This is a genomic window from Georgenia halophila, from assembly GCF_039541595.1.
Genome location: NZ_BAABGN010000012.1, coordinates 114674 through 170136, shown reverse-complemented (window position 1 = coordinate 170136; position 55463 = coordinate 114674). Strand labels below are relative to the sequence as shown.

The window sequence follows — 55463 nt, the reverse complement described above, 5'->3', positions numbered from 1 at the left end:
GGTGGCAGCAGTGCTGCGCATGTCGTTGCTCATCGTCGAACCTCCAGCACGCCGGTCATTGCTGCCTCCTCAGTGCGGGTGCGAGGACGAAGCCGTAGAGGTCGTCGATGCTCTTGGTGTCGAGCTGGGGAAGCACGTGGTGCGCGCCGATGAGCACGACGTAGAGCAGGCGGCCCATCAGCACGGCCTCCTCCGCGTCGCCGCTGACGTCCCGCCACAGCGAGCGGAGGTACTCGATCCGGGTGGCGTCGACTCGTTCCAGCACGCGCCGGACCTCGCTGTCCTGTGCGGCCCAGGATCTGATGTTCACCTCGAGCCGGGGCTGCTCGCTCTCGTCGTCGATCACCATCCGGCGTAGCAGCTGCAGCTTCTCCGTCGGTGTCTGGTCCGCCGACTCCACGACGTCGATGAAGCGGTAGGTGTGCTGCCGCTCGTAGTGCGCGAGCAGCTCCTGCTGGTAGCCCCGCATCCCGCCACCGAAGTGGTGGTAGAAGGATCCCTTGCTGACTCCGAGCGCCTCGGCGAGCCGGTCGATCCGCAGAGCGCCGACGCTCTCCTCGGCGACCACCCGAAGACCCTCGTCGAGCCACGCCCGCTTCGTCGTCATGGCCGTAGCATACCGTACCGTACGGTATGGCGCAAGAGGGCACGGGCGGTCTGGATACGCTCGAGCACATGCCCCGAGCCCACGGCGTGCCGACTGCCTTCACCTCGCCCCCGTCGTTCACGAGCCGACCCGACCTGCAGGGCACCTTCGGGATGTCGGCGACGACGCACTGGATCGCTACGGCGACGGCCCAGTCGGTCCTCGAGCGGGGCGGCAACGCCTTCGACGCCGCCGCGGCCGCCGGGTTCGTGCTGCACGTCGTCGAGCCACATCTCAACGGCCCCGGTGGCGACATGACGGCCGTCCTCGCGACGGCGGAGCGGCCCGGCGAGCCGACGGTCCTCATGGGCCAGGGTCCCGCACCCGCCGGGGCGACCCGCGAGCACTACCTCGCCGAAGGACTCGAGCTCGTCCCCGGCTCCGGCGGGCTCGCGGCGGCCGTGCCGGGCGCCGTCGGGGCGTGGTTCATCCTGCTGCGCGACCACGGCACCTGGGAGCTGGCCGACGTCCTCGCGCCCGCGATCGGCTACGCCCGGGACGGTCACCCCGTGCTCGCCCGCGTCTGCTCGACGATCGAGCAGGTGCGCGACCTCTTCACCGAGCACTGGCACTCCTCGGCGGAGCTCTGGATGCCCGGGGGCCGGGTGCCCGAGGCCGGCGAGCTGGTCCGCAACGAGGCGTACGCCCGCACCCTCGACCGCCTCGTCGCGGCCGGGCACGCGCCCGGTGTGGCGGACGACCGCGTGGCACGGATCGAGGCGGCCCGCGCCACCTGGCGGGAAGGGTTCGTCGCCGAGGAGGCGTCGGCGTTCCTCGCGGCCCCGCACCGGCACTCCGACGGCGCCGACCACGCCGGCGTGATCACCGCCGAGGACTTCGCCGCCTTCGGAGCCGGTTACGAGCCGGCCGTCACCGCCGACTTCCGCGGGCACACGGTCGCCAAGACCGGCGCCTGGGGCCAGGGCCCCGCCCTGCTGCAGGTGCTCGGCATCCTCGACGGGTTCGACGACGCCGAGCTCGACCCGTCCACCGCCGTCGGCGCCCACACGATCCTCGAGGCGGAGAAGCTCGCGCTCGCCGACCGGGACGCCTACTACGGCGACGCCGACACCCCGCTCGACGTGCTGCTCTCGCCCGAGTACGCGGCCGAGCGCCGCGCCCTCATCTCGGACACCGCGTCCGCGGAGCTGCGCCCGGGCATCCTGCCCGGTCACACCGTGTTCGTCCCGCCGCTGCGCGAGACCTACACCCCGCCGTCGGGACGGGCCGGTGCCGGGCAGGCGGGGGCCGGCGTCGGCGAGCCGACCGTCTCGCCGACGGGGCAGACGCGCGGGGACACCTGCCACATCGACATCGTCGACCGGTGGGGCAACATCATCTCCGCGACGCCGTCCGGGGGCTGGCTGCAGTCGTCCCCGGCGATCCCCGAGCTCGGCTTCTGCCTCGGCACGCGCCTGCAGATGACCTGGCTCGAGGAGGGCTCGGCCGCAATGCTCAGCCCTGGCAGGCGACCCCGCACCACGCTGACCCCCACGCTGGTGCTGCGCGACGGCAGGCCGGTGACCGCCGTCGGGTCTCCCGGCGGCGACCAGCAGGACCAGTGGCAGCTGCTTTACCTGCTACGCACGATCGTCGGCGGGTACACCCCCCAGCAGGCGATCGATGCCCCGGCACTGCACACCACCTCGATGGCCGGGTCCTTCTGGCCGCGCACCTGGACGCCGGGCGGCGCCGTCGTCGAGGACCGGCTCGGCGAGGAGGTCATCACGGAGCTCGAGCGGCGTGGCCACCGCGTCACCCGGGCGGGGGACTGGGCGCTGGGCCGCCTGTCTGCCGTCACCGTCGACCCGGTCACCGGCCTGCTCGGCGCGGCCGCGAACCCACGCGGTGTCCAGGGCTACGCCGCGGGCCGCTGAGGGCTCGCCTACGCTCGCCCGCCGAGCGGGAACTTTCGACAGGCTTATCCTGACGGAACCTCCCGTGGAGGTCCGGGCTGAGCGAACGCCCTGGACGGGCGGTGGCGCGAGAGGCGATTGCCGACGACGCCGAGACGCATGGCCGTCGCGCTGGTCGAGGCACGGGGCCGGCCACCGCGCGGCACGCGCCCCGGTAGCGGTACCCGGCGACGGCAGGTCATCCTGGACCCGGCGCACAGCCCCCGCGACCGCAGGAGGATCGACGATGGCCGACGAGACGCACGCCGCGCTGGTGGCGCTGAGTGACACGGACCTGACGGTCCAGCCCGAGGACGACGTCCGCGGCCGGCCGGTCTTCGACCGCCACGACGAGCGGATCGGTGACGTGGACGATCTGGTCATCGACGAGGAGGAGCGGCGGGTGCGCTTCCTCCAGGTCGGGTCGGGCGGCTTCCTCGGCATCGGTGAGGAGAAACGGCTCGTCCCGGTGGACGCCGTGAGTCGGGTGGAGGACAACGTCCATATCGACAAGACGCGCGAGGACGTCGCCGGCAGCCCGGCCTACGACCCCGAGGTAGTCCGCGCCTCTGCCGAGGACTACTACGCCGGCCTCTACAGCTACTACGGATTCGCACCGTTCTGGGGATGGGGGTACGCCTACCCCGGCTTCCCGCGCGGAGGTCCGGGCGCCATCTAGCGGTCGGCTCCGTGCGACGGCGACGCCCCCGGCCGGTTGCGACGCCTGCCGAGGGCATAGCCGCCGGCGCCGGCGAGCAGCATCAGCCCGATGACGGCGACACTCGTCGCCGCCACGTCCGTGCGATCCATCAGCACGATCCCGGGTGACGACTCCTGGTCGGTCAGCGGTGTGTAGGCCGTCCAGCCGAAGCTGGCGGGCGTCGTCACGATCGCGACGACGCCGCCGATCGCCAGCAATGCGCCGATCGCGCCGACCACGACCGTGCGTCGCACCGACTCAGCCCTCGGTCGCACCGACTCAGCCCTCGAGGGCTGAGCCGACGACCTGCTTTGCCTCCTCCTGCACCTGGGCGAGGTGCTCCTCGCCGAGGAAGGACTCGGCATAGATCTTGTACACGTCCTCGGTGCCCGAGGGGCGGGCCGCGAACCAGGCGTTCTCGGTGGTGACTTTCAGGCCACCGATGGGCTCGCCGTTGCCGGGTGCCTCGACCAACCGGCCGGTGATCGCCTCGCCGGCCAGCTCGGTCGCGTTGACGTCGGAGGGTTGCAACTTCTTCAGCCGCGCCTTCTGCTGTGCCGTGGCGGGCGCGTCGATGCGCGCGTAGGCGCTTGACCCGTGCTCCTCGACCAGCTCGGCGTGCAGGGCGCTGGGTGACTTGCCGGTGACGGCGATGATCTCCGCGGCGAGCAGCGCCAGCAGGATGCCGTCCTTGTCGGTGGTCCAGACCGTCCCGTCCTTGCGCAGGAACGACGCCCCGGCGGATTCCTCGCCGCCGAAGCCCACCGACCCGTCGATGAGGCCGGGCACGAAGTACTTGAACCCGACCGGCACCTCGACGAGCGTGCGGCCCAGCCCCGCGGCGACCCGGTCGATCAGCGCGGAGGAGACGAGGGTCTTGCCGACGGCGGACGTGGTCGGCCAGTCCGGCCGGTGCCGGAAGAGGTAGTGACAAGCTACGGCGAGGAAGTGGTTGGGGTTCATCAGCCCGCCGTCGGGCGTGACGATGCCGTGCCGGTCGGAGTCGGCGTCGTTGCCGGTGGCGACGTCGTAGGGCGACGCTCCGCCGTCGGCCGCCATGGCCTCGCGCAGCGACGCCATGGCGTACGGGGAGGAGCAGTCCATGCGGATCTTGCCGTCCCAGTCCAGCGTCATGAACGACCACCGCGGGTCGACGTCCGGATTCACCACGGTCAGGTCGAGGCCGTACCGCTCGGCGATGGCGGTCCAGTACTCGACGGACGCACCGCCGAGGGGGTCGGCGCCGATACGGACGCCGGCCGAGCGGATCGCCTCCAGGTCGAGCACGTTCACCAGATCATCGACGTAGGAGGTGAGGAAATCGTTCTTGCGGGTGCTCTCCGCGGCCAGCGCGTCCTCGAACGCCATGCGCCGGACCTTGTGCCAACCTTCCCGCAGGATCTCGTTCGCCCGCGCGGCGATGTTCGACGTGGCGTCGGAGCCGGCCGGGCCGCCGTGCGGCGGGTTGTACTTGAAGCCACCGTCCCGCGGCGGGTTGTGCGAGGGCGTGACGACGATCCCGTCGGCCAGGCCCGGCCCTTCGGTGCGCACCCCGCCGGTGGTCCCCGCGCCGTTGTCGCGCAGGATGGCGTGGGAGATCGCCGGCGTGGGCGTCCACGAGTCCCGGGCGTCGAGCCTGACGGCGACGCCGGCCGCGGCGAGCACCTCGATGGCGGTGCGCCAGGCGGGCTCGGACAGGGCGTGCGTGTCCCGGCCGATGTACAGCGGACCGTCGTACCCCTGGGCGCGGCGGTGCTCCACGATCGCGGCGGTGGTGGCGACGATGTGCGCCTCGTTGAAGGCGCCGTCGAGACTGGAGCCGCGGTGGCCCGAGGTGCCGAACACCACCTGCTGGGCGGCGTCGTCGGGATCGGGCTCCCCGTCGTAGTACGCCGAGACCACCTGGTCGGCGTCGATGAGGTCTTCGGGCAGGGCGGGCTTGCCGGCGCGCTCGTGCATGCCTCCGATCCTGCCACCGACCTGGCGGTTCCGGTACGTCGGGCGAGCGATGTGGCGCGTGCGGGTCAGGTCGCCGCTCCTTCGGCGTACTGCGCCGCGAACTCCTCGGAGGGCGGGATCGGGGTGATGACGTCGACGAGGACGCCCGCAGGGTCGGCGACGATAAAGTGCCGCTGGCCGAACTCCTCGCTGCGCAGGGCGAGCTCGGGCTTCAGCCCGCCGCGCACCACCAGCCGCTCCCATTCCGCGTCCACGTCGTCAACCTCGAAGTTGAGCAGCAGGCCACGCACCGTCGCGCGGTACGCGGCGGGCACAGTCGGGTGCGTGGGGTCGAGCAGCGCCAGCTCGTAAGCCGGCGAGCCGTCCCGCCGGAGGCTGACGTACCAGTCGGCCTCGAACGTCGTCGAGAAATGGAAGCGTTCGCGGTAGAAGGCGACGGACTCCGTCATGTTGGGCGTACAGATCACGGGGTAGAAGCTGGTCCGTGTCATGGCGTTTCGTCCCTTTCACATACTGTCGGTATGTGAAAAAGGATGCTCGCGTACCGTCGGTATGTCAAGGTGGTGGCATGACGAGTGGGACTCGCGCGCAGCAGCGCGACACGACGCGGCAGACTCTGGTGGACGAGGCCCGCAGGCTGTTCGCCGGCCGCGGCTACGGTGAAGTGGGCCTTTCTGCGGTGGTCGAGGCCGCGGGCGTGACGAAGGGCGCGCTCTACCACCATTTCGACGGGAAGGCCCAGCTCTTCCGTGCGGTCCTGGCACAGGTGCAGGCAGAGGTGGGGGACGCGGTGGAAGTTGCCGCCGCGTCGCGGACGGACGCCTGGGGCCAGCTCGTCGAGGGCTGCGGGGCGTTTCTCGTTGCAGCCACCGATGCGGAGGTTCGTCAGATCATGCTGGTGGACGGTCCGGCGGTACTCGGCTGGGAAGGATGGCGGGCCCTGGACGAAGCGAACTCCGCACGGCACCTGCACGACGTGCTGACCGCCCTGGTCGAGGACGGCACGATCGCGCAGCAGCCCGTGGAGCCCTTGACCCATCTGCTGTCCGGAGCCATGAACGAGGCGGCCCTGTGGGTCGCGGGGACCGGCCGTGGCGCGGACCTCGACGCCAGCCGCGCTGCGCTCCTTCGGCTGCTCGAGGGCCTGCGGGCGCGGTGATCCAGTCGTCACGCGCATGCTTGGCGTCGCCGACCTACGCTGGAGCCATGGCTTTGCCCGAGACTCCAGGTACCCCGGTCGCCGTGAGCGACCTCGACGCCGACAACCCCGTGCCGTCCGGCTACGTGCTGCTCGACGTGCGTGAACAGGACGAGTGGGACGCCGGCCACGCGCCGGACGCGGTCCACATCCCCATGGGCGAGCTGCCTGCCCGCGTGGAGGAGCTCCCGGAGGAGGAGCTCCTCGTCGTCTGCCGGTCCGGCGGTCGCTCGAGCCGGTCCGCCGACTGGCTGAACCAGGCCGGCTTCGACGCCTACAACATCAACGGCGGGATGAAGGACTGGGCGCGGGCCGGCCTGCCCGTCACCCGGGACGACGGCGGCGAGCCAGAGATCATGTGATCTCCTCCACCACGACCGGCGTCGTCATGACCCGCGCGCCGACGATCTCCCGGACGGACCCGGTGACGGCGAGGTCCGCCGTCGTGCGCAGGTCGCCGACCGACCGGCCCGCGGACAGCGTGAAGCTCCCCGGTTCCACGATGCGCGTGTGGTCGACGCCCGTGAACGAGGTCCGCTCGGCGTGGACGGAGAAGGTCACGCGACGGCACTGCCCGGGCTCGAGCGTCACCCGCCGGTACCCGATGAGCTCGTGCACGGGGCGGGTGACCTGGGCGACGTGGTCGCTCAGGTAGAGCTGGACCACCTCGTCCGTGGTGCGCTCGCCGGTGTTCGCGACCGTGAGGCTCGCCTCGACCGTCCCGTCCGTCGCGATCTCGGTGGTGCTCAGCGCGAGGTCGCCGTACTCCACCGCCGAGTAGCTGAGGCCGTGGCCGAACGGGTAGAGGGGCGTCGGGTCCAGGTTCGAGATGCCGTCGGAGCGCTGACCCAGCGGCGGCGCCAGGTACGTGCTCGGCTGGCCACCGGCGTTACGAGGCACACCGACGGGGAGCCGGCCGGACGGGTTCACGCGCCCGGAGAGCACACCGGCGATCGCCGCACCACCCTCCTCGCCGGGAAAGAACGTCTGCACGACGGCGCGGCACCGGTCGGCGTAGTCGCCGAGCGCGTACGGCCGCCCGGAGACGACCACGAGCACCACGGGGGTCCCGGTCGCCAGCACGGCGTCCACCAGCTCGGCCTGCGAGCCCGGCAGGGTGAGGTCCTCGGCGTCGCAGCCCTCGCCGGAGGTGCCGCGCCCGAACAGGCTGGCCAGGTCACCGACCGTGACGACGGCGACGTCGCTGCGCCGAGCCAGTTCCACGGCGGCCGGGATCCCGCTCGTGTCCTCCTCGAGGATGGGGCAGCCGAGCTCGTGCTCGACGTTCGCGTCCGGCCACTCGTCCCGGAGGCTCTCGAGCAGCGACGGGATCTCGATGCCGTTCTCGGCCGCGCCCATCCGGGCCATGATGTGGTTCGGAAAGGCGTAGCAACCCAGGAAGGTCCGCTCTTCGACGGCGGAGGGGCCGACGACCGCGACGTGCTGACCGCCGGTGTCCAGCGGCAGGATGCCGTCGTTGTCGAGGAGCACCACGGATTTCTCCGCGATCTCCGCAGCGAGCGCCCGGTTGTCCGGCGAGTCGAGATCGTCGTGGCTCTCGTCGCCGTCGGTCTCCCAGGCGCCGTCAAGGAGGCCGAGGGCGACCTTCTGCGTCAGCACCCGGCGCACCGCGGTGTCGAGGACCTCCTCGTCCAGCTTGCCCGCACGCACGAGGGCGGGCAGGTGCCGGAAGCCCCCGGTGAGCGGCAGCTCGACGTCGAGGCCGGCGGAGATGGCGAGCCGTGCGGCGTCGGGCAGGTCGGCCGCCACCCGGTGGACGAGCTCGAGGAAGTTCACCGACCAGTAGTCGGAGACCACGGTGCCACCGAAGCCCCACGTGTCGCGCAGGAGGTCGGTGAGCAGGCGCCGGGAGGCGGCGGGTGCCTCGCCGTCGATGTCGGCGTAGCTGTTCATGACCGATCCGGCACGGCCTTCGCGGACGGCCATCTCGAACGGCGGGAGGATGACGTCGTCGAGCTCGCGCCGTCCCATCGGGACGGGCGCGTGGTTGCGCCCCGCACGCGAGGCCGAGTAGCCGGCGAAGTGCTTCAGTGTCGCGATGACGCCGGAGGACTGCATGCCCTGCACGTAGGCCGTGGCCACCGTGCCCACCAGGTACGGGTCCTCGCCGATGGTCTCCTCGACGCGGCCCCACCGATAGTCACGGACGACGTCGAGCACGGGTGCCAGGCCCTGGTGCACGCCCACGGCGCGCATGTCGGCGCCGATGGCGGCGCCCATCTTCGCGACGAGCTCGGGCTCGAACGTCGCGCCCCACGACAGCGGCACCGGGAAGCAGGTGGCCCCCAGTGCGGTCAGTCCCGCCAGGCACTCCTCGTGCACGACCGCGGCGATCCCGAAGCGCGACGCCTCGGCGATCCGGCGCTGCATGTCCCGCAGGGCGGGGACGCCGTCGGGAACCCGCAGCGGCCCGGAGCCGTACACGCGCGTGAGCTGGCCGAGGCCGTCGCGGATCGCGTCCGGGAAGCTCACCGCGGCGGCGGCCATCGCGCTCTGCATGGGCGCGACCTCGCCACCGCTCAACGGATCCTGCGCCCAGAAGCTGCCGAGCTGGCCGGCCTTCTCCTCGAGGGTCATCTCGGCGACCACCGCCTCGACACGCTCGTGCACGGGCAGGTGCCGGTCCTTCCAGGCCCCGGAGGCCGGTGCGGCGGACGTGGCAACGCTGTTCTCGGTCATCAGTACCTTCGTGTCTCGTAGGGCCGGCTGGTGGGGCTGGTCGCGGCTACTTGCCGAAGCCGGCGGTCAGGCCGCTGACCAGCTGACGGCGGCCGATGACGTAGGCCGCCAGGATCGGCAGCACGGACAGCGTGACCGCGGCGAGGACGGCCGGGACGTTGGTGGAGAACTGGCCCTGGTACGACCAGAGCGACAGCGGTAGCACGCGCACGTCCGAGCTCTGGGTCAGCACCAGCGGGAAGAGGAACCCGTTCCAGACCTGGAGCGCCTGGTAGATCCCGACGGTCATCAATGCCGGCCGCGACAGCGGCAGCACGAGGGTGAGGAGGATCCGCCACTCACCGGTGCCGTCGACGCGCATCGACTCGAAGAGCTCGTTCGGGATGTCTCGGACGAAGTTCACGGTGATGAGGACGCTGATCGGGATGCCGAACGCGATGCTCGGCAGGATCAAGGCCCACAAGGTGTCGTAGAGCCCGATCTCCACGATCAGGTAGTAGATCGGGATGATCGTCGCCTGCAGCGGGATCGCGATACCCAGCAGGATCAGCTGCAGCGTCCGCTGCGCCAGCCGGGTCCCGGAACGCACCAGGTAGTACGACGCCATGAGCGAGACCGCGAGGATCACGACGACGGCGGCCACGGTGACCAGCACGCTGTTCGTCAGATACTTGACGAACTCGTTCTCGAGCACGAGCCGGTAGGGGTCCAGGCTCGGGTTCGACGGGATCGACAGCGGGTTCTCTTCGTAGTAGTCGTCCTGCGGGCGCAGGCTCGTCACGATGATGTAGTAGATCGGGACGATGATCACGGCCAGCCACAGCCAGCCGGCCAGGCCGCCGAGGACGTTCGGTCGGTTCTCTCGCATCACAGTCCTGCCTGCTGACTTTCCATCTTGGCGGACCCCGACAGCCGGTTGAGCGCCACGCCGAGGCCCAGGCCGACGATGACGAGGATGACCGCGATCGCGCTCGCCTGACCCATGTCGTAGCTGCGGAAGCCGGTGAGGTACATGTCGAGCGGGAGGATCCGGGTCGCATTGCCGGGCCCGCCGCCCGTGAGGACGAAGATCAGGTCGAAGTAGGTGAGCGACCCGACCAGCATCAGCGTCGACGACGTGATGATCGTGTACCGCAGCTGCGGCAGCGTGATGTGGAAGAACTGCTGGACGCGTCCGGCGCCGTCGATCGTCGCGGCCTCGTACATCGACGCCGGGATCTGGCGCACACCCGCCTGGTACAGCAGCGAGTGCAGCGGGATGAAGCACCACCCGACGACGAACACGACGACGAAGAGCGCGAGGTCCGGGTCGCCCAGCCAGTTCTGGCTCAGCAGGTCGATGCCGAACGCCCTCGAGAGACCGAAGTTCGGGTCGAGCAGCGACTGGTAGGTGATGCCGACCGCCGCCGCCGAGAAGAGCAGCGGCAGGAAGTACAGCACCGACAGGAACGCGCGGTACCGCTGGCGCCCGGCCATGAAGACACCGATGAGCAGCGCCACCGGGGCCTGGAACACATACGAGACGACGACGAACACGAAGGTCAGCCACATCGCGTTCCGGGTCACCGGGTCGGCGAGCGTCTCCTGCCACTTCGAGAGTCCTGCCCACTGCGGCTCGGCGAGGCCGTCCCACTCCATGAAGGACAGCGCCACCACTCCGCCGAGCGGGATCAGAGCGAAGAAGCCGAAGAACACCAGCGCCGGCAGGGCCATGAGGAAGGGCGGGCCGCCGCGCGCGGGACCCTTCGGCGCGGGCCTTGCGCTGCCGGCGGTCCCCTCCTTCACCTGCGTGTCAGTCGCTGAGCTCATCTCAGAGCGTGGCGTTCATGTTGTCGACGAACTCCTGAGGCGTGATCTCCATGAGGAAGATCTGGCTCAGGCTGGTCAGCAACTCCTGAGCCGGACCCGGTCGCAGCGCCTGATCCCACGACAGCGTGAAGTTCGGGGCCTCCCTGGCCAGCTCGTAGGCGAAGGTCAGGAAGTCGCCGTTCTCGCTCTCGGCAAGCCGGTCCTCGATGTCCTGCACCGGCGGCACGGCGCCGGCGGCGATCATCTCCTCGATCTGGGTGTCGTCGTACAGCTGCTCACTGATCCAGCCGAGCGCAGCCTCCTGCGCCGCCTCGGAGTCGGCGGCGGAGACGGAGAAGACGTTGGCCGGGTTGCCGACGATGTTGGCCGGATCGCCCTCGCCGCCCTCGATCTCGGGGAACGGTGCCCACGCGAGCGAGCTCTCGGTGAATTCCGGGGCGTCGTTGCGGAACGTGGCGAAGGCGGAGCTGAGCCAGAGCACCATCGCCGCACGCCCGGTGTGGACGAGAGCGATGTCGGCGTTCTGGTCGGCCGCCACGGAGGCGAAGTTCTCACCGAAGACGCCGGCCTCGACAAGCTCCTGGATGCGGGTGGTGGCCTCGAGGAACGCCGGGTGCGACCACGCGTCCGGCTCGCCGTCGAGAACACCCTGAAAAGCCTCCGGGCCGCCGATGCGGTCCGTGAGGTACTGGATCCACATGAGCTCGGGCCAGACGCTGGCGCCCGCGAGCGCGAATGGGACGACGCCGGCGTCCTGGAACGCGGAGCTGACCTGGAGCATCTCGGCGTAGGTGGTGGGCACGTCGAGGCCGTGCTCCTCGAAGAGGGCGCGGTTGTAGAAGATCAGCTCCGGCTGCACGTCGTTGACCGGGACCGCGTACGTGGTGCCGTCGATCTCGGCGTTCTGCGCGACCGAGGGGAGCAGACGGTCCTGAAGGTCCGCGGTGGCGTCGGAGATGTCGATGATCTGGTCGTTCTCCGCGTACGCCGCCAGGGTGCCGCCGCCCCAGCTCAGGATCAGCGTCGGAGCCTGCCCGGCACCGACCGCGGTGCGGATGCGCTCCTTGTAGGCGTCGTTCTCGAACGCCTCGACCGAGATGGTCTGGTCCGGGTTGGCCTCGTTCCAGCGACCGATCGAGTCGTTGATCACGGGCCACATTCCGCCGGTGAGGATCCAGGCGTTCGCGTCTCCGTCGCCGCCGCCTCCGCCGCCGTCGGGGTTCTCGCCAGGCTGGGTGCCGCCCTCGCAGGCGGCGAGCACGGCGGTCATGGCTGTTGCTGCAGAGATTCCGAGGAATCCGCGTCTCGAGGGCTTCATCGCACTTCGTCCTTCGGTATGCCGGGAGGGAGCTGGGCTCCACGTTTCGAACTGTATCGGTGCCGGTATCGGGATGTTTCGAGCCGCGGCGAGCGTAGCAACGAGGGGACGGGCGGTCAACGGCAACACGAGGCGCACGGGCTGCGAGCCGTGCCAGGTTGACATTGCGGGCGAGACGCGAAATGTTTCGACCTGCAGACGAACGGAGATGACGATGCAGGTCAGGCGGGATCGCGTCACGCTGGATGCCGTGGCCCAGGAGGCCGGCGTGTCCAAGGCGACGGTTTCCAAGGTGCTCAACGGGCGTCCCGATGTCGCCCCGAGCACGCGTGCGCACGTCCAGGCCGTGCTCGAGACGCTCGGGTACCGGCCGACGCGCCGCCCCCGGACCGAGCCCCGGCCGACGATCACGGTGCTGTTCAACGAGTTCGCGACGCTGTACTCCTCCCAGGTCCTCACCGGCGTCGTCGGAGCTGCGCAGGAGCGTGGTGTCGCCGTCGTCGTCACCAACCTGGTGGACGGTCCGTCGAACGCCCTCACGTCCGAGTGGTTCCGAGAGATCGCGAGCCTGGGCCACCTCGGTCTCATCACGGTGACGACCGAGCTGGACGACGGTCAGGTGGATGCGTGCGCCGACGCCGGCCTGGGGCTCGTCGTCATCGACCCGGTCGAGGTCGATCTCCAGACCAACGAGTCGGTCCTCTCGGTCAGCGCCACGAACTGGAGCGGTGGGCTGCAGGCCACGGAGCACCTGCTCCGGCTCGGGCACCGTCGGATCGGATTCGTGGGCGGCAAGCCGGCCTCTCGGCCGGCCGAGCAGCGGCTTCACGGCCACCTCGCCGCACTACAACGCGCAGGTCTCGAGAGCGATCCCGAGCTGATCGACATGGTGGGCTTCGACTACGAGGACGGCCGCGACGGCGCCGGCCGCATGCTCGACCTGGCCGAGCCGCCGACGGCGATCGTCGCGGGCTGCGACGTGTCGGCGCTCGGGGTCATGGAGGCGTCACGGCTGCGCGGAGTCAGGCTGCCCGAGGAGCTCAGCATCGTCGGTTTCGACGACACGTACGCGGCAGGGTGGGCGTCACCGCAGCTCACGACGGTTCGTCAGCCGATCCGTGAGATGGGGCGTGCCGCGCTGCGTGAGCTCCTGTCCGCCGTGCGTGGCGTCAAGCTCGAGACGCACCACCTGGAGCTCTCCACGGCGCTCGTCGTGCGGGACTCGACGGCTCCGCCGAGGTGAAGTTGGCTTCGGCGGGTCGAGAGCGGGCGCGAACAGCGGTCTTGTCGCGAACAGGCGGTCTTGTCACGTCTGCTGCGCGGGCGCCGTCGTGGGATGCGGTCGTGCGCTGAGGCCGGCGGTGACGAGGTGGCGGATCGCCACGACCAGCGCGGTGGTGGCGAGCACGCCCCAGCCGGGGTCTGCCGTCAGCCGCAGCAGGCCGGCGGCGAGCAAGAGGTCCAGGAGCACTGACAGGCCAGCACGTACTCCGATGCTCACAGCTGTCGCGCCGCCGACGAGCACCGCGCCGGCGGCGATCGCCGCGGAGACGATCTCGAGGGTCGCGGTCATGGTTGTCCGGAGGGTTTCGGGGGTTTCGTCTCGTCCTCGGCCAGCTGGGCGCGTTCTTCCTTGATCTCTTTCGCGAGGAAGTGGTTGAGCGCGGTGCGGATGGCGGCGATGGCGGCCAGCTTGCCGATCTCTTCGAAGCTCGGTGCGACGGCTGTCTTGAGAATGTCGCTGGCGAGCTGGAACTCCAGGCCGAGGGCGAGGAACCGGCCCAGCAGCAGCCGCACCTGCGTGAAGCGCCGCATGTCGCGGCGCGCCAACGCGCCGACCAGACCGACGAAGGCGACGAGCGCACCGGCGGCGATGACGATTGCGCCGGCAGCCTCGACGAAGAGCACGACGGTGTCGACGGCGTTGTGCAACCACTCTTCGGACACGGACGCCCCTTTCCCTCATGCCGCTCTGCTGCTGGCCACCTTGATGGGCGCGGCCGGAGCGGGCAACTGGGGAAACGGCGGCGGCTAGAGGTACGGCTCGACGTCCATCCTGGTCGGGCCGTGTCGGGGTCAACCCCGTGTGCGGTTCGGCGTTGCCCGGTCCGCCCACGGCGGCCGTGTCGCTCAACCGTGAGAGTCAGGTGATCAGCGTCTTCGGCGGGGCTTCCCGGATGGCACCCGGCCGGCACCTGCATCCTTCGACCGGCCCTCGACACGGCACGTTTCTTGGGTTCTGCTCAGATCGAGGGAGGGCCTACTTGGGAACGGCCGGCGACCACTCATCCCATGCGGACCACCATCGGCGATCTGCATCCAGCAGGTCGACCACTTCCGCCGCTGCGGCGAGTACCTGCTCCACGACTCGTGTGGTGATCCGGCCTTCGATCCGCTGGTGATGGAGATCTTCGACATCCTTCCACGCCCGGCGTCCGTCGGGATGAACGATCAGGTCCAGTCCGTAGTCACCGGTCTCGATGGCCTGACCGCGGCGCAGCTGAGGGGGCTCGAAGTTGATGTACCAGTGACGGAACTCCCCATCGACCTCGAAGATCTTCCAGACCCCGTACATCGTTCCCGGCCGGTTCACCTGAAGCACGATGGTCTCTTCCCATGCCGAATGGGACGACCAGGGATGGGGGCCAAAGGGATGCTCGGGGAAATCGAACCGCGAACCGGGGTCCAGCCGTACCGCGAGCGTCTCAGAGTCGTCGGCCACCACGGTGACGGGGTGTTCTAGCCACGTCTGCCCGTGCAGGACCTCCCGGCGCGTGAGGATCGCGCCACGTGCGAATGATTCCGGTGGATCCGTCCCCACGGGCTACACCTCCGACCTCTCATGCAGAACTTGGCGACGTCCAGCGATTCGAGGATGCATCCGATGGCATTCAAAGGACGTTTGTGTCGGTCAGCGGCGTGTCGGCTTCGGGGTTTCGTCCGACACCGTTTTGTAGGTGAGACCCGACCCTGGGCACGGTCCGTGCCAGAAATTTGGTCTGCGCGACACCACTTTTCGCGCCCGATCCGCTTCGCGGGTTGCCGCTGCTTCCGCGGGGCGTCGAGCGCGGCAGCGACCGTGCGGTAGCCCGCTCGGTGCTTCCGCTGGAGCGCTCGGTTCGACAGTCCAGCACGGGCGTGGCGCCGGATCACCGAATAGAGCTCGACCCGGGAGCCCGCGGGTGACAACCCCGGTTCACCGACACCGCTGGGTGCTCGAGATACGCCCCGCGAATCAGACAGGGCCGCGAGTCACCCTCCCGGAGGGCGGTACCAGTTCTCACCTACGAGCCGTGCCGAACGGTACCTCCGTAGCCAGGCGTGTCGGCGATACCGTCACGCGCGCCGATCACGCGCAGCAGGTGCTGTCGGTCCCTGCGAGACGCCGTACCACTGCATTCCGGCGACAACCGGCAAGCAATCAGTCACCGAGCGCGAACGACTCCGCGGCCTCCCACCCACCCGTGGGCCGTTCGACCATGAGTGTGACCGCGCGAGTGATCGTGCTGATCGGCAGATGCGGCTGAACGGTTCGATCGGCAGCCTGCATCGCATCTAGTGGGCCGTGAGCAGCAATCGTCAGGTGCGGCACGACGTCATCGAACTGCCCTTCGTAAGGCGGGTACTCCGGGAAAGCGTCGGCGACCAGTTTGGTGAGGGACCTGAAGACCGCGTCAGCGTCGGAAGCGAGCCAGAGCACCTCGTCGCCGAACCAAGCAGAACGCACGAACTCGTGCTCAAACGCGGGCACGCTTCGAAACAAGCCGGTGAGCCGGAGCATGACGTCGTCGTCGAGCTGCTCGGATGGCATGAACGGAAAGAGGATCGTGACATGCGCAGGCACGCCCAACCGTGCGACTGGGTCGAGCTCACGCCGCAGCTTCCCTACCGCTGGCTCGGCTTCTCCAACCGCGACCACCAAAGCACTCCGACTGGCCACCACGACCGTAGACACTACGGGACGCCCTACAACGGGCTTCAATGGCGCTGACTGCGGGCGCCACCCCGCCTGATCACTCCAGTTCCACCTATGACGCCGCTGAAACCATGAATAAGAAGCACCTGTTGTGGCTAGCGGATCTCGATGACGACCTCGCAGGGCGAAATGTTCACGGTTGCTCGATCGATGTCAGCGGCCTTGCGCGAGTCGTCACTGACGTGCGAGGGCATCAACTTCTTCGATGCCGATGGGGACGCTGCCTTCCAAGAGGTGTTCCAGCCTCACCTGCACGTCTTTCCGTGCTATGCCGGTGACGGCTTCGCGATCAGTGCCAGGTGGGCCTCGGATCCCGACGATCCGAGCTGACGCCCTCGCCTGAATTGCCCGGCCAGCCGCGGAATTATGGAGCCTCTCGTGTGATTTCGTCGGGTGGAGATGTCCTTGAAGTGCGGAGGCATCGCTCTCCCTTATAGCTGCTGCCTCCACACTCCGGGGGGAAGGTCAGGCAGGCCTCGGTGCGCAGCACGGCTGCCCACCAGTTCGAAGTTGAAGGGCAAGCCGATCGTCTTGCGGCCCGCGCATGGGCCGCGTCGCGGCAGACTCGCCCTCGGGTTACTGAGCCAGGTTTTCGGACCGGCCGGCCACGATCCTCGACCACTGTGCGGTGGGGCGGCCGTCGGTCCGGAAGCCGTCGTCGTGCGATTGCGGCCAGCCCGGTGGCGAATCCTCCCAAGGCTCGTGCCGCCCGTAGAGGGTGAGGTCCATCAGACGGTAGTTGATGTCGACCGCCTCGACGCCACGGTTGGCGGTCCAGTAGGTCTCGAACACCCGGTCACCACGGCGCAGGTAGCAGACCACGTGCATCATGCCGACCTGCCGTCCGACCAGGAGTGTGTCGAGCGACCGCTGCGCGGAGTACCAGGGCATCGTCCAGCCCATGAAGTCGCGGTAACGCAGGCTCTCGTCGAACGGGCCCTGGCAGAACACGGCATAGGTGATGTCGCGGGAGTGGACGTAGGATAGCTCGCCGACCTGGGAGTTGTTCCAGGTGCAGCCCTCGCACTGCTCGCTGGCGGGCCGACCGGGGAACCACATGAGGTAATAGGCGATCAGCTGGTGTCGACCCTCGAAGGTGTCGATCAGAGGGACCGTACCGTGGGGCCCGAGCAGCGGGGTGCTGGCGTCGACCTCGACGACGGGCAGTTGGCGTCGGGCTGCGGCGATCGCGTCCCCGGCGCGGGTGTGCGCCTTTTCCCGGGTGCGCAGCTCGGCCAGATTGGCCTCGAAGGTGGCGCGGTCGGTGGGAGTCGGTTCGGGCGCGTACTCGATATTCATGACTTCAGCTCCTTGATCGGGGGCGGACGGCTACAGGTCTTCGGCGATGTCCTTGATGGCGGCGAGGCGGCTCTCCCAGGCGGTGCCGATCGCCTCGAGCTGGCGGGCCGCGGCGCTGAGCTGCGAGCCGACGACCTGGTATCGAATCTCGCGCCCGACCCGTGCCGGTCGCACGAGGCCGACTTCCTGAAGCACGTGTATGTGCTTGGCGATGGCCTGTCGGCTGACCGGGAGGCGAGCGGCGAGTGCGGAGGCCGACGCGTCGCCCTCCCCGAGCGCCTGCAGGATGCTCCATCGGGTCTCGTCACCGAGTGCGGAGAACACGTGCACCAGCGTCTTGGTCACTGCGGGCCACCCTCGAGCAGGATGACGAGCTTGTCGAGCTCGCCGTCCCAGCCCTGGCGGTGGCTCTCCAGGTTCCCTGCGGGATCGGAGGTCAGCTCGAACCCGGTCTCCTCCACCGTGAGCCTGGTTCCCGAGGCCATGGGCTCGAGAGTGAACGTGAAGATGGTGGAGGGCGCGCCGTCGACCGTGTCCGGTGCCGGGCGGGCGTCGTCGTTGCACCAGCGGTAGGTGACATTTCGCGGAGGGTCGAACGCCTCGACACGGAGAGGGACTGCGCCCTCGCCCGGCCAGGTGATGGTGCCGTGCGCGCCGGCGCCCTGCCCTACCAGGACGGTGCGGCCGAACCAGCGGGAGATGTGCTCGGGGTCGGTGACCGCTGTCCAGACCTTCTCGAGCGGAGCGGCGATCATGATCGTGCGTCGTACGGTGAAGGTCTCGGGATCGGTGACGGCGTGTGGATTGCTGATCATGGTGCGTTCCTTTCCTTGGTTGGGGCTTCAGGCGGCGACCGGCTCGGCCGCCTCGGGCGCAGCGTGCCCGTCGGTAGGGGCCGGAGGTGGCCGCAGACGCCGGGTCGCCACGGCGGCCGCGACGGCCGCGAGGGCGATCACGGCACCGGTGAGGATGGCGGCGGGGAGGCTCGCGTGATCGATGGCGGCACCGCCGGCGAGCGATCCACCGGCGATGCCGGCATTCACTGCGGACGCCGGCAGCGACGCCGCGAGCGGCGCCCCGGGCCCGGCGAGCGTGACGACCCGGTGCTGCATCGCAGGTGCCATGCCCATGCCGCACAGCCCGAGCACCAGCACGGCCGCCGCCACGACCACGGCACTGTCACCCAGAAGGTGCATCGTGAACAGGGACGCCGCGACCCCGACCGAGCCCAGCATCAGGGTGCGCGCAGCATCGGTGTCGGCGAACCGGCCACCGGCAGCGGAACCGACCGTGGTGGCGACGCCGTAGAGCATCAGGAAGCCGCCGATGGCGGCGGCGGCCGAGACGCCGGTGACCTCACCGAGGAACGGTACGAGGTACGTGAGAGCTGACTGGATGCCTGCGAAGATCAGGCAGCACACCGCCAGGACCGCGAGCACACGGGGAGCGAAGGCGTGTCGCGACTGTCCCGTGGCCTGAGCCTCGGGCGAGGTGGGCACCGACGGGAGGACGACCGCGGCGGCCAGCAGCACCCCGGCGCCGACTACGACTACCGCGACGAAGGAGGCGCGCCACCCGAGCGCGTACCCGAGGACAGTGCCCATGGGCATGCCGAGTGCGCTGGCGGAGGCACAACCCGAGATCACCACCGCGATGGCGCGGCCGGCCTGCTCGGGCGGCACGATCGACGTCGCTGTGGTGAACGCGGCGGCTATGAAGAGCCCCTGCAACGCGCCGATCGCGACCCGGGCGACGAGGAAGAGTGAGTAGCCGTCGACGAGCACGGGCACCAGGTGGAGCAGTACGAACACCGCCGCCGACCACAGCAGCACCCGGCGCCGGTCCAGCCGCGTGGTCAGCAGGGCGAGCACCGGGCCGCCGATGGCGCAGCCCGCGGCGCTGGCTGTCACCAGGGCACCCGCCGCCGGCACTGAAACGGCGAGCCCCGCGGAGATCAGGTCCAGCATCCCCAGCACGAGCATCTCCGCGCAGTCCATCGTGAACGCGGCGACGAACAGCAACCCCAGCACCGCTGTGGGGCGGGTCGGAACGGCAGTCACAGTCATGGTGGCCCTCCATCGTGTGCAAGCTTACGGTTGCACATCCAGAGGCGCAGTGCAACCCCCGTGTTGCACTTGGCGGAACCGGTCGAGGCTCCACCGCAGTATCCGGGCGCCATCACGGACGAGCCGAGACTCAACCGACGCCTCCTCGCGCAGTACCGGTAGGGTAGGCCGTCCCTCTGCCGACCATTCGTGCGGTGACAGTTGAGCGCTCTCCGAGCGCATCGAGCGGCATGATCGCGAACCGTGTCGACGGCATGAGGCGGCTCCCGCGCCGACATCAGTGCGAAGCGCCCGGCGCCTGCCGCTGGTCACTGGCACCCTTCTGGGCATGGCTACCGGCCGCGATCCGCTGTTCGATGACGTTGACCGCACGGACGTCACCCCCAGCAGTCACCAAGAGTCGACCTTCGAGTTCCTGAACCGGATCGCGGGCGACTACTGGGAGCATCCTCGGTCGCTCATGCAGGAGTGGTCGAACCACATCGAGGACGACACCGACTACACCGACCTGCGACAGCGCTTCCGGTCTCGAGATGACGAACAGTTCCGCAGCGCCTTCCTGGAGCTCTACCTCCACGAATCCCTGATCAGAGCTGGATACACGGTCACGATTCACCTCACCGTCGAGGGCACTACAGCCCGCCCCGACTTCCTTGCTGAGCGCGCTGGCGAGCAAATGTACATCGAGGCAATTGCGCCGGGATCGACTTCAGCAGCCAAGGCTGCGACCCAAAGACGAGCAGTCCTATTCGACACGGTGAACCGGCTCGACGATCCGAACTTTCTGCTCTCGCTCGAGGACCTCGTCGAGGGCCCCAGACCACCTACGGCAGCTCGGCTTCGCGCGGATATGCGCCGGTGGTTGGCGGGACTAGACCCCGACCAACCGTGGGACTTTGAAAGCGCCCCATCGCGCCAGTGGCAGGACGACGGCTGGTCAGTGACGTTCAAGGCGATCCCGATCAGGCCTAAGGCGCGAGGGCATCGAGCTAACAGTCGTGCCATCGGTGTTTACGGGCACACGGGAGTGGACTGGATCGACGATGCACCGGCAATCCGCAAAGCCCTCATCACCAAGCACCACGAATACGGCGACCTCAACGCACCGTTCGTCATCGCCGTTGGTACGTACATCCACGACACCGACCGCTGGCACACCACCAACGCGATGTATGGGGCTGCCGCGATTGCGTGGAGCGAGGGCCCGGACGGCGAGATGGCGACTCGCCAAGTTCGACAGCCCGACGGCTACTTCGGGGTGCCGCCCAACTGGCAGCACCGAAACGTCTCAGGCGTTCTGTTGGTCAACCAGCTCATGCCGCATCACCTCCAGCGCGCCGAGGTCACGCTGTGGCGGCATCCCAACCCCACACACGTGCTGCCGGAAGAGCTCGGCCTCCCCGCCCACGCCGTGGCTTTCGATGCCGGCAAGCTCCGGGAAATCGCGCCCGCTTCCATCGCGGAGGACTTCTTCGGCCTCCCGAACCCGTGGCCGCCTGGCGAGCCGTGGCCGGACGAAAACTAGGCCACTCGTCGATGTGGCACGTGATGCTGACCGAATGGACCCTCTCTGGCTAGCGAGGATTGGTGGCCTGCCGGTCCGGGCAAGAAGGGTACTGTGCTGCACAGTCTTGCTGGGTCTCAGGACGGCCTGGCGTTGATGGAGGTAGCAATGATTGGGACGGCTCGTGGGTTCCGTACCGGTCCTCCCTCGAAGGCACCTCACTCCTGATCTTCGCCGCCGGTTAGTGCGGTCCCGCTGAGCGGTCGCCCCGCTCGGGTGTTCTTGGGCTGACCTCGGGTCCGATCGGTACGTCGCGGCTCTTGCCGTTGCCGTGCGCGTTTGACGCGCCTTCGTGTCGACCGATTCGGAGGCCAGCAATGCCCGTTCGCCTTTCAGCGTCGTCTTCTCCACTTACGCCCCGCTTCCGCCCCATCTTCATCGCCAGTTCGCTCACGAACCTCGGGGACGGTGTTCTGCTCGCGGCCGGTCCCCTGCTCGTAGCGGCGACCAATCCTGCGCCAGCCGCTGTCGGCGGCGCTGTTTTCGTCCAACAGCTCCCGTGGCTGCTCTTCTCAGTACTTGGCGGTGCTCTGGTCGATCGCGTCGACCGCAGGCGCGCACTCCTGACTGCAAACGCCTGTCGCGGAGTCGTCATGGCGGCACTTTCCTTGTCGGTACTCTTCGACGCATCGACCCTCGTGATCATTTACGGGGGGCTGTTCCTCCTCGGCGTTGGCGAAACGTTCGCGGACAACGCCACCACGGCGCTGACGGTCCTGGTCGTGCCTCGAGACCGTCTCGGTGTCGCGAATGCGCGACTCGATGCCACATTTACGGTGGGGAACCAGTTGGTCGGTCCACCGCTCGGCGGTTTCTTGTTCGCGTTGGGTTCCTTCGCTCCCTTCATGACCCATGCAGTTGCCTTGGGCGCGGCGGCGGTCGTGGCCACGAGGGTCGTCATACAGACGCGAAGCGACTCGATCGAGGCGCGCTCGGAACCAGCGAGTTTTCTCGGCGAGACGCGCGAAGGGCTCGCGTGGGTCCGTCGTAACGCTCCGATACGGACTCTGGTCATGGCAATCCTCACCATGAACATCGCATTCAGCGCGGCATTCGCTACGTGGGTGCTTTACGCGACCGACGAGATCGGTCTCACGACCGCTCAGTTCGGACTCCTGATGACGTGCTCGGCGATCGGTGGTCTGACGGCCCCGTGGCTCTACCCACGAACCGAAGCAGTCCTCGGCATCGTCCGGATCGTCCAAGTTGGCTTCCTCATCGAGGCAGGTGTCCACCTGACACTCGCACTCACCCCGTCCGCGCCCGTGGTCGCCATCACCATGGTGCTCTTCGGAGCACACACCATGATCTGGGGTGCCGCTGCGCTGAGCCTGCGGCAGAACGCAACGCCGGAGTCGCTGCTCGGACGGGTCAACGGCGTCTACTCCACAGCGTCGATTGGTGGCTCCGCGCTCGGTTCAGCGCTCGGCGCAGTCATAGCTCAGTTGTGTGGCGTGACTGCCGGCTTCTGGGGAGCCGGGGTAGTGATGCTCCTCATCGCTGCGTTGTCGCGCCGCAGAGTTCGCGACCTTGCAACAGACGTACAGGCCGGCAGCTAGCGGCGCACTTGCCACGCCTTAGCACTCGTGCCGCCCGACAATGACCCGACAGGGGGTCAGCACTCGCTCTGCCACCTGTCGGGGCTGAATTTTGCGACCACCCTCGTGGTCAGCGCCGTGGAGCATTCCAAGCATCCCCGCGGGCGCTCAGGTAGTAGTCGAGGTCACCCTTTGCGTCGGGCTGTCTCCGGACGAGGTGGTAGCCGATCCGTTCGACGATTCGCTTTGAGGCGACATTCCTCGGTCGGATGGTCGCCCAGAGCCGAGCGTGGCCGACCGAATGTGCCGCCTGAGTGACAGCGGCCGCTGCCTCGAGGGCGAAGCCCTTCCCACGGTGCGCGACGGCGACCTCGTATCCGATCTCGGGATCATCGCCGCACCGTTCACCGAGGAACACACCGCAGGTGCCGGCGAGGGCGGAACGTACGGTCCAAGCCCGTACCAGGGCAGCCCTTCTTCCTGGTAACGCATCGCTCGTCTCTCAAGCCAGCGCTCAGTCTGTGCCCGATCCCGGACCGGTCCATCACCGATGGTGTGGCCGGGGTCTGAGAAAAGCCAGTGCACGGCATCGAGACCGGCGGGCCCCAAGAGTCGCAACGATAGACGCTCGGTCTGCAACGTCTCGGGCAGCACCATTGTTCGAACGCTAGGGCCACTCATCCGGGAGTCTCTTTGCTCCGTTGTACCGGCTGGCCCGCGGGGCGCAGTGCCCGCAAGCCGGTCCCTCTCCGGGACAGCATTGACGACCAGGCGCGGCGAGCCACGCCGTTGAAGTTCTGCGCATCCAAGGTCGCGTAAGACCCGCCCGCGAAAGTGCCCGGTGAAGGTGCCCTAAACGCTACAGTCGAGCCGGTGATGATCGGATACGTCCGCGTCTCGACGAACGAGCAGGACCTGACCGCCCAACGCGAAGCACTCGTAGCTCTTGGCGTCGACAAGGACGTGCTTTACGTCGACCACGGATTGACGGGCGCGAACCGCGCCCGGCCGGGACTGCGGGAGGCACTTGCCGCCTGCCGCGCCGGGGACACGCTCGTGGTCACCAAGCTCGACCGTCTCGCCCGGTCACTTCCGGATGCTCGAGACATCGCCGACGAGCTCACCCGCAAGGGCGTGACCCTCAACCTCGGCGGGAGCCTGTACGACCCGACCGACCCGGTCGGCCGGCTGCTGTTCAACGTCCTCGGGATGGTCGCCGAGTTCGAGGCCGACCTCATCCGGATGCGAACCCGCGAGGGCATGGCGGTCGCCAAAGCGAAGGGCCGGCTGCGCGGCAAGCAGCCCAAGCTCTCGAAGTCGCAGGAGGCGCACCTGGTTGCACTGCACCGCGCGGGGAGTCACACCACCGCCGAGGTCGCCGAACTCTTCGGCGTCGCGCGCTCGACCGTCTACCGCGCTGTTCAACGGGCGGGCTCGCAGGGCTGAGGGTTCGCGAGGCCGTGCCGGGTGGCACGCTCGAACTCGCCACCGAGGAGAAGTACCACCTACGGACCCGCTGTAGCGAGCCGCCAGAGGCCTCTACCGCTCGGCACCCACCGTGGTGTCGAGGAGGTTCAGCTGCTCGGCCGCCCACGGGAAGACCCATTCGAAGAGGACCGCGATCATGGCGAGCACCAGCACCAGGGCCTCGATCGCCTTGAACCAGCGCGGCCCCGGCAGCATGCGCCACAAACCTGCGTACATCAGCCTCCCTCCCTGAGCGGCTCCGGCAGCCCGTCCCCGGGGTCGCTGGGCGGGTACCACTCGACGAGCTCGCCGTGCACGATCCACCGCTCTGCCGTGCTCCACAGGGGGTGGCACGTGATCAGGGTGATCATCCGGTCGGTCGCCTCCGCGCCGGGTTCGCCCGGGACCGGTGCCACGACCTCGGTCTGGTCGGACGCCACGATGTAGCTGTCCGTCACGCGGTAGACGAGCCACGCCTCCTTCGTCCAGACGATGATCCGATCGCTCGTCTCCAGCTGGTCGATGTGGTGGAACGCGGCGCCGTACGTCTGCCGGTGCCCCGCCAGCGCGAAGTTGCCGACCTCGCCCGGCATGGCCGTGCCCGGTCGGTGGCCGGCCGCTCCCTCGTTCAGCACCGGCAGGTCGTCACCCTCGGCGATCGGTAGCTGGTAGTCCTCACCCCAGCGCGGGACGTACAGCAGGCCGAAGTCGCCCCCGTGCGCGGGAGCGTTCATGACGGGCGGCGCGCCTGTTCGTGGGCCGGGGTCCGGCTCTGCTGGTGGCGGAGTGAACGACTCCTGGATCTGCTCCACGGCTTCCTGCTGGTCGCGGGACGCCTCGACGTCCGTCCAGAAGAGCTGCCACACGACGAACAGGCCCAGCAGAACTCCCGCCGTCAGGAGGAGCTCGCCGACAAAGCCGATCACGCTCACGCGCAGCGGACGACGCCGGGGCGGGGGCCCGTGCGCCGCCCGCCGGGTGGACGTCACCACCGGGCCGCTCATACCGCGTCACCAAAAGGACATCGCACTCCGCGCTGGCCGAGGTCTCGGGTACGTGCCATCACGTTCGTATATGGCATTGGTTTCCGGCTACAGCATGCGATCTACGTACTCAGGCCTGAGCGCAATGCCGACATGTTCTGCCATGACCTCACGTAGTACGTGGTCGCCATCTCGCTGCAGTAATTGGCGCCCGGCAAAAACAATCAGTAGTTGCTTGTGTGCCTCGGCCAACCTGGACAGTTGCACGGCGACCACACCAAATGTCACGACGTCGTAGGCGTCGCGGAGACCGGCTGCTTCAGTCGTCGGGTCGTGATCCGTGGGATGTAAGAACGAGGCGTCCACGGGATGGATGTCTGGTGCAACAGTGGCCGACATTGTTTCCTGTCCGGGTGCGCCCGTCAGGCGAGTCAGCGATAGGACCCGGCCTGTGCCGACGATGTATTGACTCATGTAGCGCCTGTTTTGCGCGGCGGCCTCGTGAGCAAGGATCGCTGTGTAAGGCCCTCAGTAGACGCGGCGCTTTTCGGTGGGCTTAGCATGCCGCGGCGTGTGGCGAGCAGGTCCCCTGCGCAGTAGCGGTTTTGGGTGGTGACATCATCGTCCCCTCGGTAACGATTTGGTGTGTTCGGTTCGATCTTACTCCCGTAAGAGCCCATTAAGCCTGACTGAGCACGTGCCGGGATGTGACTAGCGGGGAGTGTGGCTGATCCCGTGAGTCTGGACAAGCGTCCTGTAGGGCGACAGTCGCTGTGAAGGGCGATCGAAGGATGGCCTATGGCGCTCAACGTCTCATATTTGAGTTTCACCCAAACAAGTGCTGGGTAAGGCAAAGCGGGCTGGCTGGCTCCTACCATGGCCGGTTCGTGCCCCGGGGGATCAGGGGCGATGTAGTAACGGCCCGCCAACCTAGGTTGACATAACGTCAGTTATCGGAGGTGGGATACAGGGTGTGATATGTAGTTGCCTGGGGCCTGTCACGATGCGACACTGGGGACATGAGCACCACTGTTGCCCGTGGCGACCTCCGGGCCTACGAGGAGTCTCTGCGGCTGCCCGCGCCGGAGCTTGTCGGCCGGCTCCGGAGCCTGCTCGGGGCGAAGCTCGTGGCCTACCTCGGGTCGGTTCAAGAGACCCGTGCGGTAAGGCAGTGGGCGGACGAGACCGACCCGCGCAACCCATCAACCGACGTCCTGAACCGCCTCCGGATGGCGTACCGGATCGCGGCGCTCCTGGCCGAGAAGGACTCGCCTGGCGTGGTGCAGGCGTGGTTTCAAGGTATGAATCCCCGCCTCGACGACGTCGCGCCCGCCAGGCTGCTGCGCGAGGGCGACCTTGATGACATCGGCCCGAACATCCTCGCCGCCGCTCGGGCTTTCGCTGCCGCCGGGTGACGGAATCGGTGGCACCCCCGCAGCTCACGGTCGTCACAGCGCACGAGCGAGTCTGGCACGTCGGCCCCCGCCCCGAGCCCTGGGCATGGTCCGGGTGGGAGTGGGCCGGCGCGGACGGCCGCTTCGACGGCCGTTGGGACGACTCGCGCGGCAACTTTCGCACCGTCTACGCCGGTTCCACGCTGCTGGCCTGCCTGCTCGAGGTCCTGGCTGGGTTTCGTCCAGACGCCGCAGTCAGTGAGGACGTCGCCCAGATCGTCGAATCCGACGATGACGCCGAACTGTTCCCCACGGCGCGCGCCGGCGAGGTTCCGTACACATGGTTGGAACCGCGATCGGCTGCTAGCGCGACGCTGACTGGCCGCTTCTGCGCCGTGACAACCTCGGAGTCTCTTGCCGCGCTCAGGCCCCAGTTTGTCGCTCTGGCCCACCGCCTAGGCCTACACGACTTCGACGCAGCAGCGCTCAAGGACGGCCGGCCACGCGCGCTCACTCAGGCCGTGGCTACGCACCTGCATGCGACGACAGACCTCAACGGCGTCACGTTCGCCTCCCGTCATGGCGACGACCACACGCTCTGGGCGATCTTCGAGCGGGCTGGCGACGCTGCTGTCAGTCCCGTGCTCAGCGAGACCCATCACCAGCCGCTTACGCCCGAGGATCCGGACCTCATCGAGGCGTTCCGGATCCTCGGTCTCAGGTGGTCCATAGAAACGCCAGCGGACGGATGACCGCCTCGAACTAGCGAAAGATCGCCGCTGGCAACCTCGACACGCGCATCCTCATGCCGCAGGAGATCTCGCAGCAGCAGGGCAAGGCTAGCGTGCCGTAGCTGTTGTGCAGCGTTCGCTATACGTCCCCGGAATGGACTTTCCTCGAGTGTTCGAGTTCCACCGTTGACCAGCGGCGCGTCGGGTCTCGCAAGTATTCGCTACCAGATCGCACTGTGCGTATACGAAATGATTCAAACGCGTAGTGGACTGCGACACCCATCAGCCATAACTGATCAAAGCGAGAAACTGCCGACCATTGCTCCCCGGACCTGAAGACGGACCAAGTCGAAGGCCCGAAAGCGTCACCATCGACTGGCTTGTCTCGTCGCCACAATTCCGGTGCAGCAGCTTTCGAGTTTATTTCAGCAACAACCTCTGCGGTTGACGGACGTCTCTCCCCATCCGGCCTTCGAATCTCAGAACCGCCCCACAACAATTGCAGCGCCCGTTGTCGAGCAGCCACATCGGTGGGATACCGCTCGCTCCTCGCGGTGCTTACAAGAATCTTTGGCCCTATATCACTCATAGGGCTGGCCGACCAGCCCAATACCACCTCCTCGGCAGGCTCATTTGCGAGCCCTTGGAAGTCGCTGAGCCACCGCACCTCTCCTTGTCCAGGCTGTGGGCTCACCACTTCAACTGGCATAAATTGGGGTGGCACGTAATCGAGGGTCATCTATGCCCAGTATGTTTGACTGCAGAGCGTCCGAGTATTTGAGCTGTTGGTGAGTGAGATGGTGATTGGGCGAACCTCTTCCCAGCTGTTCTCAATTTCGAAGGTGAAGTTGGCGCCGCCATAGGGGGAGGCATTATATGCGCCGAAACGGTCGCCACTAGCGCTCACATAGACCAGCATGTAGTCGGACGAAAAGACGTAGAGCTCCGTACCAACGACCCGATAGTTTGCGCCTCCATTATTGATGACGTCGAAGTGGTTGCCGCACTTAGATGGCGGCGGCATCGTCAACTCACCCGCTTGCGCGGTAGCCGGCGCTACAAGGGCCAGAAACAGCACGCTGAGCGCCAATACTCGCGCTGCCAACCGACGCAAAGGCATCTTGTCCCCCCTCGTTCCCAAACTCACATACCCATTTCGTAAACCAAAGTACATGGGTGCCGTAGATCACACAAGAGTCTCGTGTGCGCGGCCTTGGGAAGCTTGTGGCTTTCAGGCGCCGGCTGGCCGGCGTCGTGGGGATCTGAAGAGTTACTTACTGAGAACGTGTGGCGGTGGCGCGAGGTCCTGCAATGCTGCCGTCGTGTCCACGGTGGGCGAGTCGGACGGACCAGGCCGGTACGGCGTGCTGGATGAGACAGCGGACGGTTTGTTGTGCCACGGGGTGTGGCGACCGGTTTGCCGATCTCGGACTGCACGCCTGGCGCTGCCGCCACGGTATGACCACCAACGAGCAGTGGCAGACCCACGGCCTCGCCCTCAGCCTCGTCGCGGGAGCGGGCGCCTCGTGAGGCTCTACGCTCGGCCGCCGCGACACCTCGACTGGAGGCCATCAAGGCCTGTTTGGACAGGCGTACACGATCGCCGCTCATGACAGGTTGTCTCGCTCGTCCTCGAACAGTCCCGCGGGTGGCTCGGCATACGGGAGCGGTTCGTCGCGGTTGTTGGTGTCTTTGACGCCGTGGAAGGTGCCGTCGGGGTCCATCAGGGCGGGCATGTGGTGGTCGGCGTGATCTCGCCACCAGATGCTGGCGCCGGTGGCCGGGTCGAGGCGGTGGTGTTCCCAGGCGCGCCAGAGGGCGTCGAGGCGGCTGATGGCTTCGCCGTATTTCCACCACTGCGCGGCCCAGACTCGGCGTTGCCCGTCGATGCGGCGCCGGTACTGGTAGCGGAGGTATTCGCGCACGAACTCATCGACCGAGCCGTAGTACAGCTGCGGCATCTCCTCCGCCGGAGCGTCGGTCGCGTCGTCGTCGGCCAGATCGCTCCCCCAGTCGTCTGCCCAGTCCTCGGTGGGCGAGTCGTCGGTGGCGGTCATGGCGCCGGTTCCTGCGCGAGGGACGAGGAGACGGTCAGTGCTTCGGTTTCGGCGTCGTGGATGGTGCGTTCGCCTTGGGGGTCGTGGGCGGTGATGGAGGCGCGTACGGCGTCGGCGTGCGGGCCGTTCATCCAGGGCTGGGTGCGGATCAGCGCCGGCCGCGAGCCCGACGCGAGGACGAGGGCGCGGCCTTTGGGCATGGCGGCGAGGTCGGCGACGTCGAGGATCCGTTCGCGCTGGAGCTGACGCGAGACTGTCCGGTGCCCACGGCCCACGGACAGCGAGGAGGATTCGCGGTCGTACTCACCGACCATGCGGGAGAGGTCTTCGAGGAAGGCGGCCTCGCTGACTCCGCCGCCGTAGCACTTGATGTTGGCGGCGGACCACAGCTTCTTCATGCCGGACTCGCCCCAGACGTCTACGCCCTGGGACCAGGACTGCAGAATCGTCATCAGGACGATGCCGCGTGAGCCGTAGTGGCTGTACAGGTTCGGGAGCTCGCGCCAGCGGCAGACGTTGGCCGCTTCGTCGAGCACACCGAGCAGGGGTGTCGCGAGCCGGCCGCCCGGCGAGGTCACGGCGAGCTCCTCAGCCGCTCCGACCACCGCCACCGTCAGGGCGGTCACCAGCGGGCCGGCGGTGCCCCGGCCCTCCTTGGACAGGCTGTACAGGGTGCCGCCGTCACGGACCAGCTCGACCGGGTCGAGCTGCGGCCGGGCCTCTGCCGGCCCCTCGTGGGTGACCCAGCGGGCGATCTGTCGGTTGGTCAGGCAGGACGCCATCTGCTGCGCGGTGCCGAACACGCCCCCGCGCTGCTTGTCCGGTGCGAGCACGACCCCGGCGACTTGGTCGGCGGTGAGGTCGTAGCCGTGCTCACGCAGGATGTCGACCGCTTCCTCGTCGGTCGGACGGGTGAGCCAGGTGTAGACCTGGGTGATCGGGCGCCGATCCAGCGCGGCGGCCAGGAGCATCCCCGCGAGGAGGTCCTGGCCTGCCGGGTCGAAGTAGGCATCGGTGCGTGCGCCGGGATCGCGGGAGCCGGCGGCGAAATGCTCCGCGAGCTTTTGTGCCTTGACCTCATCGGTGACGTAGCTCAGCGGGTTCCACCACCACGTGGCCGGCTCGGCGCAGATGCCCTGAGGGTCGAAGACCCACACCCGCCCGGCCGCGGCCTGGCGTGGGCCGCGGGTGGCGTCGACGACGTCACGCTTGTTCGAAGTGATCAGTACCGCCCCGGGTGCCTCGAGGATCGCCGGGATCGCCCGCGAGGTCGTCTTTCCCGTCCTGGGTCCCCACACGTCGAGGTGCATGTCTTCCCACGAGCCGTACAGCTGCCGGCCGCCGTTGACCGTGGGACCGATCGGCACGCCCGGGGAGCCGCCCTGCACGCCGAGCCGCTGGGCGGTCGCGGTCGCCTGCTTGCGTGACTGTGACGCGATGTCACGGCCGCGGCCCATGTGCGTGGCGGCGCCATCGACACGCATCCGGGGGCCGCGGCGGCGGCGCACCAGGAGCGCGACGGCCACCACCAGGGCGAGGATGAGGACGGCTGCGCTGATCAGGATCCAGGTGCCGGCGGCGGGCCAGGTGATGTCGCCGCTGAGGAGGCCGAAGAAGACCTCGAACGGGTTGGTGGGCAGCCCGTCGGCAGTTCCGGCGAGCCGGTGGCCCAGATGCGCGCCGGCGTAGGCGCCGCCCACCACGAGCACCACCAGACCCAGCGCGAGCCAGATCAGGATCGCCTCGCCACCGGTGCCGCCGGGCCCGGTGCGGCGGTTGTTCGCCGCACTCACTGCATCTCCCAACGCTTGTTGGTGTTGTGCACATCGGCGGCCAGCTCGGTCTGCGTCAGCTGGACCGAGACCGGGATCCCGGGGACGGCCACCGACCTTGGTGAGGAACTTCCCCCGGCCCGGTAGCTCGGAGTGGCGCCCGCGTTGGGTGTCCCACGAGGTCGGGTCCTGCCACTGCTGCAACGGCCGTGCTCGGCGCGTTAGAGCTGCGTGGCGGTCGCTGTCCGCGACGATCAGCCTCGGACCCGCCACACCGTGCTGGCGACGTCCGGTCGGCGTCAGAGGTACGGCTGCACGAGCCGGGTGTAGCGCTCCGCCATGGTTGCGATCGTCTCGTCGCCCGGAGCGTCCCAGATCTGCTGGTTGAAGATCTCCACCTCGACGTCGCCGGCGTACCCGGTCTCGGCCACCCATCGGGTGATGGTGGGGAAGTCGATGAACCCGTCGCCCATGAATCCGCGCGAGAGCAGGGGATCGTCGGCGAGCGGCAGGTTCCAGTCGCAGACCTGGTAAGAGGCCAGCCGGCCGGTCTCGCCGGCACGGGCGATCTGCCTGCGCAGGTCCGGGTCCCACCACACGTGGTACGTGTCGACGACGACGCCCACCGTCTGTGCCGGGAACGGCTCGGCCATGTCGAGGCACTGCCCGAGCGTGGACAGCACGGCCCGGTCGGCCGCGAAGATCGGGTGCAGCGCCTCGAGCACGATCCGGACGCCGTGCTCCTCGGCGAAGGGCGCGAGCTCCGAGATGCGGTCCTCCACGCGCTGCCGCGCGGCGACCAGGTCGCGGTCGGCGTCGGCCGAGGCGGGGGAGTTGGGTCCGGTGGCGGCCGGCAGGCCGCCGACGACCATGACGAGCTCGCGGGTGCCGATCGTGGCCGCCTCGACGATGGCGGCGCGGTTGTCCTCCAGCGCGGCCGCGATACCTGCGTCGTCGGCCGCGGTGAGGAATCCGCCGCGGCACAGGGACGAGACCCGCAGGCCGGCGTCGCGGACCAACGTCGCGGCCTGCTCCAGACCGGCCTCTGCCACCCGGTCACGCCACAGCCCGAGGGCGGGCAGCCCGGCGCGGACCGCGCCCTCGACGGCCTGCTCGAGCGTCCACGCCTTGGTGGTGGCGGTGTTCAGAGACAGCCGGGACAGGTCCGCAATCGGCCGCTCCGCCGTCGCCCGTCCGGTAGCCGCGGCACTCATGCCGTAACCCCTGAGACGGTGAGGTAGCCGGCCATCCGCCGGGCGGCGAGGTCGGGGTCGAGCAGGAGGCCGGCCCGGTCGGCCAGCCTGAAGAGCTCGACCAGGTGCGGCAGCGACCGGCCGGACTGCAGCCCACCGACCATCTGGAAGCCGGGCTGGTACCCGTTGAGCCAGGACAGGAACGCGATGCCGGTCTTGTAGTAGTAGGTCGGCGCCGCGAAGATGTGCTTGCTCAGCGCCTGGGTCGAGGTCAGGATCTCGTGGGCCCGTGCCGCGCCGTCCGTGCCGCCGTCGAGCGACTGCAGGGCGGTGGACGCGGCCGGTGCGATGGCGGCGAAGATGCCCAGGAGCGCGTCGGAGTGGCCGCGGGAGTCGCCGACGACCAGGTCGGGGTAGTTGTAGTCGTCGCCCGTGTACATCTTGACGCCCTCGGGCAGCTTGGCGCGCAGCCAGATCTCCAGCTCGGCGTCGAGCAACGAGATCTTGATGCCGTCGACCTTGTCGGCGTGCGCGGCGATGAGCCGGGCGACCGTCTCGCCGGCGGTGCGGGGGTCGGCGGACCCCCAGTAGCCGCGCAGAGCGGGGTCGAAGGCCTCGCCGAGCCAGTGCAGGATGACCGGCTCGGAGCATTCCTCGAGCAGGGTCCCGTAGACGGTGAGGTAGTCCTCGGCGTCACCGGCGACGGCGGCCAGCGCCCGGGAGGCCATCAGGATCGGCCGGGACCCCGCCCCGACGACGGTGGCCAGCTGCTCCCGGTAGGCCTCGGTCACGGTGGCCAGCGCCGCCCGCCGGTCCTGGTGGGGAAGTGCGGAGACGGTCTCGGCGCTCAGCTGGTCGGTGCCGGCGCCGCAGGCGATGAGCGCGCCGACGGAGCGGGCCTCGGCGGAGGAGCGCCGGATCAGCTCGGAGGCGGCCGCCCAGTCCAGACCCATCCCGCGCTGGGAGGTGTCCATGGCCTCGGCGACGCCGAGACCGTAGGACCACAGGTAGTGGCGGAAGGCGAGGGTCGCCTCCCAGTCGAGGTCGGCGGGGGCGCCCGGGGTGTTCTCCGCGCCGACGCGGGGCACGACGTGAGCCGCCGCGTAGGCGGTGCGGGCGGTGAGTCGGCCCGTCGGCTTCGTCCACGCGCCCGGCTCGCCCAGGACGTGCCGGCCGTCCGGAAGGTCGACGGCACTCATCGTCCGGCTACCCCCTCGTGGGTGAGCGGGGGGACCGGCACGGTCCGCCCTTCTGTCGAGGACTGCAGGCCCAGCTCGGCGAGCTGGACGCCGCGGGCGGCCGACATCAGGCCGTACCGGTGCTGACGTCCGGCGACGACGTCACGGATGAATTCCTCCCACTGCAGCTTGAACCCGTTGTCCAGGTCACCGTTCGCGGGCACGTCGAGCCACTGGTCGCGGAACGGCTCCGTGGCCGGCAGGTCCGGGTTCCACACCGGCTTCGGCGTGTGCGCCCGCTGCTGCGCGACGCACCGGCGCAGGCCGGCGACCGCGGAGCCGTGCGTGCCGTCGACCTGGAACTCGACGAGCTCGTCGCGGAACACCCGCACGGCCCACGACGAGTTGATCTGTGCGATCACCGAGTCACCGCCGGGCGTGGTGACCTCGAAGATGCCGTAGGCGGCGTCGTCGGCGGTCGCCTCGTAAGCGTTGCCCTGCTCGTCCCAGCGGGTGGGGATGTGGGTGGTCGCCTTGGCCGTGACCGAGTCGACCGTGCCGAGGATGCCCTCGAGCACGTAGTTCCAGTGGCAGAACATGTCGACGGTGATGCCGCCGCCGTCCTCCTTGCGGTAGTTCCAGCTCGGCCGCTGCGCCTCCTGGATCTCGCCCTCGAACACCCAGTAGCCGAACTCGCCGCGCAGGGAGAGGATCCGGCCGAAGAAGCCCTCGTCGACCAGCCGGCGCAGCTTGACCAGGCCGGGCAGGTACAGCTTGTCGTGCACGACGCCGACGGTCACCCCGGTCTGCTCGGACAGCCCGGCCAGGGCGACGGCCTCGTCGAGGGTCTCCGCCGTCGGCTTCTCCGTGAAGATGTGCTTGCCGGCCTTCATCGCCGCGGTCAGCGCGGCGGGACGCCGCGAGGTGACCTGGGCGTCGAAGTAGATGTCGACCTCCGGGTCGGCGATGACCTTGTCCGCGTCGGTGGTCCAGTGCTCGATGCCGTGCAGCTCGGCGAGCTCCTCGAGCTTCTCGGCGCGGCGGCCCACGAGGATCGGCTCGACCTGCACGCGGCTGCCGTCCTCGAGCCGGACGCCGCCGGCGTCACGGATGGGTAGGAGCGAGCGGACCAGGTGCTGGCGGTAGCCCATGCGTCCGGTGACGCCGTTCAGGGCGATGCGAAGGGTGCGGATTCTCATGTCGGGAGTCAGTCTCTTCGTCGAGGGCGGTGGTGGCGGCCGGTTCGGCGACCGGGAATGCGCTTTCCGAGCGTAGGCTGGACGCGGGTCGATGTCAACTTGGCGGGCCGCTCCTGCGGCGGCGATTCGGCAGGCAATCCCTGCCGAACATGGACCGAAAGTGGTGCAGGCAGGGGATCGATCGGCGTCGTGCTGCCTTCAGCCGAGGCTGGCGCGACGGCGACCCAGGAAGGCCGCCTCCGCCTCGTTCTCGCACAGCGCGATCGCGGCATCGAAGGACTGCCGGGCGGCGTCCGTGTCGCCGGCCCGCGCCAGCAGCTCGGCCCGGGCGGCCGGGAGCCGGTGCCCCCGCAGCGCGACCTCCTCCATCGCCGCCAGGCCTGCCCGGGGCCCGCGCGCCTCGGCGACAGCCACGGCACGGTTCAGTCTGACGACCGGAGAGTCGGCGACGGCGACCAGCTCGTCGTAGCGCGCGACGATCCGGTCCCAGGCCGTACCCGCGGCGGCCGGGGCGATGGCGTGCTCGGCGGCGATGAGTGCCTGCAGGAGGTACGGCGTCGCCGGGGCGGTCGCCAGCGGGCGCAGCAGCTCCAGCGCCTCGGTGATCTCGTCGTGGTGCCACCGGTCCCGGTCCTGGTCCGGCAGCAGGACCAGCTCGCCGTCGTGCACGCGCGCGTCGCGGCGGGAGTGCTGGAGCAGCATGAGGGCGAGCAGGGCGTCGAGGTCGGAGGCGTCGTAGGACGGCGGCAGGATCGAGCGGAGCACCCGGGCCAGCCGGATCGCCTCGCCGGCGAGTTCGGCGCGCACCACGTCCGGTCCCGAGCCCGGTGCGTACCCGGCGGTGAAGGCGAGGTACGCGACGTCGGCCACCACCCCGACCCGTTCCGCCAGCTCATCGCCGTCCGGCACCTCGAAGCGGGAGCCGGCCAGCTTCTTGCGCGCCCGGGTGAGCCGGGCCGCCATCGTCGGGACGGACTGCAGGAACAGCCGGGCGACGTCCGCCGTCGTGACGCCCAGCACGAGCCGCAACGTCAGCGCGGCGGCCACCTCGCGGGACAGGGTCGGGTGCGCGCACAGCAGCACCAGCCGCAGCCGCTCGTCCGCGACGGGTTCCCCGGCGTAGGCCATGACCCGCTGCGCCCGTTCGGTGAGGTCTGCGTCGACGGCGAGCAGCGGCATCCGTCGCACGAGCACCTCCTCGGAGCGGAGGCGGTCGAGGATGCGGCGGCGGGCCGCCGTCAGCAGCCAGGCCGCACCGTTGTCGGGGGCGCCTTGCGTGGGCCAGGTCCGGGCGGCCGCCTCGAAGGCGTCGGCCAGCCCCTCCTCGGCGAGGTCGAGGCGGCGGTACCGCGCGACGAGCAGGGCCAGCAGGCGGCCCCACTCGTCGCGCAGCAGCTCCTCGAGCTCGCTCAACGGCGGCGGTCAGCCCTCGGCCTGGGAAATCGGGCGGATCTCGACGGAGTACTCCGCCGGGAGGAGCGCCGCGGCAGCGACGGCCTCGTCCATCCCGGGCATGTCGATGATCCAGAGCCCGCCCAGCTGCTCGGCGGTCTCGGCGTATGGTCCCTCGGTGACGGGGCGGTCCGGGCCGGGGCGGACGGTGCGAGCCTGATCCGGACGGGCGAGCGCCTCGCCCGCGACCAGGGCGCCGCGTGCCTCCACCGCCTCCGTGAACGCTTCGAAGTCGGTGGCCACCCGTGCCTGCAGTGCCTCGTCGGCCTGCTCCCAGCGGTCGAAGTGGTCCTGCTCCGTCATCAGCAGCAAGAACTTCGTCACGGGGCCCCCTCACCGTGGTCGACGACGGCTCGCACCTCGACGGCGCCGTCGCCGTCTGCGAGGAGTGCGCAGACCTCGAGCAGGTCGTCGAGGTCGTCCGACTCCACGAGGTAGAAGCCCGAGAGCTGCTCGACCGACTCGGCGTACGGCCCGTCGGTGATGACGGGGGATCCCGCTCCGTCGCGCCGGACGTGCTTGGCGGTCCGGGAGTGGGTGAGCTCGGCCCCGCCGGTGATCTTGTGGCCGCGCTCGGCCAGGGCCCGGGCGAATTCCTCGTGCCGGCCGTAGACCGCGGTTCGCTGCTCCGGGGTGGCGGTCTCCCAGACCGACTCGTCCCCGGGAAGCAGGACGGCGTACTGCGTCATGACAGGTTCCCTTCCGTGAGATGGAGTGTGGCACCTCGATGACGGACGGGGAACCGCTGGATCGACAGACGGCCGCGATCAGATCCGCGGGAGCGCCGCAGAGAACCGATTCGCGGGGAGCGCCGCCGAGAGCAGCCGATCGCACCGAAAGCGGATGTTCGAACAGCCGCTTTTGGTGCAAATGGCTGCTCTCGGCGGTCCGTCGGCTCTCGGCGGTCCGTCGGCTCTCGGCGGTCCGTCGGGTCTCGGCGGTCGGTCGGCCGTCCGGCCGCGATCACATCCGCGGCGTCGAGTCGCGCAGCACCACCTCGCCGGTGACGCTCAGCTGACGCACACCGCCGTCGACGTCGAGCGCGAGCGGTGTGGCCAGCCGGCCCATCTCCGCGAGCGGCAGGTGCACCGTCGTCAGTGGCGGTGCGACGTCCCGCAAGGTGGCGATGTCGTCGAAACCGGCGAAGGCGAGGTCGCCGGGGACCGAGAGGCCGGCGTCGCGGGCGGACGTCATGGCCCCCAGCGCCATCACGTCGTTGACCGCCCAGACCACCTCGACGTCGGGCGCTCGCCGCCGCAGCTCGGCGAGGGCCGCGTAGCCGCCGTCGCGGGTGAACGCGCTGTTGACCACCGCCTCGGGCGTCACGCCGGCCGACTCGAGCACACCAGCGAACCCGTCGAGGCGCTCGCGGGCGGTGAGGTGCGCTTTCGGTCCCGCCAGAATCCCGTACCTTCGGTAACCCAGCCGGAGAAGCTCGCTCGCCAGCGCGGCGGCGCCGCCGGTGTTGTCGGCCTGGACGGTCGAGACACCGAGGACGGGCTGCCCGATCAGTGCCACGGTCCCGCCGTGGCTGCGGTAGGTCTCCAGCGCCGCGCGCAGCGCCGCGTTGGCGCGCTCGTCGTCCTGGCGGCCGCCCGCCAGGATGATCGCCCGCGCCCGCTGCTCCTGCAGCGTGCGGACGAACGCGAGCTCACGCTGCGGGTCGTGCTGGGTGTTGGCGAGCGTGACGGCGAGATGCTCGTCGTCGGCCGCCGCTGCGACGCCCGTCGCGATGGCCGAGAAGTACGGGTCGGCGATGTCGTGGACGATGAGCCCGACCGTGGCGGTGCGTCCCCGCGCCATCGCCTGCGCATTCGCGTCGGGGGAGTAGTCCAGCCGCGCGGCGGCCTCCAGCACCCGGCGCCGCAGCTCCTCACCCACCACGCGGTCGGGGCTGCCGTTGATCGCCCGCGAGGCCGTAGCCATGGACACGCCGGCCGCCTGTGCCACGTCGCTGAGCGTCGCGCCCTGGCTGCCGACGGACGGTGCCCGAGGTCCTCTCGGGCTCATCGTCGCCACCCGCTCATCGTTGTTGTCCTCTCGCCGTGCGGTGCTCGGCACCGTAGCAGCCGGGCGCATGCCGGACTCGCCATCTCCGAGGCGGCCCGAGCATCGACGACGGCAACGCCGCTCACCGGGCGCGGCACTCCTGTCAGGTCAGGCCGGCGGCTCCGTGCGTGCGTGCCGACCAGCCCAACGAGCGCGACAGCGTCGTGGCTGCGCGAGCGGTGGAGCGTCCCAGATCGTCGAGATCGGCCACCCGGTCCTTGCGCGCGCTGACGTTGAGGGCGGCGATCACCTGACCGGTCTCGTTCCGCACCGCCGCCGAGGCGCCGACCAGTCTCGGCTCCAGCTCCTCGTCCACGGTGGCGTAACCCACCGCCCGAACCCGGCGGATCTCCTCGGCCAGGTCCTCCACGCTCTGCACCCGGGCCGTCGGCGTCCCTCCGGCGAGCTCCACGCCGGCGAAACGCTGGGCAAGCTGCTTGTCGGTGTGGTCGCTGAGCAGCACACGTCCGGCGGAGGTCCGGTGAGCGGGGACCACGGGGGCCGTGAGCCCCGGCGCGCGGCGTCCGTGCGGGAACTGGGTGACGAGCGTCATGACGTCGGTGCCGTACAGCACGCACAGGTGGACCGACTCGTCGAGCTCGGTCAGCAGCGCGTCCATCGGTACGCGCGCCTCCTCGAGCATGTGCATCTCCTCGCTGCCTGCGGTCAGGGCGAAGAGCTGCCACCCGATCTGGTAGCGCCGGCTTTCCGGGTCCCGCGCCACCAGCCCCACCGTCGCGAGCGCCCGCAGCGCCCGGGAGACCTGGCTCTTCTCCCTCCCCGTGATCTCCGCGAGGCGGGTCACGCCGAGCCCGCCCACACGGCGCGCCTCGGGAGAGGCGAGGGCGCGCAGCAGGTCGACGTCGCGGCGCAGCCCGCCGCTGGCGCCGGGCAGGGTGACGGCCCCGGACTCATCGAGGGAAGTGTTGCTCACACTGCAACTGTACATGCAGTACTTGCACGCAAGGGTTGCGTAGAACGCAACTGGTTTGCTTCTCTAGGAGGCACACAGACATGGACCGAGAGCCGGTCCACACGTCGGCCGAGCTACACCGTCGAGCGCTCCCCGGACATCGCGGGACGCCGAGACGTGCGTGCGGCCGGCATCCCGCAGGGAACGCTCGCCGCCGGCCAGGAGCGATCCGCGGGCATCGAGGCCCCCAGGGGCATGGAGGAGGACAGCGGCAGAGTGAAGATCTCCGACATCCGGGTCAAGCACATCGACCGCGAGCTCGACCCGCCGTTCGACGCGGCGTGGGACCCGGTTCCGCGGACCTCCTTCGAGGCCACGCTCGTCTTCGTCGAGACGGACACCGGACTGACCGGCGTCGGCTCGGGAGACACGATGGCCGGCTTCGCCGCCCACGCCCATCACTTCATCGGTGAGGACCCGCTGCGCATGGTGCGCCACGTGGAGACCATCGAGTCCATCAACTTCCACGCCGGGCGCTTCTGGCCGCTCGAGGTCGCGCTGTGGGACATCGTCGGCCAGGCGTGCGGCCAGTCGGTCGCCACGCTGTTCGGCGGCACCGCCGAGCGGCTGCCGGTCTACGCCTCCTGCGGCGACCTCAAGTCCCCGGACGCGCGCGCGGAGTCGGCGATCGCCCTGCGCGCGGAGGGCTTCCGGGCGATGAAGATCCGGATCGATCCGCGCCGGGCCGACGAGGGCGTCGCCGCCGTGCGCGCCGTCCGCGACGCGGTGGGCAGCGACCTGGACATCATGGTCGACCTCAACCAGGCATGGCGCCCCGCGGGGGACATCACCCGCTCGATCGACGTCCCCGCCGCGCGGCTCATCGCCGAGCGCCTGCTCGAGCTCGACGTCCTGTGGCTGGAGGAGCCGCTGAAGGGTGACGACCGCCAGGGACTGGTCGACCTTCGGCGCAGTACGGGGATGCGCGTCGCGGGCGGCGAGATGGCTCAGACCTTCGCCGACTCGCTGGCGTTGCTCCAGGCCGACGCCTACGACGTCTACCAGAGCGACGTCGTGCTGGCCGCCGGCATGCACCGCTCGCGTCAGCTCGCCGAGCTCGCCCGGATGCGCAACCGGTCCTTCACCCCGCACACCTGGAGCAACGGCATCGGCCTGCTGGCCAACCTCCACGTCGCCGCCGGGGTGGGCGCCGGGCCGTACCTGGAGTACCCCTACGACCCGCCGGGATGGACGCCGGAGCGGCGCGACTTCATGCTCGCCGAACCGCTGCGCATCGACGGCGACGGCTGCTTGCCGGTGCCCCAGGCGCCCGGCCTGGGCATCGTCCTGGACCCGGAACTCAGATGAGTTTTCTCGACTTCGTCATCGCTCGCCGCGAGGACCTGTTCGAGGCGGCACTCGGGCACCTCACGATCGTGGGCGTCGGCCTGCTGGGCGCCACGGTCGTCGGCGTGCTCCTCGCGGTCCTGACCTACCGCAGCCGCCTGGGGGCGTCGTTGGCGGTCAGCACGACCTCGATCATCCTCATGATCCCGTCCTTCGCGTTGCTGGGCCTGCTCATCCCGCCGTTCGGGCTGGGCTTCACGCCCGTGGCCATCGCCCTCACCCTCTACGCCCTGCTGCCGATCGTGCGGAACACGACGGTGGCCCTGCGCAACAACGACGCCGTGGTGCTCGAGGCTGCCGCCGGCGTCGGGATGGGGCGGCGGTCCAGCCTGCTGCGCGTGGAGCTGCCCCTCGCCTGGCCGGTCATCCTGGCCGGGATCCGGACCTCGACCCAGCTCATCCTCGGCATCGCCACCGTGGCGGCCTACGTCAACGGGCCCGGCTTCGGGCAGCTCGTCTTCCGCGGGCTCTCGACGTTCGGAGGGCCCAACTCCCTGAACCTCGCGCTGTCCGGCACGTTAGGAGTTCTCGTGCTCGCCATCCTGGCCGATCTCGGCTTCTCCGTGCTGCGGCGCCTGACCATCCCGAAGGTGCGCCGTGGCTGAACCGATGATCCGACTGTCCGACCTGTCCAAGAGCTATCCCGGCCAGCAGCAGCCCGCCGTCGACCGCATCTCGATGGAGATCCAGGAGGGGGAGATCGTCGTCCTCGTCGGGCCCTCCGGCTGCGGCAAGACGACGACGCTGAAGATGATCAACAGGATCATCGAGCCCACGTCCGGCCGCATCTTCGTCGGCGGCGACGACGTCACCCGGGTCGAGGCAACCAGCCTGCGCCGCCGCATCGGCTACGTCATCCAGGCCGGCGGTCTGTTCCCGCACATGACCGTCGCCGACAACGTCGGCGTCGTGCCGTCCCTGCTCGGCTGGGACAAGCCCCGGATCGCCGCCCGCACGCACGAGCTGCTCGAGATGATCGGGCTCGACCCGGGGACCTACCGCAAGCAGTACCCGCAGCAGCTCTCCGGCGGCCAGCAGCAGCGCGTGGGCGTCGCCCGCGCCCTCGCCGCCGACCCGCCGGTCCTGCTGATGGACGAGCCGTTCGGTGCGGTGGACCCGATCGCCCGCGCCGGTCTGCAGGACGAGCTCCTGCAGCTCCAGTCCGACATCCGCAAGACGATCGTGTTCGTCACCCACGACATCGACGAGGCGATCAAGATCGGCGACCGCATCGCCGTGCTGCAGGACGGCGCCCACATCGCGCAGCTCGACTCGCCGGGCCGGCTGCTCGCCTCGCCGGCGAACGACTTCGTCGAGGACTTCGTCGGTGCCGGCGCCCAGATCCGCGGGCTGAGCCTGAACCGGGTCGACGAGCTCGAGCTCGACCCGGCGCCCGCGGGTACGTCGGCGCGAACCATCGGCCCGGACGCCACGCTGTACGCAGCGCTGGACCGGCTGCTCGGCGCACCCGGGCACGTCCTCGCCGTCGTCGACGACGACGGGCGCGCCCGCGGCACCCTGACCCTGGCCAACCTGCTCGCCGAGGTCGAGGAGCGCAACGCGCAGTGGGCGGCGGGCACGCGCGGCGCCGGGGCGGACGCACGATGAGGGTGGACACCGACCCGCGTCCGCCGTCGGGCTCTGCCAGGCCGCCCGGCACGGCGCGGCCGCAGGAGCCGAGGATCCTGGCTCGTGGCTGGCGTGCCTATGCGGTCCGGCCGGTGCTGCTGGCCCTGCTGTGCGCGGCAACCGCCGCCTTCGTGGCGACCCGCGAGCTGGACTCCATCGAGCAGCGGGTGCTCACCGTCGACAACCTCTCCACCGCACTGGTCGAGCACGTGCAGCTGAGCCTGGTGTCCTTCGGCATCGTGATCGTCCTGGCCGTGCCGGTCGGCGTCCTCGTCACCCGCCGGTACGGCCGATGGCTCATCCCGGTGGTCACCGCCCTGGGCAACCTCGGTCAGGCGGTGCCCAAGATCGGCCTGCTCATCGTGCTCGCGATCATGTTCGGCCTCGGCTTCAAGATCGCCGTGGCGGGGCTCGTGACCGGGGCGGTGCTCGTGGTCCTGACCAACACGGTGACCGGCCTGCTCGGCATCGACCCGGCCAGGCTCGAGGCGGCTCGAGGGATGGGCATGGGCCCGTTGACCGTGCTGCTGCGCGTCGAGCTGCCCCTGGCCGTGCCGGTCATCGCGGCCGGCGCACGCACCGCCCTGACCCTGATCGTCTCCTACGGCGTGATCGCCGTGTTCGTCGACGCCGGCGGACTCGGCGGAGTCCTGCTGACCGGGATCGACGTCTCCCGCATCTCGATCGTCTTCGTCGGCGCAGCCATGAGCGTGACCCTCGCGCTCATGGCCGACTGGCTCGGCTGGATCGCCGAGGAGCTGCTGACACCCCGCGGCCTGTCCGCCGCATAAGACCCTCCAAGAAGAAAAGGAAGTGTATGCGCCTGCGTACCAAGCTGTTTGTCCCGGTGCTGCTCTCGACGAGCCTCCTGCTCGCCGCCTGCGGCGGCTCCTCCGGCGGTGAAGGAGAGGGACCCCTGGCCGGGGCCGAGCTCACCATCGGCTCCAAGAGCTTCGCCGAGAGCATCATCCTCGGCCACATGACCATGCTGGCCCTCGAGGACGCCGGTGCCGCTGTGGAGGACCAGACCGGCATCGAGAGCAGTGCCAACGTCCGCACCGCGCTCACGTCGGGCGACATCGACCTGTACTGGGAGTACACCGGCACGGCGTGGATCTCCTACCTCAACAAGACCAACCCCATCCCGGACGCTCAGAAGCAGTTCGACGCCGTCGCCGAGGCCGACCTGGCGCAGAACGACATCGCCTGGCTCGCCCGCTCCCCGATCAACAACGCCTACGCCATCGCGGCGAGCAGCGAGACCGCCGAGCAGCTCGGGGTCTCCACGATGTCGGACCTGACCACCCTGCTGGCGGAGGACCCCGACGCGCTCACCCTGTGCGTCGAGTCCGAGTTCGCCGCCCGCGACGACGGCCTTCCCGGCGTGCTCGAGGCCTACGACCTCCAGGCCCTGCCGGAGCAGAACATCAGCACCGTCGGCGAGGCGATCATCTACACCGAGCTCCGGGACGGTGGGACCTGCAACTTCGGTGAGGTCTTCGCCACCGACGCACGGATCTCCGCCTTCGACCTCACCGTCCTCGAGGACGACCGCGCGTTCTTCCCCATCTACAACGCGTCCCCGACCGTGCGCGCGGAGACGGACGAGAATTACCCCGAGATCGCCGAGATCCTCACGCCGATCGCGGAGGCGCTGGACAACGAGACCATGGCCGAGCTGAACGCCCAGGTCGACATCGAGGGCCGCACGGCCGAGGACGTGGCCGAGGAGTGGCTCACCCAGGAAGGCTTCATCGACTGACCCAGAGCTGAGCGCCCCGGGTCCTGGTACGGCTGGAGCCGTCCAGGGCCCGGGCACCGATGTGGTGGGACGGCGGCTCGTGCCATGCTTGGCGTAAGCGCTTTCACGACAGAGGAGCACCTCGATGACGACAGAGACGTCCGTCCGCCGCTACGCCGTCGCGGGCACGGGCCACCGCGCCAGCATGTACGTGCAGGCCGCGATCGGCACGCACGCCGACGTGTCCGAGCTGGTCGCCTGGTGCGACACGAACCCCGGACGGATCGACTTCTACGACGGCGTGATCGCCGAGGCGGGACGCGGTCCGTTGCCGCGGTACACGCCGGACGGGCTCGAGGAGATGGTCCGCGAGCACGGCGTCGACGTCGTCGTCGTCACCTCCCCGGACCACACGCACGCGGACCTGGTGACCCGGGCCCTGCGGGCGGGGGCCGACGTCGTCGTCGAGAAGCCGCTCACCACGGACGCCGAGGGGTGCCGCCGGATCAACGACGCCGTGCGAGACACCGGGCGCAACCTGGTGATGACCTTCAACTATCGCTACTCGCCACGGAACTCCGCCCTCAAGGAGGTCATCGCGTCCGGTCGGATCGGGCAGGTCACGTCCGTGCACTTCGAATGGGCGCTCGACACCGTCCACGGCGCCGACTACTTCCGCCGCTGGCACCGCCAGAAGGCGGGCTCCGGCGGGCTGCTCGTGCACAAGTCCTCCCACCACTTCGACCTCGTCAACTGGTGGCTCGCCGACACCCCGACCCGCGTCTACGCGCGCGGGCGCCTCGCCTTCTACGGCGACGAGGGCGCGGGCGTCGCGCAGGCCGGGCCGCGACCGGCACGCGGCCTGGACGCGGAGGCCGGCGACCGCTGGGCCCTGGACATGCGCAAGGACGAGCATCTCACCAAGCTGTATCTCGACGCCGAGCAGCACGACGGCTACCTGCGCGACCAGGACGTCTTCGCACCCGGCATCACCATCGAGGACAACATGGCCGTCCTCGTCGACTACCGCGGCGGCGCCATGCTGAGCTACTCGCTCAACGCGCACTCCCCGTGGGAGGGGTACCGCGTCACGGTCAATGGCACCGAGGGGCGCGCCGAGCTGGAGGTGGTCGAGCGCGGCTCCGTCGAGGTCGACGCCCAGGGCGCGTCGGTGCTCGACCCGAGCGCCCGTGAGGCCCAGGACGCCGACACGGTCCGGCCGAAGGGCGAGCGGCTCGTCGTGCAGCGGCACTGGGAGCGAGCCCGCGAGGTCGAGATCCCGCAGGGTGTCGGCGCCCACGGCGGCGGCGACGCCATCCTCCTCAGCGACATCTTCAACGGACCGGGCGAGGACCCGCTCGGCCGCCCCGCCGGCTACGTCGACGGCGTGCGGGCGGTGGCCGTGGGCATCGCCGGGAACGAGTCGATCCGGACCGGTCAGCCGGTCGACATCGACGACCTCGGACTCGGCGTCGAACTCTGATCGCGCGCGTCGCCGAGAGCGGACAGATGATCCGAAAGCGGATGTACAGACGCCCGCTCTCGGGTTAGGCGTCCGCTCTCGGCGTTGGCCAGGCCCGGCGTCAGCGAGCCGCGGGGTCGTGGGCCGGTGCCCACGGTGCACCCAGCGTGCTGAAGGTCTGCATCTCCTCGGCGACCCGGTGACACCAGTCCTCGACGTCGTGGACGACGGCGTGCCTACCGAGGTCGTCCTCTCGCCAGGTCACGTGCTCCGGCCCGATCGGCGCCGGCTCGGGCGCCGTTCGGACGGCCTCCATGACCCGCATGAAGCCGCCGGCGTCGTCCAGCGCGCTGAGCAGCGGCACCTCCCGGTCGCGCACGTGACCGACGAGGTTGGGAAGCAACCCGGTCGAGGTGCAGGTCAGGCGCCGTGTGCCTGCGGGGGAGACGACGTCGACGACGTCGCTCTTGTACCGGAGCACGACGTGCCCGTCGGTTCCGTGCACGATCACTCGTGGTTCGGAGTTGTCGGTCGCGCACAGGGTCAGCCCGACCGCCACCGGGAGGCCGGAGCTGGTCACGATCCGCACCGAGGAGGTGTCGTCCGCCTCGATGTCATTGGCGTGGAACAGGTCGGTCTCGACGACGGCGACGTCCTCGGCGCGGCGTGCACCGGCCAGTCGCAGCGCGGCGGCGACGGCGTGGGCGAACGGGTTGGTCACGACGCCGTCCACGACCTCGACGCCGTCGACCCGGCGACGTCCCGCCCAGGCCGCGCGTGTGTAGTAGGAGGTGTCACGGACCCAGGTTCCGACGCCTCCGACGCCCCGGACGTCACCGATCTCGCCGGAGGCGACCACCGCGTCGATCTCGGCGTAGGCGGACGACCCGTCGGCCTGGAACCCCACCTGGCAGGCACTGCCGGTCTCTCGGGCGAGGCGGCGCAGGTGCCCGTAGTCGGCGAACGTGGCGGTGGGCGGCTTCTCCAGCAGCACGTGGCAGCCGGCCCGCATGGCCTCCTCGGCAAGCGGCGCGTGGGTCGGGATCGGGCTGGCGATGACCACCACGTCCGGACGGTCCTGGGCGAGAAGGTCCGTCAGCGAGGCGTAGCGGGGTGCGCCGGCGGCCAGCTCCTCGACCTCGCCCTTGAGTGGTCTGGGGTCCACGACGGCGCAGAGCGCTGCCGTGGCGGTGATGTCGCGGAGGGCGTGCAGGTGCACGCGGCCGAAGCCCATGGCGCCGACGACGGCCACCCGGACCTCGCTGTCGGAGTGGACGTCCCGGCGGGCCATGCCGAAAGCGTTTACGCACGGGACCGCGATGTCAAGCGGGGTGCCGCGGGGCCGGACGTGGACCCGACCATGCCGGCACGCACCCCATCGGGCCCGTCAGCCGCGCGATCCCGGGCCAAGTATGACAACGCCGCGCCGATGCTTGACGATCAGCGGAGCCGCGGTCATAGTGGAAGCGCTTACGCCAACGGGTTTGGGACATCCGGCCCCTGCCGCAACGCCGGTACATCGATGAAGATCCGCCGAGGAGGACGCATGAGGCGCTCCCCGTCACTTCCGCACGAGCGCCCCCCGCGTTCGACCGCCCGCTGCGGCGCCTGCACCACAGAAGGGGTGACCTGATGTCTGCTGTGGCTGAGCTGTCGCGCCTGAAGCGGCGTGGTGGCCGTTCGGTGGCGCCGTCCGAGCGTGGTGACGGCAAGGCGGCGGTGTTCTTCCTGGGACCGTGGTTCGTGGGGCTGTTCCTGATCACCGCGGGGCCGTTGGTGGCGTCGCTGTACCTGTCCTTCACCGACTACGACCTGTTGACCGATCCGGGATGGATCGGGTTGTCGAACTACGTGGAGATGGCGTCGGACCCGCGCCTGCTCAAAGCGCTGAGCGTGACGTTCACATACGTGGGTGTGTCCGTGCCGCTGCAGCTGGCGTTCGCGTTGCTGCTGGCGGTGGTCCTCGACCGGGGTTTGCGAGGCCTGCCGGTGTATCGGTCGGTGTTCTACCTGCCCTCGTTGCTGGGCGGATCCGTCGCGATCGCGGTGCTGTGGCGACAGATCTTCGGCACGAACGGCCTGATCAACCAGGTGCTCGCGTACTTCGGGATCGATGGTCCGGGCTGGGTCTCGCACCCCGACTACGCGCTGGGCACGCTGATCATCCTGAACGTGTGGACGTTCGGTGCGCCGATGGTGATCTTCCTTGCGGGCCTGCGTCAGATCCCGGCGATGTACTACGAGGCGGCGTCGATCGACGGGGCGGGCAGGATGCGCCAGTTCTGGTCGGTGACGATGCCGCTGCTGACCCCGATCATCTTCTTCAACCTGGTGCTCCAGGTGATCGGGGCGTTCCAGGCATTCACGCAGGCGTTCGTGGTTTCCGGTGGCACAGGTGGCCCCGCGGACTCGACGTTGTTCTACACGTTGTATCTGTATCAGGAGGGATTCGCCTCGCTGAACATGGGATATGCGTCGGCGATGGCGTGGCTGTTGCTGGTGCTCGTGGCCGTGCTGACGGCGTTGAACTTCTTCCTCTCGAGGTACTGGGTTTTCTACAATGACTGAGCGCGCCACCGCCACGCCCCGTCGGCGTGAGTCCCTGTCCGAGGTCGCCGCGTCGTCACCGCATCCTGAACGGCGTGCGCCGCGGGGGGTGTGGGCCCGTTCAGCCCTGAAGCACGCGGTGCTGATCGTCGCGGGCGTCGGCATGCTGTACCCGCTGCTGTGGATGCTGTCGTCGTCGTTCAAACCCAACGATGTGATCTTCCGTGAGCCGGGCCTGATCCCCTCGGCGATCGATCTGTCGAACTATCCCGACGGATGGACCGCGCTGCTGCACCCGTTCTCGCACTACCTGCTCAACTCCACGATCATCGTCGCCGGCGCGGTGGTGGGGAACCTGATCTCGGCGTCGCTGGCCGCGTACGCGTTCGCGCGGCTCAACTTCCGGGGCCGCGGCTTGTGGTTCGCGATCATGCTGATCTCGATCATGCTGCCGATCCACGTCATCATCGTGCCGCAGTACGTGCTCTTCTCCGAGCTGGGCTGGATCAACACGTTCCTGCCGCTCGTGGTGCCGAAGTTCCTCGCCACGGACGCGTTCTTCGTGTTCTTGATGGTCCAGTTCTTCCGCGGGATCCCCAAGGAGCTGGACGAGGCCGCCCGCCTGGACGGCGCGGGCCACGGACGCATCTTCTTCCAGATCATGCTGCCGCTGTCCCTGCCCGCGCTGGCGACGACCGCGATCTTCACCTTCATCTGGTCCTGGAACGACTTCTTCTCCCAGCTGATCTTCCTGACGAGTCCGGAGATGTACACCGTCCCGATCGCGTTGAGCACCTTCGTCGACTCCACCGGACAGTCCTCCTGGGCGGCGCTGTTCGCCATGTCGATCGTCTCCCTCATCCCGGTGTTCTTCGTGTTCCTCTTCGGCCAGAAATACCTCGTCAAGGGCATCGCGACCACCGGCATCAAATAACCCAGAAACGGCTACCTCGGAAACGTTCGGGGGAAGTCGCAGCAGCACGAACACCCGCAGGCGGGAAGCGCCTACCGGACAGAGAGGTCTTGCGGATCATGAAAACAACAGCACGGCGCATGTTTCTGGCCACCACGGCCGCGGCAGCCCTGGCGGTCACGGCCGCGTGCGGCCAATCCGAGAACATGAATGAGCAGGGCGGCGGCGACGACGGCGGAGAGGCCGGCGGCGGGGGAGGCCCGGTAGAGCTCCGCTACGCCTGGTGGGGGTCCGACTTCCGCCACGAGTACAACCAGCAGCTGATCGAGATGTTCGAGGCCGAGCACCCGGACATCGACATCGTCCCCGACTTCACCGACTGGGAGTCCTACTGGGACAAGCTCTCGACCTCGGTGGCGGGCGGTGACACGCCCGACATCATGCACCAGGAGGAGCGGTACCTGCGTGAGTACGGCAGCCGCGGCGTCCTCGCCGACCTCTCCCAGTACGACATCCGCACCGATGCGATCGACCCCAACATCCTCGCCAGCGGCGAGGCCGACGGCGCTCTCTACGGCCTCGTCAACGGGGTGAACGTGTACTCGATCCTCGCCAACCCTCGAGTGTTCGAGGACGCCGGCGTGGAGATGCCGGACGACACCACGTGGACCTGGGAGGAGTACCAGGAGGCCATGACCGCCGTCGGCGCCAGCGGCGAGGACGTCTACGGGGTCGTGGACCACGGGGCCAACGAGGCCGGGTTCCACGTCTTCGCCCGCCAGCACGGCCAGTCGCTGTACACCGAGGACGGGCAGCTCGGCTACGAGGACGAGCTGCTCGTCGAGTGGTGGAACATCGCGCTGAACCTGCAGGAGAGCGGCGGACAGACCCCGGCGTCGCTCAGCACCGAGCAGGTCGGCGCCTCGCCGGAGGAGACCCTCTTCGGCCAGGGGCGCGCCGCCGTCGGCGTCTGGTGGTCGAACCAGCTCGCCACGCTCGAAGACGCGTCCGGCGAGCAGCTGGAGCTCCTGCGCTGGCCCGGCGAGACTCAGTTCGAGCAGCCGGGGATGTATTTCAAGCCAGGAATGTACATCTCGATGTCCGCCGACACGGAGCACCCCGAGGAGGCGGCGATGTTCATCGACTGGATGAACAACTCCGTCGAGGCCGGCGAGGTCATCCTGGCCGACCGGGGTTTGCCCGCCAACCTCGAGGTGCGGGAGGCGATCGCGCCGATGCTGCCCGAGCCGGACCAGCGCGGCGCCGCGTTCCTCAAGGACCTCGAGGACGAGATCGTCGACAGTCCACCCGTGCCGCCGGTCGGATCGGGCGAGACGCAGGACATCATGACCCGCTACAACTCCGAGGTCCTCTTCGGTCGCCTGACTCCAGAGGAGGCCGCCGCTCAGTTCCGCGAGGAGGTCGAGGCGGCGATCGGGGCGTCGTAGACCATCCGTCAGGCGCGGTGCGCCCCGCCCCCTCCCGGGGCGCACCGGCCTCACATTCGTGAAGCGGCCGGCCGCGGCCGTCACCGTTACGAAGGAGGATGCATGACCCGGTCCGTACGCGTACGACTCGCCGTGACCGCCGGACTTGCCGCGTCGCTGACCCTGGCCGCCTGCGGCCAGTCCGAGAACATGGGCGGCCAGGGCGGCGGAGACGGCGGTGGTGGCGGTGGTGGCGGTGACGGGCAGGTCCAGCTGCGCTACGCCTGGTGGGGCTCCGGGGAACGTCAACAGATCAACGAGCAACTGATCGAGATGTTCGAGGCGGACCATCCGAACGTGGACATCGTGCCGAGCGTTGCTGACTGGGGCGGCTACTGGGACAAGCTGTCCACCACGGTCGCGGGCGGTGACACGCCCGACATCATGATGCAGGAGGAGCGTTACCTGCGTGAGTACGGCAGCCGGGGCGTGATCGCGGACCTGTCGCAGCACGACATCGCGACGGACGCCATCGATCCGACCATCCTTGCCGGCGGCCAGTTCGACGGTGGGTTGTACGGTGTCCCCACTGGCGTCAACGTCTACAGCTTCCTGGCCAACCCACGGGTGTTCGAGAAGGCCGGCGTCGAGATGCCTGACGACAAGACGTGGAGCTGGGAGGAGTACCAGCAGCTCGCCGCCGAGATCGCCGAGAACAGCCCCGAGGGCGTGTACGCCATGCAGGACCACGGCAACAACGAGGCGGGGTTCAACGTCTTCGCACGCCAGCACGGTCAGTCCCTCTACACCGAGGACGGCGAGCTCGGGTACGAGGACGAGCTGCTCGTCGAGTGGTGGAACGTCGCGCTGAACCTGCAGCAGGAGGGCGCCCAGCCGCCGGCTTCGCGGAGCTCCGAGCTGGTGAACGTCGGTCCCGAGCAGTCGCTCATGGGGCAGGGTGACGCCGCGATGTCCGTGTGGTGGTCGAACTCCATCAGCCCGCTCGAGAGCGCGTCCGGCGACGAGCTGCAGCTGCTGCGGTGGCCCGGCGAGAGCACCGAGGAGCGTCCCGGGATGTACTACAAACCGGCGATGTTCGTCTCCATGTCGGCCACGACGGACCATCCGGAGGAGGCCGCGGAGTTCATCGACTTCATGGTCGACAGCGTGGAGGCCGGCGAGGTCATCCTCTCGGACCGCGGACTGGCCGCGAACCTGGACGTCCGGGAGGCCACTGCCGACATGCTCCCGGAGCCCGAGCAGCGGGCCGCCGCGTTCCTCAAGGACCTCGAGGACGAGATCGTCGACGGTCCGCCCGTGCCGCCGGTCGGCTCGGGCGAGGTGCAGGACATTCTCACCCGCTACAACGACGAGGTCCTCTTCGGGCGCATGACCCCCGAGGAGGCGGCCGCAAAGTTCCGTGAGGAGGTGGAGGCAGCCATCGAGGTGCCTTAGAGCACTCGACGCAGCGGTGCGCCCTGCTCCCTCCCGGGGCGTGCCGAATTTCATCACGTACCAGCGAACGAAGGAGTTCGTCGATGTCCTTGGTATCCAGGAGGGTTCTACTCACCGCCGCGGCGGTCCCACTCGTCCTCGGGGCGAGCGCCGGCTCCGCCGTCGCCGCGCCCGACGACGAGGTCGACCCCGGCCGCGAGGTCCTCGCCGCGAACGACGGGTGGGCCGCGCACGACGGCGGCACCACGGGAGGTGCGGCTGCCGGCGCCGACCACGTGTTTCACGTCGACAACTGGCCGGAGCTGCGCGCGGCGCTCGGCGGCGACGACGCCCGTGGCGACACCACCCCACGCATCGTCTACGTCCACGGCTCCGTCGACGCCTACGTCCGGGCGGACGGCACCCGAACCACCTGCGCCACCTTCGAGCAGGAGGCCGGCTTCAGCCAGGCCGAGTACATTGAGACCTTCGATCCCGCCGGCCCGTGGGGCTGGGAGGAACCGTCCGGTCCGCTCGTCGAGGCCCAGGACGCGGCCGCCGACGCGCAGGCCGCCCAGACCCAGCAGCACATCGGCTCCAACGTCACCATCGTCGGCGTCGGCGACGACGCCTCGATCACCGGCGCGAGCCTGAGCATCCGGGACTCGGACAACGTCATCGTCCGCAACCTCACCGTCTCGGACTCCACCGACTGCTTCCCGGAGTGGGACCCGGGTGACGGGCAGGAGGGGAACTGGAACTCGCGCTACGACAACATCTCGGTGCGGACGTCCACCCACGTGTGGATCGACCACAACACGCTCGACTCCGGCGACGTCCCGCCGTCGGAGCTCGACGCCGTCTACGGACGCCCCTACGAGGTGCACGACGGCCTGCTCGACATCACCCACGGCGCAGACCTGGTCACCGTCTCGTACAACCACTTCGGCGAGCACGACAAGACCATGCTCATCGGCTCCTCCGACTCCCGGACCGAGGACCGCGGCAAGCTCCGCGTGACGGTGCACCACAACCGGTTCACCGACATCGGCCAGCGTGCCCCGCGGGTGCGCTACGGGCAGGTGCACGTCTACAACAACCTGTACGAGCAGACACCGGCGTCGGACCCCGAAGGATTCCACTACTACTGGGGCGTCGGGCACGAGTCGGCGCTCTACGTCCAGAACAACTACGTCGATCTCGCGCCCGGGGCAGATCCCGCCAGCATCGTCGGGCACTACGGCGGCACGGCGATGACGGAGACCGGTACGGTCCTGGACCGGCGGCCGGTCAGCGCCCTCGACCTGTACAACGCCGCGAACCCGGACGAGCCCCTCGGCGACGACGCCGGCTGGGATCCGATCTACCAGGTCCGTGTCCTGCCCGGCCAGGCCGTCCCCGGCTACGTCGGCGCCAAGGCCGGGGCCGGTGTGCTGTGAGCGGCAGCTCAGGTCGCTCCACCCGCCCCGCGAGTCCTCACACGTCTGTCTGAGGAGGAACCCATGCGCACCACCATCCGATCCCGCGTAGCCATGGCCGGCCTCGCCGCGACGTCGCTCGTCCTCGCCGCCTGCGGTCAGGGACAGAACCCCGCCACCGACCCTGGCGGCGGAGGCGACGACGGCGGTGGAGGCAACGGCGACGGCCAGGCCACCGTGCGCTTCTCCTGGTGGGGCTCCGACGGCCGCCACCGGCTCAACGAGGAACTCATAGCCGTCTTCGAGTCGCAGCACCCGAACATCGACATCGTCCCCGACTACACCGACTGGAGCGGCTACTGGGACAAGCTCTCCACCACGATTGCCGCGGGCGACGCGCCGGACGTCATCATGCAGGACGAGCGATACCTGCGTGAGTACGGCAGCCGTGGAGTCCTCGCCGACCTTTCGCAGTACGACATCGACACGTCGGAGTACGAGCCTTCCGTGCTGGCGTCCGGCCAGTTCGATGGTGGCCTCTACGGACTGTCCACTGGCGTCAACGTGTACGCCTTGATGGTGAACCCGCGGATGCTCGACGAAGCCGGCGTCGAGATGCCTGATGACGAGACGTGGACGTGGGAGGACTTCCACGGGATTACGACCGCCATCTCCGAGAACACCGAGCACTACGGCTTCCAGTCGCACGCCGACACCGAGCAGCTCACGGTCTGGGCCCGCCAGCACGGCGGCGACCTGTTCTCCGAGGACGGGGGTCTCGGTTTCTCCGACGCGATCCTCGAGGAGTACTGGGACATGTCGCTCGCCCTTCAGGAAAGCGGAGCACAGCCGGGGGCCTCGGAGACGATCGAGATCGCGGAGCTCGGTCCCGAGCAGTCGCTGCTCGGGACCGGCAGCGGCGCCTTCGGCGCCTGGTGGACCAACCAGCTCACCGTCATCGAGGGAGCGGCCGGCGAGCCGCTCGAGCTGGTGCGATGGCCCGGTGAGTCGCAGTTCGAGCAGCCTGGAACCTGGCTCAAGTCCTCGATGCTGCTGTCGATGTCGTCGACGACGGAGCACCCTGAGGAGGCAGCCATGTTCATCGACTGGATGAACAACAGCGTCGAGGCGGGTGAGATCATCCTGTCGGACCGCGGTCTGCCGTCGAATCTGGAGGTGCGCGAGGCGATCATGGGCGACCTTCCGGACGCCGAGCGCCGCGCCGCCGAGTTCATCGCCGACCTTGAGGACGAGGTCGCTGCCCCGCCGCCGGTCCCGCCCGTCGGCGCTTCCGACGTCTCCGAGGCGCTCGGCCGTTTCAACGAGCAGGTCCTGTTCGAGACACTCACGCCGGAGGAGGCGGCTCCGGCCTTCCGTACGGAGGCGGAATCGATCCTTGGCCAGCAGTAGCACGATGGAGGATCGGCCGAGCGCGATCGGCGGGTACGAGGACTGGCCGGGCTGGGTGCGCTCTCGTCCGGTCCTGGACGGCGACGCGACCACCCGCGAGGTGGGCGGCCTGCTGGGCGTGCCGCAGCCGGGAACCGAGCCGGACCGCGAGGCTGGGACGACGCCGGAGCCGACGCCGGAGCCGCCGACCGTCAGGACGTGGCAGCGGGACGGCGTCGCCGTCACCGAGACGCGATGGTCCACCGGCTTCGGGCCGGCGACCCGAGCCTGGATCCTGCGCCCGTCCGACACCGTCGGTCCGCTGCCCGGGGTGCTGGCCCTGCACTGCCACGGTGGCGTGAAATCCATCGGTGCCGAGAAGCTGCTGCGCACCCCCGAGGCGTCCGCGACCGCGGAGCGCGTGCGTCGCGACCTCTACGGTGGGCGGCCCTTCGCGGAGGACCTCGCGCGGGCCGGCTTCGTCGTGCTCGCCCACGACACGTTCGCCTGGGGCTCGCGTCGCTTCGCCCTCGACCCGCTGCCCACGAGCGTGCGGGCCGCCGTCCACGGCGCCGAGGCGGCCCGGGTCGCCGACAGGACGACGCCGGACACGGACAGGCGCTACGACGTCGCCGCCGGCGCGCACGAGCACGTCGTCGCCAAGGCAGCCGGTTACCTGGGCACCTCCTTCGCCGGGATGGTCGCCCACGACGACCTGGTCGCGCTGCGGCTGCTGCGCTCGCTGCCCGGCGTCGACCCGGCGCGTACCGCCGTCGCCGGGATGTCCGGCGGCGGCGGCCGGTCCGCCACGCTCGCCTCCCTCGACCCGGACCTGCGGACCGCCGTCGTCGTCGCCATGATGACGACGACGCAGGCCCTCTTCCCGGCACACGTCGACGCGCACTCGTGGCTGCTCGCCACCCCGCTCGGTCCCGAGTGGGGCCTCCCGCGACTCGCCGCCGGGTGGCGCCGCCACGACCTGCTGGCGATCTCTTTGGCCGACGACGAGCTCTTTCCCCCGGACGGCGTGCGCGCCGCCC

The 55463-nt window shown here is 69.4% G+C and carries 57 protein-coding genes (2 of these 57 running past the window's edge); 24 read left to right on the top strand and 33 right to left on the bottom strand.

Going from position 1 to position 55463, the window contains the following annotated elements; all coding sequences use genetic code 11:
* Positions 1–33, bottom strand: partial view of a DUF6463 family protein gene (locus tag ABD907_RS14730; RefSeq protein WP_345217025.1) — the 5' portion only. 411 nt of this gene lie to the left of the window's left edge; only the first 33 of its 444 coding nucleotides appear in the window; its start codon is at positions 31–33; the stop codon falls past the left edge of the window.
* A gap of 22 nt (positions 34–55) precedes the next feature.
* A complete protein-coding gene (locus tag ABD907_RS14725) occupies positions 56–607 on the bottom strand; it encodes a TetR/AcrR family transcriptional regulator (protein WP_345217024.1) in 552 nt (183 codons plus the stop codon).
* 68 nt (positions 608–675) lie between these two features.
* On the opposite strand from ABD907_RS14725, the gene ABD907_RS14720 reads away from it, so the two are divergent.
* Both ABD907_RS14720 and ABD907_RS14715 read left to right on the top strand, forming a co-directional pair.
* Positions 676–2523: a gamma-glutamyltransferase family protein gene (locus tag ABD907_RS14720; RefSeq protein ID WP_345217023.1), complete on the top strand. Its 1848-nt coding sequence runs from the start codon at positions 676–678 to the stop codon at positions 2521–2523.
* Positions 2524–2788: 265 nt separating this feature from the next.
* Positions 2789–3220 (top strand): PRC-barrel domain-containing protein, encoded by a 432-nt coding sequence (locus ABD907_RS14715; protein ID WP_345217022.1) that lies wholly within the window; start codon positions 2789–2791, stop codon positions 3218–3220.
* On the opposite strand, the gene ABD907_RS14710 is transcribed toward ABD907_RS14715, so the two are convergent.
* The 3 genes from ABD907_RS14710 to ABD907_RS14700 form a co-directional block, all read right to left on the bottom strand.
* The gene (locus ABD907_RS14710) at positions 3217–3495 is read right to left on the bottom strand and encodes an LPXTG cell wall anchor domain-containing protein (RefSeq protein ID WP_345217021.1); all 279 of its coding nucleotides are present in this window, start codon (positions 3493–3495) and stop codon (positions 3217–3219) included. The two genes, ABD907_RS14715 and ABD907_RS14710, sit on opposite strands and share 4 nt — an antisense overlap.
* Positions 3496–3520: 25 nt before the next feature.
* Positions 3521–5200, bottom strand: a complete 1680-nt coding sequence (gene pgm / locus ABD907_RS14705; protein ID WP_345217020.1) for a phosphoglucomutase (alpha-D-glucose-1,6-bisphosphate-dependent) — start codon at positions 5198–5200, stop codon at positions 3521–3523.
* A 65-nt stretch (positions 5201–5265) separates the two neighbouring features.
* Complete coding sequence (locus ABD907_RS14700) at positions 5266–5691, bottom strand: VOC family protein (RefSeq protein WP_345217019.1); 426 nt, start codon at positions 5689–5691, stop codon at positions 5266–5268.
* 77 nt (positions 5692–5768) lie between these two features.
* Here ABD907_RS14700 and ABD907_RS14695 point away from each other — a divergent pair, with 77 nt between their 5' ends.
* Both ABD907_RS14695 and ABD907_RS14690 read left to right on the top strand, forming a co-directional pair.
* Positions 5769–6359 (top strand): TetR/AcrR family transcriptional regulator, encoded by a 591-nt coding sequence (locus ABD907_RS14695; protein ID WP_345217018.1) that lies wholly within the window; start codon positions 5769–5771, stop codon positions 6357–6359.
* A 47-nt stretch (positions 6360–6406) separates the two neighbouring features.
* Complete coding sequence (locus ABD907_RS14690; protein WP_345217017.1) at positions 6407–6760, top strand: rhodanese-like domain-containing protein; 354 nt, start codon at positions 6407–6409, stop codon at positions 6758–6760.
* Here the strand turns inward: ABD907_RS14690 and ABD907_RS14685 are convergent.
* Genes ABD907_RS14685 through ABD907_RS14670 form a run of 4 tightly spaced genes read right to left on the bottom strand, consistent with a single transcriptional unit; the run spans position 6753 to position 12225 of the window.
* Complete coding sequence (locus ABD907_RS14685) at positions 6753–9098, bottom strand: beta-xylosidase/alpha-l-arabinosidase (protein ID WP_345217016.1); 2346 nt, start codon at positions 9096–9098, stop codon at positions 6753–6755. The genes ABD907_RS14690 and ABD907_RS14685 overlap by 8 nt on opposite strands.
* 46 nt (positions 9099–9144) lie before the next feature.
* Positions 9145–9966, bottom strand: coding sequence for a carbohydrate ABC transporter permease (locus ABD907_RS14680; RefSeq protein WP_345217015.1), 822 nt, complete (start codon positions 9964–9966; stop codon positions 9145–9147).
* Positions 9966–10907 (bottom strand): carbohydrate ABC transporter permease, encoded by a 942-nt coding sequence (locus ABD907_RS14675; protein WP_425555774.1) that lies wholly within the window; start codon positions 10905–10907, stop codon positions 9966–9968. The genes ABD907_RS14680 and ABD907_RS14675 overlap by 1 nt, the downstream gene beginning before the upstream one ends.
* Before the next feature lies 1 nt (position 10908).
* Positions 10909–12225, bottom strand: coding sequence for an ABC transporter substrate-binding protein (locus tag ABD907_RS14670; protein WP_345217014.1), 1317 nt, complete (start codon positions 12223–12225; stop codon positions 10909–10911).
* Between the two features lie 208 nt (positions 12226–12433).
* Here ABD907_RS14670 and ABD907_RS14665 point away from each other — a divergent pair, with 208 nt between their 5' ends.
* Positions 12434–13468 (top strand): LacI family DNA-binding transcriptional regulator, encoded by a 1035-nt coding sequence (locus ABD907_RS14665; RefSeq protein ID WP_345217013.1) that lies wholly within the window; start codon positions 12434–12436, stop codon positions 13466–13468.
* A 63-nt stretch (positions 13469–13531) separates the two neighbouring features.
* Here the strand turns inward: ABD907_RS14665 and ABD907_RS14660 are convergent, their stop codons facing one another.
* The 4 genes from ABD907_RS14660 to ABD907_RS14645 form a co-directional block, all read right to left on the bottom strand.
* The gene (locus ABD907_RS14660; protein ID WP_345217012.1) at positions 13532–13798 is read right to left on the bottom strand and encodes a hypothetical protein; all 267 of its coding nucleotides are present in this window, start codon (positions 13796–13798) and stop codon (positions 13532–13534) included.
* Complete coding sequence (locus tag ABD907_RS14655; RefSeq protein WP_345217011.1) at positions 13795–14133, bottom strand: DUF1622 domain-containing protein; 339 nt, start codon at positions 14131–14133, stop codon at positions 13795–13797. The genes ABD907_RS14660 and ABD907_RS14655 overlap by 4 nt, the downstream gene beginning before the upstream one ends.
* A 352-nt stretch (positions 14134–14485) precedes the next feature.
* Complete coding sequence (locus ABD907_RS14650; protein WP_345217010.1) at positions 14486–15046, bottom strand: ribonuclease FAU-1 family protein; 561 nt, start codon at positions 15044–15046, stop codon at positions 14486–14488.
* Between the two features lie 600 nt (positions 15047–15646).
* Positions 15647–16144 (bottom strand): 2'-5' RNA ligase family protein, encoded by a 498-nt coding sequence (locus tag ABD907_RS14645; RefSeq protein WP_345217290.1) that lies wholly within the window; start codon positions 16142–16144, stop codon positions 15647–15649.
* A 165-nt stretch (positions 16145–16309) separates the two neighbouring features.
* Here ABD907_RS14645 and ABD907_RS14640 point away from each other — a divergent pair, with 165 nt between their 5' ends.
* Entirely contained in the window at positions 16310–16531 is a 222-nt protein-coding gene (locus ABD907_RS14640) for an HIT family protein (protein WP_345217009.1), read from the top strand.
* Positions 16532–16777: 246 nt separating this feature from the next.
* Here the strand turns inward: ABD907_RS14640 and ABD907_RS14635 are convergent, their stop codons facing one another.
* From ABD907_RS14635 to ABD907_RS14620, 4 genes are read right to left on the bottom strand one after another with little or no spacing between them, the layout of a single operon-like run.
* Positions 16778–17500: a DUF899 family protein gene (locus tag ABD907_RS14635; protein ID WP_345217008.1), complete on the bottom strand. Its 723-nt coding sequence runs from the start codon at positions 17498–17500 to the stop codon at positions 16778–16780.
* A 30-nt stretch (positions 17501–17530) separates the two neighbouring features.
* The gene (locus ABD907_RS14630; protein WP_345217007.1) at positions 17531–17845 is read right to left on the bottom strand and encodes an ArsR/SmtB family transcription factor; all 315 of its coding nucleotides are present in this window, start codon (positions 17843–17845) and stop codon (positions 17531–17533) included.
* A complete protein-coding gene (locus tag ABD907_RS14625) occupies positions 17842–18315 on the bottom strand; it encodes an SRPBCC domain-containing protein (protein WP_345217006.1) in 474 nt (157 codons plus the stop codon). Before ABD907_RS14625 ends, ABD907_RS14630 begins: the two co-directional genes overlap by 4 nt.
* A gap of 27 nt (positions 18316–18342) precedes the next feature.
* Positions 18343–19566: an MFS transporter gene (locus ABD907_RS14620; RefSeq protein WP_345217005.1), complete on the bottom strand. Its 1224-nt coding sequence runs from the start codon at positions 19564–19566 to the stop codon at positions 18343–18345.
* A gap of 328 nt (positions 19567–19894) precedes the next feature.
* On the opposite strand from ABD907_RS14620, the gene ABD907_RS14615 reads away from it, so the two are divergent.
* Both ABD907_RS14615 and ABD907_RS14610 read left to right on the top strand, forming a co-directional pair.
* Positions 19895–21091, top strand: a complete 1197-nt coding sequence (locus ABD907_RS14615) for a hypothetical protein (protein ID WP_345217004.1) — start codon at positions 19895–19897, stop codon at positions 21089–21091.
* Positions 21092–21447: 356 nt separating this feature from the next.
* A complete protein-coding gene (locus ABD907_RS14610; protein WP_345217003.1) occupies positions 21448–22689 on the top strand; it encodes an MFS transporter in 1242 nt (413 codons plus the stop codon).
* Positions 22690–22798: 109 nt separating this feature from the next.
* Here the strand turns inward: ABD907_RS14610 and ABD907_RS21120 are convergent, their stop codons facing one another.
* Positions 22799–23134, bottom strand: coding sequence for a GNAT family N-acetyltransferase (locus tag ABD907_RS21120; RefSeq protein WP_425555779.1), 336 nt, complete (start codon positions 23132–23134; stop codon positions 22799–22801).
* Between the two features lie 410 nt (positions 23135–23544).
* Here ABD907_RS21120 and ABD907_RS14605 point away from each other — a divergent pair, with 410 nt between their 5' ends.
* Positions 23545–24114: a recombinase family protein gene (locus tag ABD907_RS14605; protein ID WP_345217289.1), complete on the top strand. Its 570-nt coding sequence runs from the start codon at positions 23545–23547 to the stop codon at positions 24112–24114.
* Between the two features lie 93 nt (positions 24115–24207).
* Here the strand turns inward: ABD907_RS14605 and ABD907_RS14600 are convergent, their stop codons facing one another.
* The 3 genes from ABD907_RS14600 to ABD907_RS14590 form a co-directional block, all read right to left on the bottom strand.
* The gene (locus ABD907_RS14600) at positions 24208–24372 is read right to left on the bottom strand and encodes a hypothetical protein (RefSeq protein WP_345217002.1); all 165 of its coding nucleotides are present in this window, start codon (positions 24370–24372) and stop codon (positions 24208–24210) included.
* Complete coding sequence (locus tag ABD907_RS14595) at positions 24372–25139, bottom strand: class E sortase (RefSeq protein WP_345217001.1); 768 nt, start codon at positions 25137–25139, stop codon at positions 24372–24374. The genes ABD907_RS14600 and ABD907_RS14595 overlap by 1 nt, the downstream gene beginning before the upstream one ends.
* Positions 25140–25226: 87 nt before the next feature.
* Complete coding sequence (locus tag ABD907_RS14590) at positions 25227–25592, bottom strand: hypothetical protein (protein WP_345217000.1); 366 nt, start codon at positions 25590–25592, stop codon at positions 25227–25229.
* A gap of 545 nt (positions 25593–26137) precedes the next feature.
* Between ABD907_RS14590 and ABD907_RS14585 the strand changes: the two genes are divergently transcribed.
* On the top strand, positions 26138–26533 hold the full coding sequence (locus tag ABD907_RS14585; RefSeq protein WP_345216999.1) for a hypothetical protein: 396 nt from the start codon (positions 26138–26140) through the stop codon (positions 26531–26533).
* Complete coding sequence (locus ABD907_RS14580; protein ID WP_345216998.1) at positions 26530–27264, top strand: RES domain-containing protein; 735 nt, start codon at positions 26530–26532, stop codon at positions 27262–27264. The genes ABD907_RS14585 and ABD907_RS14580 overlap by 4 nt, the downstream gene beginning before the upstream one ends.
* A gap of 718 nt (positions 27265–27982) precedes the next feature.
* Here the strand turns inward: ABD907_RS14580 and ABD907_RS14575 are convergent.
* The 11 genes from ABD907_RS14575 to ABD907_RS14525 all read right to left on the bottom strand — a co-directional run bounded on the left by ABD907_RS14575 (position 27983) and on the right by ABD907_RS14525 (position 39077).
* Positions 27983–28363 (bottom strand): hypothetical protein, encoded by a 381-nt coding sequence (locus tag ABD907_RS14575; protein ID WP_345216997.1) that lies wholly within the window; start codon positions 28361–28363, stop codon positions 27983–27985.
* 487 nt (positions 28364–28850) lie between these two features.
* On the bottom strand, positions 28851–29300 hold the full coding sequence (locus ABD907_RS14570) for a DUF4913 domain-containing protein (protein WP_345216996.1): 450 nt from the start codon (positions 29298–29300) through the stop codon (positions 28851–28853).
* Positions 29297–31093 (bottom strand): type IV secretory system conjugative DNA transfer family protein, encoded by a 1797-nt coding sequence (locus ABD907_RS14565; protein WP_345216995.1) that lies wholly within the window; start codon positions 31091–31093, stop codon positions 29297–29299. The genes ABD907_RS14570 and ABD907_RS14565 overlap by 4 nt, the downstream gene beginning before the upstream one ends.
* Positions 31094–31371: 278 nt before the next feature.
* On the bottom strand, positions 31372–32286 hold the full coding sequence (locus ABD907_RS14560; protein WP_345216994.1) for a sugar phosphate isomerase/epimerase family protein: 915 nt from the start codon (positions 32284–32286) through the stop codon (positions 31372–31374).
* Positions 32283–33464 (bottom strand): dihydrodipicolinate synthase family protein, encoded by a 1182-nt coding sequence (locus ABD907_RS14555; RefSeq protein WP_345216993.1) that lies wholly within the window; start codon positions 33462–33464, stop codon positions 32283–32285. The genes ABD907_RS14560 and ABD907_RS14555 overlap by 4 nt, the downstream gene beginning before the upstream one ends.
* A complete protein-coding gene (locus ABD907_RS14550; protein WP_345216992.1) occupies positions 33461–34642 on the bottom strand; it encodes a Gfo/Idh/MocA family protein in 1182 nt (393 codons plus the stop codon). The genes ABD907_RS14555 and ABD907_RS14550 overlap by 4 nt, the downstream gene beginning before the upstream one ends.
* 198 nt (positions 34643–34840) lie before the next feature.
* The gene (locus ABD907_RS14545; RefSeq protein WP_345216991.1) at positions 34841–36055 is read right to left on the bottom strand and encodes an RNA polymerase sigma factor; all 1215 of its coding nucleotides are present in this window, start codon (positions 36053–36055) and stop codon (positions 34841–34843) included.
* A gap of 9 nt (positions 36056–36064) precedes the next feature.
* Positions 36065–36418 carry a YciI family protein gene (locus tag ABD907_RS14540; protein WP_345216990.1) on the bottom strand — a complete coding sequence of 118 codons (354 nt, stop codon included), beginning with the start codon at positions 36416–36418 and terminating at the stop codon, positions 36065–36067.
* Positions 36415–36783, bottom strand: coding sequence for a YciI family protein (locus ABD907_RS14535; RefSeq protein WP_345216989.1), 369 nt, complete (start codon positions 36781–36783; stop codon positions 36415–36417). Before ABD907_RS14535 ends, ABD907_RS14540 begins: the two co-directional genes overlap by 4 nt.
* Before the next feature lie 274 nt (positions 36784–37057).
* Positions 37058–38044: a LacI family DNA-binding transcriptional regulator gene (locus tag ABD907_RS14530; RefSeq protein WP_345216988.1), complete on the bottom strand. Its 987-nt coding sequence runs from the start codon at positions 38042–38044 to the stop codon at positions 37058–37060.
* 202 nt (positions 38045–38246) lie between these two features.
* Positions 38247–39077, bottom strand: a complete 831-nt coding sequence (locus ABD907_RS14525; RefSeq protein ID WP_345216987.1) for an IclR family transcriptional regulator — start codon at positions 39075–39077, stop codon at positions 38247–38249.
* 255 nt (positions 39078–39332) lie between these two features.
* On the opposite strand from ABD907_RS14525, the gene ABD907_RS14520 reads away from it, so the two are divergent.
* The 6 genes from ABD907_RS14520 (at position 39333) to ABD907_RS14495 (ending at position 45316) form a co-directional block, all read left to right on the top strand.
* Entirely contained in the window at positions 39333–40424 is a 1092-nt protein-coding gene (locus ABD907_RS14520; RefSeq protein WP_486334110.1) for a mandelate racemase/muconate lactonizing enzyme family protein, read from the top strand.
* Positions 40421–41068: an ABC transporter permease gene (locus ABD907_RS14515; protein WP_345216985.1), complete on the top strand. Its 648-nt coding sequence runs from the start codon at positions 40421–40423 to the stop codon at positions 41066–41068. The genes ABD907_RS14520 and ABD907_RS14515 overlap by 4 nt, the downstream gene beginning before the upstream one ends.
* Positions 41061–42071: an ABC transporter ATP-binding protein gene (locus tag ABD907_RS14510; RefSeq protein WP_425555773.1), complete on the top strand. Its 1011-nt coding sequence runs from the start codon at positions 41061–41063 to the stop codon at positions 42069–42071. Before ABD907_RS14515 ends, ABD907_RS14510 begins: the two co-directional genes overlap by 8 nt.
* The gene (locus tag ABD907_RS14505; protein WP_345216984.1) at positions 42068–42883 is read left to right on the top strand and encodes an ABC transporter permease; all 816 of its coding nucleotides are present in this window, start codon (positions 42068–42070) and stop codon (positions 42881–42883) included. Before ABD907_RS14510 ends, ABD907_RS14505 begins: the two co-directional genes overlap by 4 nt.
* 26 nt (positions 42884–42909) lie before the next feature.
* A complete protein-coding gene (locus ABD907_RS14500) occupies positions 42910–43854 on the top strand; it encodes a glycine betaine ABC transporter substrate-binding protein (RefSeq protein ID WP_345216983.1) in 945 nt (314 codons plus the stop codon).
* A 124-nt stretch (positions 43855–43978) separates the two neighbouring features.
* On the top strand, positions 43979–45316 hold the full coding sequence (locus ABD907_RS14495) for a Gfo/Idh/MocA family protein (protein WP_345216982.1): 1338 nt from the start codon (positions 43979–43981) through the stop codon (positions 45314–45316).
* A gap of 100 nt (positions 45317–45416) precedes the next feature.
* Here the strand turns inward: ABD907_RS14495 and ABD907_RS14490 are convergent, their stop codons facing one another.
* Positions 45417–46586: a Gfo/Idh/MocA family protein gene (locus ABD907_RS14490; RefSeq protein ID WP_345216981.1), complete on the bottom strand. Its 1170-nt coding sequence runs from the start codon at positions 46584–46586 to the stop codon at positions 45417–45419.
* Positions 46587–46927: 341 nt separating this feature from the next.
* On the opposite strand from ABD907_RS14490, the gene ABD907_RS14485 reads away from it, so the two are divergent.
* From ABD907_RS14485 to ABD907_RS14455, 7 genes are all read left to right on the top strand, one after another.
* Entirely contained in the window at positions 46928–47863 is a 936-nt protein-coding gene (locus tag ABD907_RS14485; RefSeq protein WP_345216980.1) for a carbohydrate ABC transporter permease, read from the top strand.
* On the top strand, positions 47856–48776 hold the full coding sequence (locus ABD907_RS14480; RefSeq protein ID WP_345216979.1) for a carbohydrate ABC transporter permease: 921 nt from the start codon (positions 47856–47858) through the stop codon (positions 48774–48776). Before ABD907_RS14485 ends, ABD907_RS14480 begins: the two co-directional genes overlap by 8 nt.
* A 98-nt stretch (positions 48777–48874) precedes the next feature.
* Positions 48875–50203 (top strand): ABC transporter substrate-binding protein, encoded by a 1329-nt coding sequence (locus ABD907_RS14475; RefSeq protein WP_345216978.1) that lies wholly within the window; start codon positions 48875–48877, stop codon positions 50201–50203.
* A 102-nt stretch (positions 50204–50305) separates the two neighbouring features.
* Complete coding sequence (locus tag ABD907_RS14470; protein ID WP_345216977.1) at positions 50306–51637, top strand: ABC transporter substrate-binding protein; 1332 nt, start codon at positions 50306–50308, stop codon at positions 51635–51637.
* A gap of 83 nt (positions 51638–51720) precedes the next feature.
* On the top strand, positions 51721–53055 hold the full coding sequence (locus ABD907_RS14465; protein WP_345216976.1) for a pectate lyase family protein: 1335 nt from the start codon (positions 51721–51723) through the stop codon (positions 53053–53055).
* Between the two features lie 63 nt (positions 53056–53118).
* Positions 53119–54444 carry an ABC transporter substrate-binding protein gene (locus ABD907_RS14460; RefSeq protein WP_345216975.1) on the top strand — a complete coding sequence of 442 codons (1326 nt, stop codon included), beginning with the start codon at positions 53119–53121 and terminating at the stop codon, positions 54442–54444.
* Between the two features lie 4 nt (positions 54445–54448).
* A protein-coding gene (locus tag ABD907_RS14455) for a dienelactone hydrolase family protein (protein WP_345216974.1) crosses the window boundary here: on the top strand, positions 54449–55463 show its 5' portion. Its footprint extends 137 nt past the window's final position; 1015 of the gene's 1152 nt are visible here — the first part of the coding sequence; its start codon is at positions 54449–54451; its stop codon lies beyond the right edge, outside the window.

What these genes read in the sequence shown, in the direction of transcription:
- ABD907_RS14690 (WP_345217017.1), top strand. Translation starts at nt 6,407, where the DNA reads ATGGCTTTGCCCGAGACTCCAGGTACCCCGGTCGCCGTGAGCGACCTC.
- ABD907_RS14585 (WP_345216999.1), top strand. Translation starts at nt 26,138, where the DNA reads ATGAGCACCACTGTTGCCCGTGGCGACCTCCGGGCCTACGAGGAGTCT.
- ABD907_RS14570 (WP_345216996.1), bottom strand. Translation starts at nt 29,300, where the DNA reads ATGACCGCCACCGACGACTCGCCCACCGAGGACTGGGCAGACGACTGG.
- ABD907_RS14460 (WP_345216975.1), top strand. Translation starts at nt 53,119, where the DNA reads ATGCGCACCACCATCCGATCCCGCGTAGCCATGGCCGGCCTCGCCGCG.
- ABD907_RS14700 (WP_345217019.1), bottom strand. Translation starts at nt 5,691, where the DNA reads ATGACACGGACCAGCTTCTACCCCGTGATCTGTACGCCCAACATGACG.
- ABD907_RS14600 (WP_345217002.1), bottom strand. Translation starts at nt 24,372, where the DNA reads ATGTACGCAGGTTTGTGGCGCATGCTGCCGGGGCCGCGCTGGTTCAAG.
- ABD907_RS14470 (WP_345216977.1), top strand. Translation starts at nt 50,306, where the DNA reads ATGACCCGGTCCGTACGCGTACGACTCGCCGTGACCGCCGGACTTGCC.
- ABD907_RS14555 (WP_345216993.1), bottom strand. Translation starts at nt 33,464, where the DNA reads ATGAGTGCCGTCGACCTTCCGGACGGCCGGCACGTCCTGGGCGAGCCG.
- ABD907_RS14575 (WP_345216997.1), bottom strand. Translation starts at nt 28,363, where the DNA reads ATGCCTTTGCGTCGGTTGGCAGCGCGAGTATTGGCGCTCAGCGTGCTG.
- ABD907_RS14680 (WP_345217015.1), bottom strand. Translation starts at nt 9,966, where the DNA reads ATGCGAGAGAACCGACCGAACGTCCTCGGCGGCCTGGCCGGCTGGCTG.
- ABD907_RS14615 (WP_345217004.1), top strand. Translation starts at nt 19,895, where the DNA reads ATGGCTACCGGCCGCGATCCGCTGTTCGATGACGTTGACCGCACGGAC.
- ABD907_RS14625 (WP_345217006.1), bottom strand. Translation starts at nt 18,315, where the DNA reads ATGATCAGCAATCCACACGCCGTCACCGATCCCGAGACCTTCACCGTA.
- ABD907_RS14560 (WP_345216994.1), bottom strand. Translation starts at nt 32,286, where the DNA reads ATGAGTGCCGCGGCTACCGGACGGGCGACGGCGGAGCGGCCGATTGCG.
- ABD907_RS14640 (WP_345217009.1), top strand. Translation starts at nt 16,310, where the DNA reads ATGACGACCTCGCAGGGCGAAATGTTCACGGTTGCTCGATCGATGTCA.
- ABD907_RS14635 (WP_345217008.1), bottom strand. Translation starts at nt 17,500, where the DNA reads ATGAATATCGAGTACGCGCCCGAACCGACTCCCACCGACCGCGCCACC.
- ABD907_RS14685 (WP_345217016.1), bottom strand. Translation starts at nt 9,098, where the DNA reads ATGACCGAGAACAGCGTTGCCACGTCCGCCGCACCGGCCTCCGGGGCC.
- ABD907_RS14610 (WP_345217003.1), top strand. Translation starts at nt 21,448, where the DNA reads ATGCCCGTTCGCCTTTCAGCGTCGTCTTCTCCACTTACGCCCCGCTTC.
- ABD907_RS14595 (WP_345217001.1), bottom strand. Translation starts at nt 25,139, where the DNA reads ATGAGCGGCCCGGTGGTGACGTCCACCCGGCGGGCGGCGCACGGGCCC.
- ABD907_RS14725 (WP_345217024.1), bottom strand. Translation starts at nt 607, where the DNA reads ATGACGACGAAGCGGGCGTGGCTCGACGAGGGTCTTCGGGTGGTCGCC.
- ABD907_RS14485 (WP_345216980.1), top strand. Translation starts at nt 46,928, where the DNA reads ATGTCTGCTGTGGCTGAGCTGTCGCGCCTGAAGCGGCGTGGTGGCCGT.
- pgm (WP_345217020.1), bottom strand. Translation starts at nt 5,200, where the DNA reads ATGCACGAGCGCGCCGGCAAGCCCGCCCTGCCCGAAGACCTCATCGAC.
- ABD907_RS14495 (WP_345216982.1), top strand. Translation starts at nt 43,979, where the DNA reads ATGACGACAGAGACGTCCGTCCGCCGCTACGCCGTCGCGGGCACGGGC.
- ABD907_RS14675 (WP_425555774.1), bottom strand. Translation starts at nt 10,907, where the DNA reads ATGAGCTCAGCGACTGACACGCAGGTGAAGGAGGGGACCGCCGGCAGC.
- ABD907_RS14500 (WP_345216983.1), top strand. Translation starts at nt 42,910, where the DNA reads ATGCGCCTGCGTACCAAGCTGTTTGTCCCGGTGCTGCTCTCGACGAGC.
- ABD907_RS14715 (WP_345217022.1), top strand. Translation starts at nt 2,789, where the DNA reads ATGGCCGACGAGACGCACGCCGCGCTGGTGGCGCTGAGTGACACGGAC.
- ABD907_RS14505 (WP_345216984.1), top strand. Translation starts at nt 42,068, where the DNA reads ATGAGGGTGGACACCGACCCGCGTCCGCCGTCGGGCTCTGCCAGGCCG.
- ABD907_RS14475 (WP_345216978.1), top strand. Translation starts at nt 48,875, where the DNA reads ATGAAAACAACAGCACGGCGCATGTTTCTGGCCACCACGGCCGCGGCA.
- ABD907_RS14620 (WP_345217005.1), bottom strand. Translation starts at nt 19,566, where the DNA reads ATGACTGTGACTGCCGTTCCGACCCGCCCCACAGCGGTGCTGGGGTTG.
- ABD907_RS14535 (WP_345216989.1), bottom strand. Translation starts at nt 36,783, where the DNA reads ATGACGCAGTACGCCGTCCTGCTTCCCGGGGACGAGTCGGTCTGGGAG.
- ABD907_RS14660 (WP_345217012.1), bottom strand. Translation starts at nt 13,798, where the DNA reads ATGACCGCGACCCTCGAGATCGTCTCCGCGGCGATCGCCGCCGGCGCG.
- ABD907_RS14515 (WP_345216985.1), top strand. Translation starts at nt 40,421, where the DNA reads ATGAGTTTTCTCGACTTCGTCATCGCTCGCCGCGAGGACCTGTTCGAG.
- ABD907_RS14605 (WP_345217289.1), top strand. Translation starts at nt 23,545, where the DNA reads ATGATCGGATACGTCCGCGTCTCGACGAACGAGCAGGACCTGACCGCC.
- ABD907_RS14695 (WP_345217018.1), top strand. Translation starts at nt 5,769, where the DNA reads ATGACGAGTGGGACTCGCGCGCAGCAGCGCGACACGACGCGGCAGACT.
- ABD907_RS14550 (WP_345216992.1), bottom strand. Translation starts at nt 34,642, where the DNA reads ATGAGAATCCGCACCCTTCGCATCGCCCTGAACGGCGTCACCGGACGC.
- ABD907_RS14590 (WP_345217000.1), bottom strand. Translation starts at nt 25,592, where the DNA reads ATGAGTCAATACATCGTCGGCACAGGCCGGGTCCTATCGCTGACTCGC.
- ABD907_RS14665 (WP_345217013.1), top strand. Translation starts at nt 12,434, where the DNA reads ATGACGATGCAGGTCAGGCGGGATCGCGTCACGCTGGATGCCGTGGCC.
- ABD907_RS14670 (WP_345217014.1), bottom strand. Translation starts at nt 12,225, where the DNA reads ATGAAGCCCTCGAGACGCGGATTCCTCGGAATCTCTGCAGCAACAGCC.
- ABD907_RS14490 (WP_345216981.1), bottom strand. Translation starts at nt 46,586, where the DNA reads ATGGCCCGCCGGGACGTCCACTCCGACAGCGAGGTCCGGGTGGCCGTC.
- ABD907_RS14720 (WP_345217023.1), top strand. Translation starts at nt 676, where the DNA reads ATGCCCCGAGCCCACGGCGTGCCGACTGCCTTCACCTCGCCCCCGTCG.
- ABD907_RS14480 (WP_345216979.1), top strand. Translation starts at nt 47,856, where the DNA reads ATGACTGAGCGCGCCACCGCCACGCCCCGTCGGCGTGAGTCCCTGTCC.
- ABD907_RS14465 (WP_345216976.1), top strand. Translation starts at nt 51,721, where the DNA reads ATGTCCTTGGTATCCAGGAGGGTTCTACTCACCGCCGCGGCGGTCCCA.